The organism is Aequorivita vitellina (genome assembly GCF_022008365.1).
In the GTDB taxonomy this organism is placed as follows: domain Bacteria; phylum Bacteroidota; class Bacteroidia; order Flavobacteriales; family Flavobacteriaceae; genus Aequorivita; species Aequorivita vitellina.
Window position 1 is genome coordinate 1 of record NZ_JAIRBA010000026.1, and the last position, 57,671, is coordinate 57,671.

Sequence of the window (57,671 nt, forward strand, 5' to 3'; positions counted from 1 at the left end):
AACAATTAACTCAATAACCCAATCCGGGAAAGGTCTTAAAAAGTAGCGCATAAAATAAAAGGCCGCCTAATTAGTTTTTAGACGACCTCTTTTTGATATTTTAAACTTTCTATTTTTTAGGAGGCGATATCATTATATGCGATCTATGCGTACCGGCATCCATAAGCCAAGGCATCCCGGGGGCTTGTGGTTTTGTAGGTAAGCCCGTGCTTTCACCTGTCATAAAGGGTTTGTATAGTACATAGCGCATTCTACTTTTAAGCAATTCGCCCGTTTCTTCGCTATAATCGCTTTCTTCCCCAGCCACTACATAAACCATAGCTGGTTCGGTGGGCATAGGCAGCGTCCCTGCTTCAATTTCTTGTTTTCTGATTTCACGTTTTTCTTGAGTGGTTTTTCCTTCAGCAACCAAAGCTCTTCCACGAGCCATAAAAGGTTCCAATTCGGCGCCATAGCAAGCAACGCTTATTCCTTCCTTATTAGGGTCGTCTGCCAAGCAAATCATATTATTATTGCCTTGCCTTAGCGTAATCAATTCGCCATTTTCACTGTAACCCAATACAGTAGCATTATCGCGGTACATTTCGGGCGCAGCCAAAACAGCTGTCTGAATTTGAATATGTTTTGGTAAAATTTTGTTTTGCGAAGTAGCCGAAACCGTAATTGCAAAAGCAAAAAGAAATAGTAATTTTTTCATATCTAAAATTTTAGAAATTAAAGGTTAAGATACAAATTTTAAGTATAACTATTACCTTTTTAATCTTTGATCCTTTCCCATAAAGAAATACATAATAGACCCAAACATTGGTAAAAATAAAACTACCAATACCCAAATTAACTTATTGGAACCCGTGAACTCGTTCTGGATAATATCTATTAACGCGACTATGGGCAGTATAGAAACTATTAAAATCATTACGATTAAAATAATTTGCCATACTCCTATGGATGCTAGTGCTATCATATTCTATTTAATTACCGATTAATTAATATTATAAAGCTAAAGTAAGATTAAAAAACCAACTCCTTAATTTTCTGTTTCAATTTTTGTTTTACGTCTTTGGGGTAAGTGCGGTCGCCGTGAAAAACATTTATCATTTCTTCAGTGATACGTTGGCCGTATTTTTTAGCCAATAAATTTCTGAGTGTTTTTTGTTCGTAAAACCATTTTGAAAGCCATACACCCGTTTTTAGTTCGGGTATTAGTGTAGCTTCTAATTTTTTCATATATAATTCGGCAGCTTTTTCGTGGTGTTTCTCTGTTTCAATAATTGCTTCGGCGGCGAGCTTGCCGCTGTAAATTGCATTCGATATCCCTTCGGCGGTAATAGGATCTGCAAAGCCTGCCGCATCGCCTATTAAAAACACATTGTTTTTTACAAAGCCATCGGTGCGTGGGGTAACCGGAATTTGAAATCCGTGTTGCAACTCGCTAATTATAGTTGTAATCCCCAAAGTCTCCAAATAGGCCTGATAGTATTTCTTTAAATTCACCTTTGTCCGTCGTGCCGAAGCAACCCCGATGGAAAGGTGATTCTTCTTTGGGAAACTCCAAGCGTAGCCATACGGGATAGCATCAATATCAAAACGCACATTTTTAGACAGGCGTTTAAAATCTTCGGAGGCAACTTCAACTTCGTATTCTAAAGCGGGAATTAGGTTGCGGGTTTCCTCTATCCAGCCCGCCATTTTTGCCGTCGGACTTAAAGCGCCATCGGCAGCGATAACAAAATTTGCGGTTATAGTGCCTTGCGAGGTAACCAAGCTGATCAATTTGTCTTTAAAACTCAAGGATTGCAGTTTGTGGCTTTCAAGCAAAACGGCGCCTTCCGCTTTCGCTTTATCGGTCATTAGCTTATCGAAAGCATCGCGCATTATCATTGTGATAGAAGGCTCATCCCGCTGCGTAATAAAATGTAGCTTCGCACTTAGGTAGATATCTATTGAAAAAAACTCTCTTTCAACAATTTCCGCAATATCAAACGGCAAATTATTTCTACCTCTAAAAACAAGTCCGCCACCACAGGTTTTATAGCGCGGCAAGGTTTCCTTTTCAATAATTACAGTTGAAATTCCCTTCTTTGAAAGGTGGTATGCCGTGGAGGCACCCGAGGGTCCACTGCCAATTATCGCAACGTCAAAATGCTTCATTTACATAGTTTTGGTGTGGTAAATATAATGTTTGATGCTAATTTATCAGTTCAATTTTTTAACATATTTTAATGATAGTCCAAAAACTGAGTATTGCTATTTTGTTTACTTAAACTTAATTTCATCTTCATTAAACCCTTCAAAAGTCATTTCATAAAGACAATGCACGATAATTTCCTGTTCTGAAAAATTCATCAAACTATTTTTATCAATATTCATTCCCAGCCACTGACGCCAAGGCAGAAATTCAATGCCTTGTGGATACTTTTCTTCCGGTGTAGTTGGGTTGTTATATATACCAACAACATCTATAAAGTAATCGCCATCAATCATATCCTTTTCCTTTGTTATGGCAATTGCCATATCGATGGGTTCGGCTTTCATATTCCTTAATTTTTCGAAGACTGTTTTATAACCCTGCAGCCCTTTTCCTGCCTCCGGGTAGATTTCTAAGAATTTGGAATAAATGCTAGACCATGAATAATTCTGTATAAGTTCTTTTAATGTCATTGCTGTTATTTTTAGAGCTATCGGTAAAGCTGTCTAAAATGATTTTACATTTGCACGGTTTCGGATTCGCTCACAATAATACGAATTCGAAGACTTTGCTTTAAACCTACAATTAATGGTTGAAGGATTTCAACCAAGTAAACCGATAGATTTTTTACATTTTTAGACAGCCAGTTACTGCAGTAGCCTGTTTATGGTTAAGCTAAGTTTTTCAAATAACCCACTACCATTTTCCAATCTCCAAAGTCTTTTCCTTCAGGGCCAAAGTGGATATGTTTTCCAGTGAATTCTCCAGCGCCATTGGCAGTTCTATCATCAATAAGGAAATCGCCCTTTGCCAGATGTTTGTTATGAGACAAGATCAATCTTTTATGAGCTTCCTTAGGCAGGTATTTTTTTACCCACAGTAATTTATCACTCCACGCCGAAGGGTTCTCCCAGGGCGCCGTAGATAGAATATAGGTGTCAAAATTCTTACACAGCCATCTATAACCTTCAATAGCGCCTTCATAGGGTTCCATCAAGGAGAAAATCCCGGGCACCTCATCTAACTTTCCTGCGTATTTTACTTGATCGGCTTTAGAAATTTTATCGATTCCCGATTGAAAATCTACCAGTACGCTGTCCATATCTACAAATACAATTTGCTTGGCATTTCGCTTTTTCAGTTCTAATAGTTCCGTATAATTTTTTGTGTGGCGAACCACTTCTTCACAAAAGTGCACGGTGGAAATATCTGTTGGTTTTCTCGGCTTTTGATGCGGAACTACCCCTAAGGCCGCTCTCTTTTCGTTAACTTGATTTATATATTCTTGCGACATAAAGTTTTCATCATCTGAAATTTCCCGAGCCATAAAGTCAAAATCTTCAGAAAATAACGCTCTTCTAAGATTCTTTACTTGTGTAGCAAAGGAAGTGCTTTCACATTGCACCTTTCTTAGTTTTTTAATTTCATAATCTGTTAGGTAGTTTTGGTATTGTTTTAAAATTTTTCCAATAGTTAAATTCATAAATAATTGCGTGTTTAAGTTAATCTGATGTTTTAAAGTTGAAATTTACAAAGGTGTATTTATCGCCTTTTTTATACGTTAGTTGCGAACCTTCTTGTACAAGGGCCGTGCATAAAGCAACCTCCTTTTTTATTTGTTCCTCGTTTAGGTCTGCGATATCTTCGTTTAAGAAAATAACGCTCTCGGCATAGATACCGTCCCAGTACCATTTTTGGTACAATACCGGGTAAGCCTCAATTCTGGCTTCCATACTTGCAATAATTTGTGTGTCCTGCTCCACGGGCACATCTTTAAATTTGTCTGTCATAATTTTAGTTTTGGTTTTAAGGTTAATTAGTTTTTAAGTTTTAAAAATGGTCTATCTGCACAACTTGCCATAAGCTGCGGATTTGGCCTTTCTCTTTTGAGAACTGCCAGGGTCGTTTACAAACGTTTTTGGTTTTAAAAACGCTTGTTTTTGATGTTATCGGTAAAAAAAGGAATAAGACATATTTTTCCTAAAAGTAGGCTCATTGTTGTTAGCACCTTCGCCTGCTTGGGCAGGTTGCTATCACGCTATTGTGATTCGTAATGATGTTTAAATATAGTTATATTTTGGGGATTTTGCAAGCTATTTTTATAGTTTGTTTTAGAGGCGTATGTGGGTTATGCGCCACTAAAGCATAAATAGTTTGGGTATCAAGTGATTGAGTTTAGTTAATATTTCTCTGGGATTTGTAAACCTGTAGTGGGAGGTGTTTTGATATTTAAGCACAGAACGTCTAAATGCTTCATAAACTTACTGTTAATGCTGTAAGTATAGAGTTTGAGGTTTGTTTATTAGATTCTTAATTTTAGAACTAACGCTAAACTGATTGAGGTTTTTTTAATATTACTGAGGAACATACCCTTAAAATAAGTTTTCCCTAAAATTAAGCAATGTTGTCTGGATTTCTTGTGAAATTTGGATTTAGTATTGGGAACGTTTAGTATAAAAGAAGTAGGGCTGAAAATAAGCGATTACTTTTCGGTTTATCCACAAGCCAAATCTTTTGCATTTTGTTTTAAATTATTGTTCTAAAGGCCAAATCAAAAGATTTGGAGACCTCGCAAATATGCCTGAAACATTGGGTTTAGCACTTACTTGCCCTATTTTTTTTATACAGTGTTGCCCTTAGTGTTCCCGGTAACTTGCTCAATAATCTTGTATCAATACTTCTGTCGGGATGTTTAAATCAGCGTTCAGTTTTCTAATCATTTCCAAAGTCAGTTTGCGTTTTTTGTTCATTATTTCGCTCACTCGACTTTTGAAACCAATCATTTTGACCAAGTCTTTCTGTTTTAGTCCCATTTGTTCCATTCGGAAATTGATTGCAGAAATCGGGTCGGGCATATCTATTGGAAAATGCTCATTTTCGTAATTGTCAATCACCATTGCCAATATCTCCAATTCATCTCCTTCTTCGGTTCCTCTTTTAGCGTCGAAAATAACTTCCAAACGCTCAAGGGCTTTTTGGTAATCCGCTTCGTTTCTAATTGGTCTTATTTTCATCTTAAATTTCGTTTGCGTTAATTTTGTCATATTCCCCGTGAGTTCCGATAAAGCGTATCCACGCCAGTTGATATTCAAAATTAAACTTAACAATGAGTCGATAATCGTTTCCTTTAATGTTAAATACAATTCGGTTGTCTTTCAGGATACTTGCGCTGGGATATTCTTTTTTCAGGTCGTTTATCGATGTCCAGTTCGATTTTTCAGTTTCTCGATACCAGGTTTTCAATTGTAGTTCACAATCGCCGTGCTTTTCCCAAAAATCTCGCAATGTTCCTCTCGAAAATATTTTCACGTAAAATGATTTGTAGCAAAGATAGCACAAAAGTTACCAAAATGATAACTTCCTTCGTTACTTTTTTGCATTAAGGGCAACTTGTGCATATACCTCATAACCACTACGTATATCCCACACATACTAAAGGTGTTTTTGTTTTTATAAATATCAAAGCATTCCAAACCCAAGCAAGCCATAGCCTGCGCACGGGTTTTAGTAACTGGGGAGAATTTGGCATTAACGCCTATCTTCAAATATATTAAAAAATCCTTTTGTTACACCTACATTTTATTTTTCTCTGCCATTGGCATACAAGATTTCTTAGCTTTTACTTCGCTGTTTTAAGAGTGGGTCACAAAGCAAGGTAAACCTACGTTTGAAAAGCCATCCCAATCAAGACCATTCCACATAGTGCTGACTGACAATCATCGGTTCAGTAAACACTGCATTCTTGTTAGGTTCCCGAAAAAATGGGACAGGCTGTTCTGGCCACACGAATGCTTAGTTATTGCCCGTTAAGGCACATAGTTTACAAAGTTAAAATCACATGCTTTACGTTTTTATTTTTAAAATATTTTTTATTTGATTTATCCTACTGAGGTGGTTGTTTGGTTATTTTGGTGGGTGCTGTATGAGGTTGTTTCGGTGGTGTCTTTTTGCGATAACTAATATGATAGGTTAACTATGGCTTATCTATGCTTTATCTATGGCTTATCTATGGAGTAAACACGGGTGAACCTAGTCTTTGCCTTGGCGTTGCTATGGGAGAAAGTACATGCTGAGCCCTTGTACAGTAAGGGTTTTAAGAAAAAACAGACTGTTTTTAAGATTTTTTAGTTGAGAAAGGGTATTTTTTAGACTATTGCGATGCATTCCATTGCCTTTCCCGATACAAAAGATGTAAATATATTGTCTATTTTTTTACCATATTGTATTCCAAGCCAAACCGTTATGGCCACATTGGATGGAATTGAATTTTTGATGGGCATATTAAGTTCTAAGTTAATGTCTTGATGCTCCTTTCTACATAATAATGGAGGGGTTTGTACAGTATCTCCCAAAGCATTGGCTGCGGGATACGTTGTTTGGTATTTTTTAATTTTTCGATTCCATGTATGTGCAGACACTGAACTTATTACTGCAGTAAGCACAAAATGTGTTGCTGATTTAGGGCAATTACGTAAATCTATGGGGCTGCTGTTTTTAATATTTACTGTAATGTTTGAACGAGCGTTATTGGATAAAATAGATTTGTTAGCCCAATAAATTTGATTAAAGATTTGCTTTTTATGTAGTTGAAAGCCAATAAGTGCATCAGGCAGATTAAAAACGTTTGCCTCTCTTTGTCCTTTGGCCCCCCTGCCCTTTTGAATTATTTTGCGACAGCAGCCAGTAAGACGGCTTGTAAAATAACTGTCTTTAAATATTTTCACATTTTCCTGTAAGCCTGTATAAATAGATTTTGCAAGCATATTTGCGGCAGCAAATTCGGTGACATTAGCTTTTACGGTAGTGAAACGAGGGTCGAATAAAATTTTATCTCTTGAAGGGGGTGATGATTTGCGTTTTACATATTCTCCGTTTAGCCTATAGTAGGTAATACCTTTGATTGTACCTATAATGTTTAATATTTTAAACAACTGGAAAGACATTGCATTGATAATGAATTGGTTGCACTGCTAAGATATGAAAAAAAAAAAAAAAAACTGGCTTTGGGAAATTTGAGGGATTTTCTCGGTAAAAACTAGCCATAGCTTAATTATCGTGTTGGGTGTTGGCTTATCTACGGTTTAATTGCGTTTCAACTATTTTTTCCAAATCTCTTTGCTTAAAGTCAAACCAGTTTTGTCTATAAACTGAGTAGTCGATTCTGTTTTTGAAATTCTGAAATGGTTTTTTCCGCACCAAAATATTTTCCAATTCCAATTGAAATTGTTTGTCCGGAATTTGGGCAATAAAGCGTTCCATAATCTTAAAAGACTCAAAACTTTCTAAAACCTCAAATTTTATATAATCCGATTTGTTTTTCGTTACTTTTTTCAATTCCGCTGCGAAAGATTTACGAAATTCATCTTCGTCCCACAGTCTCCCAAAATTCGGTATTGTTATTAATTCGTTTGTTTTCGGATTATAATAGCAATCGTATCCGCAATCTAATTTCTGTGCGATTTGGTTAATTATATTTTGTTTTGAATTATCCATAAAAACAACCGTGTGTGTCTCTTTTAATCATATCGATAATGTCGTTTAAATGTGTGGCTGTTGGAAATGGTTCATACAGTTCCCATTTTCCGCTTGCACGCTTCCAATATAAATTCCATTCTTCTCTCGATTTATAAAATCTGATTTTCGCGTATTCGATATGTTGAATTTCTTTTAGATTATTCCAAATAGGACGAATTTCAAAAAGTACAAATACTTTTCCGTCAAAAGAATATCCGAAATCAAGTTGTGCCCGAATTTCTTCATTTTCCGGACGTATTGAATTTACGTAATTTCTTATTGTCGCTTCGTTTATATCAATTGTAGTTTTCATTTAAGTTCAGTAATTTTTTCAGCTGGCGTAGATGGTGTGTTAATTACAACTAGCTTCAAATATATTAAAAAGTTTGGTGGTTTTGTTTTTTAATTGGTTGATGGGTATTGAATTGCAGAACGTTTGGACGAGAATGAATACACAGGGCGGTTTATAAATGGGATGGCTGTGCGGTTGGGTTTATTGCGCAATCATCTCATTCTGAAATTGTCATTGCTTCTTTAAATCTTTCCAAGTTTAATTTATTTGCGTCAATGATGTACGTATCGGCTTTTTTAAATATTGCAGTAATGCCACCAACCATGCCGCCAATAAAACCACCGCCAATTAATCCCATCATCGATTTATCGGAAGCGGAAAAATAAATAATCCCTTTGTCATCATCTCCAGATAATAATCCTACCAAAGCAAGGGAACCGCCGCCGATTATTGCACCTTTTGCAATATTATTGCCACCCGAACGCCTCGTTTTTATTTTTCCTATTTTATGCAATGGAATTTCTATTGTTTCTTCTTTTAAATATAATTCAATTGAAGTTTTAGATATAGTCTTTATTCTCCCTTTGTTTATTTTTTTACCGTCTAAATTATATATGCGAACAAAAGTATTGCTATATACCTCCTCTTGAGCAATTACACTGTACGAAAAAAACAATACTGTTATAAATATTATATATTTCATGGGTTTATAGGTATGTGGGCTATGGATTGGCTGCGTAAAAATACGCCGGATTCTTTCTGCCGTATGCCGTATGGTTAGCAGTGTTGATAATAGTGCTTATCAGACTATTTGTGCTCTTCCCAATACTCTTTTGGGGTTACTATTTTCGTGCCGTTATAAATTCCCATTGTAAAGTCGCTGGTGTTACCTGTAATTATGAAATCCGCTTTTGAAATTTGTGCCAATTCCAAAAGTCGATTATCTGGTTCATCCGAGATAATTTTCAATTTGGTAGTAGGCTCGTAGATTTCTGACATTTCACTAATTCTTGCGATTAAAAAATCTGCATTGGTTTTAAAATCAATAAATCTTGCGAATTTGGGACGTTCAAGTACTTCAACATATTCTTGTAAAATTGGACTGGAAAGACAAATTAGTGCATTTCCTTCAATGCAATAGTCAACGATTAAATACGGATAATTTTTTTGAATTAAGGACGATACAATTACGTTCGTATCAAGAATTATTTTTTGCATTCCGGTGCGCTTTTATTTCGTCGTCAATCTCTTCCATAGTCATTTTGGATAGACCGTATTTATTGGCTAATTGAATGCTTTTATCCAATGTTTGTTTTGTTATTTTTTTACTGATGATTTCAACCAGTTCAGAAAATGACAACGTATCTTTATTTAAGCCTAATTGGTTAAATTCAAATTCAGATATTTGGACATTTATAGATTTCATAATACCTTGTTTAAGTTCAAATTTACGAATAATTCGCAATCTTTCTTGCATTACTGGCTACCTGCGGAAAACAACAAACCAATTACGTTTAGCCCACTATTTAATAGCGTATGGCTAGGAAGTTTACCTTCAAATATATTAAAAAACCCTAGAACTCCTACGAGCTATATATCACAAAGAGGCTATCTAAAAAGTAAAAATCAATCAGTTTGTTAGATCGAGCGGAGTCGAGACCTTATTGTAAATCAGAAACATAGCGTTCTCGACTGCGCCCGAACTGACATCCAAAACTACTTTTAAGACAATCTCTTGTATCATAATCTGAACAAAATTTAAAGCCGCTTTAACTGGAAATTCGTGAGGTTTAAATAGAATTGGGTTTGTGAAATAAGCGGGTTGAACCACTGCCAATCCCGCAAATGAGTTTCAATTTCGTTTTCATTAAAGACTATGTCCCCCACCGCCTTCTTCCTTTAGCAACACAAAACCGCCTTTGGTTAAAAACTTGCTATCGGGTTTAAATTCAGTAGTGTTTTCAATGGCTGAAAAACCATTATAGGTAGTGCCTATTTTTACTGTTGCAGGATGAATTTCAAATTCTTCGGCAGCGTCTCTTATCCTATTTCCAACCCAAAATGTTTGCCTTCCATTTCTACTACTGCGTTTTCGGGAAGCGCCAAATGGTTTGAGGTACCGGTTACAATTTTGGCTTCGACGAACATGGCGGCAGTAAAGTTGTGTTCGTCCTTTTCTGCAATCTATCCGTGGATTAAGACGGTACGCGACTTGGTATCTTCTACCAAATGCCATTCTCATATTTACGTGCGAAACGATGGTGCTCTAAAATTTTTTAGGAAGGAGGTGGCTATTATTCCATGGACTCGGCTCCGAACGGTCGGGCTGAGGGTTTGACCAAGACGATGAAGAAAACAAAATGATGACATTTTCTATGTTCTTACGATGAAAGTAAAAAGCAACCTCTTAAAACCAACCCTATGAAAATAAAAATAATACTGTTCAGTCTCCTCCTCGTCATTTCTTTGTCAACGAAGGCCCAAGACGGCACCTATGATCCATCGTTTAATCAGGGATCTGGTTTTGCGGGCTTTGTATATACCCTAAAAGTTTTGCCCAATCAGAAAATACTGGTGGGTGGAGATTTTGATCTATACAATAACATTTCGACCCCAAACCTCGTTCGGTTGAACCCTGATGGCACTCTGGACAACACCTTTTCTACCGGAACCGGATTTAATAACGATGTCTATGCCGTTGCTGTGCAACCCGATGGAAAAATAATAGTTGCAGGAGGATTTACGGAGTATAATGGTCAGGCCAGCTTAAGGGTACTTCGGCTTTTACCCGATGGCAATATGGATTCCAGCTTTAATACTACCAATGGCGCCGATGATAGGGTATATGGAATTCTGCTGCAGGCCGATGGAAAGATAATTTTATACGGTTATTTTGATGAATATAATTCGCAATCCTATAAAGGAATCGTACGCCTGAATTCTGATGGAACAATAGATACAACCTTTAATACGGGCACCGGTGCCGATAATGAAGTTTTAACGGGTGTTTTACAAGCTGATGGCAAGATTGTAATTGGGGGGTATTTTACCCATTTTGATGGAACACAGCAAAACCGAATTGCCCGTTTAAATCCCGACGGCTCCTTGGATGCCTCTTTTAATACGGGAACAGGCGCCGATGACGAGATCCGTGCCCTTGGCCTGCAAACCGACGGAAAGTTATTGGTAGGCGGTTTTTTAAATACGTTTAACGGTACTCCCGTGCCACGCATTGCAAGACTTCAGCCCAATGGCAACCTAGATGCAAGCTTCAACCCAGGAACCGGCACCCAAGGTATAATATATAATTTCCTGATGCTTGACGGCGATTACTGTTTTGCCACAGGGCAATTTCCCTCTTATAACGGGTTTCCTCGTAGTGGGATTGTACGTTTAGCACCCGATGGAAGTATGGATAGCTCCTTTAACCCTGGGGACGGCTTATATGGCTCAATGCAAATTGGGGTCACCAATGCGCTTCAAGCCGATGGGAAACTTTTAACTGGCGGACTCTTTACCGCTTATGATTCCAATCCCGTAGGAAGTATTGTACGTATCACCAATAGTATTCTAAACACGCCTCAAGAAGCCCCCTTGCAAGCAAGAAGAATTGCTATACATCCAAACCCAGTATCGAGCCTTTTGCATATTGAAAATCCGAGCCACAACCCACTGCAGTTGATTGCAATTTTTGATATGACGGGGAGAAGGGTATATAATACTTCCCTAAACCCTATTGCAGCAAACAGTGTCGATCTTACTGCTTTGAAGCCTGGGAGCTATCTTTGCATCATTACGGATGGGCATAGCTTTTGGACAAAGAAGTTCCTAAAAAATTGATAAAAAAACCTCCGTCAAAATAATTTGTAGATTTTAGAGCCCAACATCTGTAACCTATGGGTGCGTCCTTCCACTCCGCCTGACTAGGTGCCGGAATTTTTAGGCCCAAGACGCTCCGCCTTGGGTGATAGTAATGCACTTTGACTCCTTCCGGCCGCCGAAAAGATCCATCTTCCCATTCTAGAATATCCCGGCGGCCACCCTTCCGGGTTTTGCAGGCAGGCTCCCCCTTTAAGGAGCATTTGCTTATATATTGAGTTTTTGCTTAAGGGAAGGAGTTTTTTGTGATTTGGGATTTGGAATTTATGTCCTGCCAATCCCGCATATGAGTTTCAATTTCGTTTTCATTAATGACTATGTCCCCCACCGCCTTCTTCCTTTAGCAACACAAAACCGCCTTTGGTTAGAAAGCGACTGTCTTTTTTAAATTCGGAAGTGTTTTTAATATTTGTATAGCCATTGTAGGTTGCGCCTATTTCAACTTCTGCGGGGTGAAGGGTGAATTCTTCCGCTGTTTCACTTTCAATTTCCAACACGTACTGTTTCCCTTCCATTTCTACCACCGCGTTTTCGGGAAGCGCCGAATGGTTTGAGGTACCGGTTACAATTTTGGCTTCCACGAACATGCCGGCAGTAAAGTTGTGTTCGTCCTTTTCTGCAATATGTCCGTGGATTAAGGCAATGCGAGTGTTTGGGTCTATGGAAGTCCCTACCAAATGCACCTCGCCCTTAAAGGTTGTCTTTGAAGCTTCGGGGACGGTAAACAGTATTTCCTGTTCTTTTTCCAATTGCAGTAAATCCTTTTCAAAAACCTTTAATTCCAAGTGAATGTGTTCCGTGTTCATAATTTCCATAATCTTATCGGCTGGAGAAACATAGCTGCCCGTATTCACAAAAACTTGGGTTACGTTGCCAGCAATAGGGCTGTAAATATTTACCGCTGAAACAATATTTCCAGCTGCTACAGACGCGGGATTTATATTCAGCATTTCAAGATTCTTTTTTAAACTGTTGCTGCGCGCCAAAGCGGTTTTGTATTCACTTTCGGCTTTAAGGAAACTTTTTTGCGAAGTGATTTTTTCTTCAAGCATAATTTTCTGCCGCTCGTATTCCGAATTTAAATATGAAAGCTGTGCCACCGTTTCCAGATAGTTTTGCTGCATGGTAATAAACTCCGGGTTTTCAAGGGTTACCAAGCGCTGTCCTTTTGAGACTTGATCGCCAATTAACAAGGGCGTGTTTTTAATATAGCCGCCCGCAAAAGCACTTACCACTGCGCGACTTTGTGGCGGCACGTCTATGATGCCGCTGGTTTGCACCGTTGTGGCAAAGGGTTTTTCGGTGAGTTGACCTACCTCCATTTTGGCGCTATTAAACTGCGCTTTTGAAAGATGGATATTTTCCTCGTGATGTTCTTCAGAAGCAATTTCAGCTGAATTTCCTTCCTTTTCTGAATTGTTACAGGCTGCCAAAACCAAGGCCAGAAGCAACATAATTGATTTTATAGATTTCATAACTAATTTTTTTAAAGCGTTAAATAATTGATAGCGATAACCGCTTGATTGTAATTGTTGAGATTTTCGAGATGATGCAATTCAATCTCGTAAGCGTTTTCAAGGCTTTGGATGTATTGAAAAAAGTCTATTTCGCCATTTTTAAAACTGATGTTTGCTGTTTTTAAAATTTCTTCGGAAAGTGATTTCCCTTCGGTTTCATAATATTGAAGGGCTTCCTCGTATTTTGAAACTTCGTTTAGCAACTGCACTTTTCTGGAATTCAAATGAATTTTATAGTCTTCGGCTTGCTGTTCACTTACATCGGCTGCAATTCGCGAAGCTTTTATTTTTGAAGCATTCCCACTAAAAAGCAACGGAATTTTAAGTCCGATTTGGTACGAATATAAATTATCACTCAAGCCCGAAGCACTCGCCAGCGAATAGGAAAGGCTTATATCTGGCAGTAAATGCTGTTTTTCAAGGTTTTGTTTGGCTTTAAAAAAATCGTTTCTGCTTTCGTAATAAGCTATTGCGGGATGTGCTTCCAAATTCGAAAGTGAAAGATCCAGTTTCTCTAATGCGGCGTTGGCAATAGTTAAACTATCCTTTGTTTGCACCACCATCTTTAAGCGTTCCATTGCAATTTGCACGTCTTCCTTGACTTGCTTATAGTCGGTCTCTAATTGCCGTTGTTTTGCACGGGCGGTAATTTTCTCCAAATAATTGGTCTCCCCGAGCTCAAAACGACGTTCGGCAGCGTGTGCAAAATTTTGATAGAGGCTGTCTAAACTTTCGTAAACACGTTCCCTATTTTTCTCAAATTGAAATTGATAATAGGCGGCGGCAACCATACCTTCGGTTTTGCGTTTTTCAAGCAGGTACTGGCTGCTCTGCATATTGTATTGCCTTTTATTTACATTTTTTTCGGCAAAATAGACCGTGGGAAACTGAAAGTCCTGCGCAACCCCAAACACTTTGAGTTGTTCTCCATTTGGCGCGAAATCGTTTTCGTCGAATTCATAAAAAACCTTGGTCTTTTCAAAAGTAAAAGCGCTGCCTATTAAAGCATCTGCCTGCTCTTTTTGAAGTGATGCGGCTTTCAGTCCGGCGTTGTTTTCCAAAGCCATTTCTTGCAAGTCATTCAAGGTTTTGGGCGTTTCCTGCGCCATTCCTGAAAAGCTTAAAAAGAAAAGTGTAAGCGCAATTGGCAAAGCTTTCCTTTTCGATTTAAGTTGTCTTTTCTTTTTATTTGAATCGAAAATTGAATACAGCACCGGTAAAACAATCAGGGTTAAAATTGTGGCTGTAATCAGTCCGCCAATAACCACGGTAGCCAACGGTCGTTGAACCTCAGCTCCTGCATTGGTAGAAATTGCCATCGGTAAAAACCCTAAAGCTGCAGCCGAAGCAGTTAACAAAACCGCTCGTAAACGGTCTTTTGTACCCTGTACAATTAGTTCGTTTTTATCTGTCATACCTTCTTTTTTAAGTTCTTTAAAGTGTTCTATTAAAACAATTCCGTTGAGGACGGCAATCCCGAAAAGCGCAATAAAACCAACCCCTGCCGAAATGCTAAAAGGCATATCGCGAAGCCAAAGCAAAAGCACTCCACCTACTGCTGCTAAAGGAATTGCAGAATAAATCAACAAAGCTTCCTTTACCGAATTAAATGCGAAATAAAGCAGTACGAAAATTAAAAGGAGCGCTACGGGAACAGCTATTAAAAGTCGTTCTTTTGCGCTCTGCAGATTTTCAAATTGCCCGCCGTAATCAATTGTATAGCCCACGGGAAGTTCTATGTTGTCGTCAATCAATTCTTGCACATCGTCCACCACACTTTGCAAATCGCGACTTCGCACGTTTATTCCCACCACAATACGGCGTTTGGTGTCGTCCCGCGAAATTTGTGCGGCACCTTTGGAATACTTTATGTCCGCCAGTTCGCGCAACGGCACTTTTTCGCCAGAAGGGGTATCGACAAACAGGTTTTGCAAATTTGAAAGATCGCGACGGTTGTTTGCATCCAAACGAACTACCAGATCGAAGCGTTTTTCGCCTTCAAAAATGCTTCCCAAAGATTTCCCGGCGAAGCCCATTGCAATCATTTCGTTTAAATCTTCAATGTTTAAGCCGTAGCGTGCAATTTTAGCTCTATCGAAATTCACGCTCATTTCGGGCAAACCGGCTACTTTTTCAACAATAATATCGTCAACGCCAGCCGTATTTTCCACCAGGTTTTTTATCTCGTTGGCCTTTTTGCTCAACACATCGAGGTCTTCCCCAAAAATCTTAATGGCTATATCTGCACGTACGCCGGTAATCAATTCGTTGAAACGCATTTCGATGGGCTGGGTGAACTCCACTTCCATTCCGGGAATTATCGCCAGGGCTTCCTTAAACTTTTCTGCCAGTTCATTTTTACTGCTGGCAGAAACCCATTCCTTTTTTGGTTTTAGGGTAATTATTACATCGCTATCTTCCATAGACATAGGATCGGTGGGCACTTCGGCGGCACCAATACGACTTACCACTTGATCTACTTCAGGAAAATTATCGATTAAAATATTTTCAATTTGTGTTGTTATAGCAATCGTATTGCTAAGGGAAGTTCCCGTTTTTAACACTGGTTGAATTACAAAATCGCCCTCGTCGAGCGTAGGGATAAACTCCCCTCCCATTGTTGAAAACAAGTAAATTGTAACAGCCAGGATGAGTACTGCCGCTGATAAAACTATTTTTTTCGCCCCCAAAGCCCACCGAATTATTGGGTCGTAAAAGCGGTTGAAAAAAGTCATAATTCTTACAGACACATTTCTCTTTGAAGGTTCTGTAGGTTTTAAAAATACCGAGGCAGCCACAGGTACATAAGTAAAACAAAGCAGCATGGCCCCAATTAACGCAAAGCTGAAAGTCTGCGCCATGGGAATAAACATTTTACCTTCCACCCCACTGAGGGAAAGAATTGGAATAAATACAATTAAAATTATCATTTGCCCAAAAATGGCGGAATTCATCATTTTTGAAGCACTCTTTACCGTCACCGCATCTTTTGCCAATTGCTTTTCCGCAACGGGAAGCGCTTTTAATTTTGAAGCCTTGGAACTTATTTTAAAGGCTACAAATTCCACAATAATAACGGCGCCGTCTATAATAATCCCGAAGTCAATTGCGCCCATACTCATTAAATTGGCATCGACCCCAAAAATATACATCATTGAAAGCGTAAAGAGCAACGATAACGGAATAACAGAGGCTACAACCAGCCCCGAGCGGAAATTACCCAGTAAAAGCACCACCACAAAAATTACGATTAACACCCCGAGAATCAGGTTTTCGGCGATGGTAAAAGTGGTTTTTCCTATTAAAACGCTACGATCTAAAAACGGATTGATATACACGCCTTCCGGCAAGGATTCTGAAATTTCGGCAACCCGATCTTGCACGGCCTTAATAACCTCATTGGAGTTGGCATCTTTTAGCATCATTACTTGTCCGAGTATCTTTTCGCCTTCGCCATTTCCTGTAATGGCACCAAAACGCGGTGCACTGCCAAATTGCACTTTCGCGATATCTTTTATATAAATAGGGAAACCGTTTTCGTTTTTTACAACGATATTCTCAATGTCTTCCAAAGAAGAAATAAGCCCTTCGCCACGAATAAAATAGGCTTGGTTTTCCTTTTCAATATAACCGCCACCCGAAACGCTATTGTTTTTTTCCAAAGCGGTGAATATTTCGGCAGCCGAAATATTCATTGCATTTAGTTTATGGGTGTTAATGGCAACTTCGTACTGTTTTAAATGGCCTCCCCAAGTGTTAACCTCAACTACGCCGGGAATTCCGGAGAGTTGTCTTTTAACGATCCAATCTTGAATGGTACGTAAATCGGTATCGGTATATTTATCTTCGTAGCCCGGTTTTACGTCTAGAATGTATTGATAGATTTCGCCCAGTCCAGTGGTTATTGGCCCCATTTGCGGTGTGCCAAAACCTTCGGGAATGTTTTCGGAGGCAGACTTGATTTTTTCGGCTATAAGCTGCCGGGGCAAATAGGTACCCATACTTTCTTCAAAAACAATGGTAACTACCGAGAGGCCGAATTTTGAAGTGGAGCGGATTTCAATCACGCCCGGGAGATTCGCCATTTCCAACTCTACCGGATAGGTTATAAATTGTTCCATATCCTGGGTGGAAAGGTTGCGGGAAGTGGTGATAACCTGCACTTGATTGTTTGTAACATCGGGAACCGCCCCAATAGACAATTGGGTGAGCGAGTAGGTTCCAAAGCCTATTAACACAAGGGTTAACAAACCTACGATGAGTTTATTATTAATACTGAATTGAATGATTTTTGAGAGCATAACTAAAATGATCTTTGTTGTTCAACGGAAAAATCTGTTGAAATATGAAACAATGGAATTGTTTGAAACCGTTCCAAGTTATGGAACCGATTAAAAGACCGCGAAAAGAATTGGAAATACGTAATTTCCAAATTGGGTCTATTTCGTTATGCGAATTTTGGGGGCTGGAAAATAGAGACTCTTTCTAAAGAAGAATAGAGGTTTTGATAGTAAAAAGTATGGGAATGACGAATAAGAATTTCGCCTTTTAAGATAGAAATGTCGTACGGAACTAGCACTACATCGGTTAAAACGTGATGACAAGAAATATGTTGAAATGGTAATTCTCCGTGCTCTGGTTTTTCTTCGTTGTGTTTTTTTTCGTGTTCTGCTTTTAAGGAACCGTAGTGTTTTTCAAAAAAGGTGAAGAAATCATCACCGTAGTTTTCATAATGATATTCGGCGTGCTCCACCAATTTATTCAACAATAAAATATCGTTCACGCCAAGGCCCAGACTTTGAAAAAAGACGAGGAAGGAAAGCGATATGGCTATTATTGTTTTCAAATTGGCCTCTAAAATAATCAATCCTATTTAATTAATTAATGATGAATGTCAGTTTCATCATTATTTTTTGGGAGTCGCTGTTATTTCGATTAGCACTTGGTATATACAAAAGTATAAAAAGAAGTTTTAAAGAACAGTAACCATTGTTACTTATGACCAAAAAACCCCACGAAACGCTATTTCAAAGTTTAAGATAAATGACTAAATTAGCTGAAAGATGAAAAAATTATGATAGTTCACGACTTTAGCAAACACAATTCCTTAATCAACCAATACATTCGTGAGATGCGCGACGTTTCCATCCAAAAGGATTTCCTGCGTTTTAGAAAGAATGTAGAGCGGGTGGGCGAACTGTTGGCTTATGAAATGAGCAAAAGCCTCCCGTACGAAACCATCACCGTAAAAACCCCGCTGGGCACAAAGGAAGTGTCTGTGCCAAAGGCAGATATTGTACTTTGTTCGGTGTTGCGTGCTGGCTTGCCGTTACATCAAGGAATTTTAAATGTTTTTGACGGGGTGGAAAACGCATTTATATCGGCTTTTCGCCACCATCCCAATGGCGAAGATGATTTTGAGGTAATTGTTGAATATCTGGCCGCACCTTCCATTGAAGGGAAAACCCTAATACTTGCAGATCCAATGCTGGCTACGGGTAGGACTTTTGAAAACGTACTGCGAGCCCTTAAAACCCACGGCACTCCCAAAAAGATCCATCTTATATCTATCATTGGCGCCAAAGCGGGCATCTTTCTGGCGGACACGGTCTTTCCTTCTGAAACCGAATTGTGGATTGCAGCTGTGGACGACGCACTTAACGAACGCGGCTACATTGTACCGGGATTGGGAGATGCTGGCGATCTTTGCTATGGAAAAAAAATATGATTATTTAAAATCTTCAACGTCGTCGCTTAAGTCAAATACGTTTTTTATTTTTAATTCCTTTTCAAGAATACTTGCTCCTGCAGCACTGCGGTAACCACCGGCACAGTGAACAACGATAGGCTTGTTGGTTGGAATTTCATCAACGTTTTCGCGCAATTGATGCAGTGGAATTGTAATTGCATCATTAAAGAATTTGCCTTCGGAAACTTCGCTGTCGTTTCTAATATCAACAATTGTGTATTTTTCTGTATTATCTCTAAATTCTTCAACGTTAAAGTGTGAAGATTCTTCCTGTTTATTACTGCCAATTGTAAGCACCGCTAAAACATTGGATTCATAACCAATTTTTGCCGTGCGATGCAGGATTTCTTCAGCATTTTCAACTGAATCTACTACCAAGTGAAATTTCTCATCGGGTTGAACAATTGATCCCAACCAAGTTTCGAATTTGGCGGTTTCAGAAACTGCCATAATATTTATACTTCCCGGCAAATGATTCTTTTTAAAGGCCGCTTCATCTCTAATATCAACAATTAAGGCATCGTTTTCAGTTCGATTCTCCCCTATTCTAAATTCAATTTTTCCAAGAGAAGCCCGTAGGTTTTCCGCACCGTTTTTATTGATATCAACATTATAACCGAAGTAATGCGGAATAAAAGGCTGGGAGTCTAAAAGGTGATTTACAAACTGCGCTTCGGTTTGGTTTTTAAAAGCCCAATTGCCAACGCGTTCATTGCCAAGCGTGCTGGATGAAGCATCTGCGCTCATTCCTTTGCCGCAAAGCGAACCTGCACCGTGCGCGGGATAGACGTAAGCATTATCGGGTAAATCGGTGAATTTATTTTGAATTGTGTGATACATCATTGAAGCCAATTCTTCACGCTTAGCTTTCATATGTCCAGCTTTTTCGCGCAAATCTGGACGGCCTACATCGCCCACAAAAAGGGTGTCGCCTGTAAAGAGGGCGGTTTTGTTTTCTTCGGTTGCAACAATGGTTACACTATCTGGCGAATGGCCGGGTGTATTTATAGCTTTAAAAATGGTATTGCCAATAGAAACGGCATCGCCATCGTCAAAAGCTTTATGCGGATAGTCTGCGCCTGTTTTCGCGCTGCAATAAAGGGTTGCGCCCGTTTCGTTGTGAATTTGTAGATGCGAACTTACAAAATCGGCGTGGGGATGCGTTTCAAAAACAGCAACAATTTTAGCGTCGTTCTCTTCGGCATATTTATAGTATTGTATTGGATTTCTTTCCGGATCAACCAAAGCCATTTTTCCGTCGCTTATAATTGCGTACGAATAATGGGAAAGTGGCTTATATTCAAATTGTTTGATTTTCATAGCTGTGAATTTTTAAAATGTTCGTTCAAGTTTTTGTATAAAATTAATAAACTATTCTGATTCCTCCTAAAGCTCGAGAAAGCTTTTAAACAGCAGCACAGAAAAGAAGATGACGAAATATAATTACCAAATCTTTGGAAGAAACCTACCCGACCGTTTTTTGTATTCCGAATAGTTTGTAAATACCTCCATCAAACGATTTTCCTCGTAAACAGATTTAAAGTAAAACAGAAGGGCGAGAATTACGGCCACCAACAGTTTATAACCGGAATCTGCAATTATTGCGAAACCGATGAAGGCCATAATAATTCCAGTATAAATAGGGTGTCGTACAAATTTATAAACTCCTTTTACAATTAGCTTTGAACCCGGCAACGGACTTGGAAACGGCGATAAGTGAATATTGAGTTGCAAAACGGCAATAGTAGTTACCAACGCACCCAAACCCAACATACCTACGCCGATCCAAAATACAATTTCGGGGAAATAGATTCGCATTGCGCCAACTTCAAAAACAAAGGCGACAAAGAGTGCGAATTGTAGCAATACAAATAAAATGTCTTTAAATGGAATTCTCAATTTTGAACTTTTTTAATATTAACGCATATATATCCCCTTTTCAAATAAATTTGTTTTGTCGCCATTCAAACCGTTATTCGTGAAAACTACCTAAACACAATTCAATTTCCACTTTTTTTCATCTTTATAAAAAGCTCGTTTCCGGCTCGCGGTGGAATGGAATTATAGGCGGTTTCCATCGTTTCTATATTAAACTTTCCCTTAAAAAGTGAAAGATAATCCTCCTTATTTCCACCGTATGGCGGCCTGTCATTATGTAAAGGAATATTAAAAAGCAGCCCCACAAGTTTTCCGTCAGGTTTAAGCAAGGAAGCCATTTTGGCAACATATTTTTCGCGCAATGACGGGTTTAGCGCACAAAAAAATGTCTGTTCTAAAATTAAATCGAATTGATCATTTAACTCAAAAAAATCTGAATGCAATAAATTTTCCTTCGGAAAAGACGGAACGCGTTTAGCTAAATTTTCAAGTGGAATGGAAGAAATATCAATTACATAAACATTGGTAAATCCATTGTTTACAAGGTATTCCGCCTCGTACGAATTGCCACCACCCGGAATTAATATCTTTAAATTTTTATCGGTTAGCTGATCTATGTACGCTTTCAAAGGTGTTGAAACATAGCCAATATCCCAACCGGTTTCACCACTGAGGTATTTGGTTTTCCAAAATTTTTCTTGATCTTCCATGGGGTGTTTTACAATCAATTTAGCTAAAACTACTCATCGTTTTTCCCCTTCAACTTGGGGCGGTCGCCGTGCATTTTGTTATAATGGGCTTGAAACCATTCCGGCTCTTCCACTTCGTTTTCAAACATATATTCTGCAATCTGGCGAATGGTATTTTCAGGGTAGAACTGATACGGCATCAATCCGAATTTCTTTACTGCGCCAGGCATTTTAGTTTTTTCTTCGGAAGGATTTTTAGACCATGCAACCATTGCATTTACAAAATCTTCCTTTGAAGTGTCTTCAGAAATATAATGCATTTTAATAGCAACCATAGGCGGTGCCATCATTTGTTCTTCGGAAGTTTTTGGGTTGTGGCAAGAGTAGCAGTTGTTTTCCATCAATTTTTTTCCAGGATGTTTTTGTTGAATTTCCTTTTCAACAAATGTGAAATTTTCAGCATTTGCCAAATAGCCGTCGTGTTTATTATGGCAGGAGCTTAGCAGAATAATCAAAAATAATGTGACGAATAATTTCATAAACAGGAATTTAGTTCAGAATACTTCAAAAATAAATTTAAGCAACTTTTTCGCCAGTAACAAAAGTTACACTTTTAAATGTTTCAAAATTACAGCCGAGAAAAACGGTTTTCTAAAGTGAAATAATCTTGATGCTATTTCTGTAAAGCTCAATTTTACCAAGCGATTCCAGCTTTTTCAGCAATCGTGAAACCACGACGCGCGAAGTGTTAAGCTCATAGGCAATTTCCTGATGGGTGGAGTTTATTACTGAATCGTTTGTAACCTTTTGTTTGTTTTGAAGGTACTTCACCAAACGCTCGTCCATATTTAAAAAAGCAATACTGTCTATGGTTGCTAACAGTTCGGTTAAGCGTTCGTGGTAACTTTGGAATACAAAATTGCGCCAACTTTTATACTTACCCGTCCACTCCTCCATTTTTTGGATGGGTATCATTATTAATGTTGTATCGAGTTCTGCAATAGCGCGTATTTCGCTCTTCTTTTGCCCCAAACAACAGGTTAAAGTCATTGCACAAGTATCGCCGCGTTCTAAAAAATAGAGCAAAAGTTCGTCGCCGTTGTCATCTTCTCTTAAAATTTTGATCGCGCCCGAAACAAGTAGCGGCATAGACCTTACATATTCGCCAATTTCAATTAGTTTTTCGCCCTCTTTTACCTCTTTTAAGGTGCCCACTTCGTTGATTTCCTGAATAAGCGCATCTTCAAAAACATGAGTGAAATTTTCTTTTAAATCGTCGAACATGTAAGTTTATTTTGGTAGAATTTAACTGCTAAAATACAGCTTTAAAATCACTTTTTATAAATTAAACGACCCGCTTTATAGCAGTGTAATTCTGTAAACTAAAATTTATTTAAAATGTAAAATACAAATTTGAAAAAATTATTGAACGTACTTTTTAAACAGAATTCACATCATTTATATAGCGGTTTATTATCTTTAAAATACAGAAATTTAAACAAAAATAATATACTACAATGGCTAACATTGGATTGGTTCTTTCGGGTGGTGGAGCACGCGGGGCAGCACATATTGGTGCATTAAAAGCATTTGAGGAATACGGGCTTTCGCCTACGCACGTGGCAGGAACGAGCGTTGGTGCTATTGTAGGCGCGCTTTACGCGGCAGGTGTGCATTGGTCTGAAATATTAAAGTTTTTTAAAACGGTTTCTATTTTCCATACCAAACGATTTGCTTTTAACAAACCCGGATTTTTAGATTCTGAAAAGTTTTATGACGACCTCCGCGTTTTTTTTCCAAGAGATAATTTTGATGTTTTGGAAAAAACCTTATTTATAACTGCAACAAACGTAATAACGGGCGAGTTAAAGACTTTTGGCAAGGGACAGCTTATAAAACCGGTGATTGCTTCGGCCTCATTTCCTGGCGTTTTCACTCCTACCGAAATTAATGGTTCGTATTACATTGATGGTGGAATTCTGAATAATTTCCCTGTAGAACCATTAAAAAAGCACTGCGATAAAATTATAGGCATCTATATTAACGCCTTAAAAAAGATTAGCGTTAAGGATTTAAGACACTCCTACACCGTTGCCGATAGGGCACTTAAAATACGAGCTGCTTCTGAATCGATTGTGAAATTTCCGGAGTGCGATTTGGTAATTGCGCCAAAAGATTTAGGCGCCTACGCAATTTTTGGATTGAGCAAAATGGACGCCATTTTTGAATTAGGCTATGCTGCTACTATAAATGCGCTTGCGGAAACCGAAAAATTTTAAAGAATTTATTACAGTTTTATTTCAAGTTGAATTGGGCAGTGATCAGAGCCGTAATACGCTGATAATATTTCGGATAATTTTATGTTTTCAACTAAATTTTCACTGACCAAAAAATAATCTAACCTCCAGCCCGTATTGCGCTCCCTAGCTTTAAAACGATAACTCCAGTAGGTATAGGCTACGGTTTCAGGATGAAAATACCGAAACGTATCTACAAAGCCTGCGTTTAACATCGCATCCATTCCGTCAATTTCAACTTGGGTATAACCGGCGGTTTTGTTGTAATTAGATTTATCGTTTTTCAGGTCTATTGCACGATGCGCCACATTTAAATCGCCGCATAAAATTACAGTTTTGGTTTGCTCAAGATTTTTTAAGTAGTTCCTAAAATCTGCGTCCCAACCCTTTCTATATTCCAGCCGCTCCAGTTTTTGACCGGAATTAGGGACATAAACATTTACTAAAAAGAAATCTTCAAAAGCTGCACAAATTACTCTGCCTTCGTTGTCGTGCTCCGCAACACCCATATCGTAAGTGACGGATATTGGTTCTTTTTTGGTTAAAATGGCAACTCCAGAATACCCTTTTCGCTCTGCCGAATTATAATATTGATGATACTGATCTAACTGCGACAATGCTTTAGCCACTTCAGAATCTTGTGCTTTCGTTTCTTGGAGACAGAGCACATCTGGATTTATTTTTGAAATATCTTCAAAAAAATCTTTTTTAGTTATTGCCCGAATTCCGTTTACATTCCAAGAGATTAACTTCATAATTGAAAGTTTTGGTAAATATCTATAAGGTGAAGTGAATTTCCAATTAATACAGACTAGAAAAATAAATAATAAAGTACCTCCAGTACTTCGGTAGTTTATTTAAAGCTGAAAGAAAGAAGACTTTCAAATGGGGGTTAATAATGAAAAAAATATACTTTGAAGAAGGAGAAGTTTCTTTAAAATATTGAGTAATCTTGTAAAAAATCATTTTAAAAAAAACTATTTCCTAAAATGGAATTTACTGAAATATTAGGTTATGTAGGAGCGCTTTTTGTAGGGGTAGTGCTTGGTTTAATTGGTGGCGGAGGTTCAATATTGACGGTACCTGTAATGGTTTATCTATTTGCGCTAAACCCTGTTGTAGCAACAGGATACTCGCTTTTTGTGGTAGGAACAACAGCGCTATTTGGCGCTTTTAGGAATATGAAAAAGAAGATGGTTGATTTTAAAACTGCTTTTATATTTGCTACCCCAGCCTTTATTGCAGTCTTTTTAACCCGAAGATATCTGCTACCTGCAATACCCGAAAATCTATTTACCATTGGCAATTTTGAGTTTACAAAAAGCATAGTAATAATGTTGTTTTTCGCCATTGTTATGCTTGCTGCTTCCCTAACAATGATTCGGAATAAAAGACCAGAACCAAATGTTGATGCGAAAATTAACTACAACTATCCATTGATTATGATTCAAGGAATTTTCCTCGGGTTTATAACAGGGGCGGTAGGTGCTGGTGGCGGTTTTTTAATTATCCCAGCCTTAGTTCTATTGGCAAAATTACCGATGAAAAAAGCCGTTGCGACCTCATTACTCATTATCGCGGTAAACTCATTAATAGGATTTACAGGCGATATTGCAACCTTGGAAATTGACTGGCAATTCCTGCTAATTTTTACCGCAATCTCAATCGTCGGAATCTTTATCGGTATAAAGTTAGGCACACTAATAAACGGTAAAAAGCTTAAAAAAGGCTTTGGTTGGTTTGTACTGCTTATGGGTATTTATATAATTTATAAAGAAATAAGTAGTTAACAGCCTACCTCATTTACAACGGAATATTCCCGTGTTTTCTTTTGGGTCGAACAACTTCTTTAGTCTCTAACATTGCGAAAGTTTTCAGCAATTTTCTTCGTGTTTCGCGTGGCTGAATTACTTCATCTATAAATCCGCGTTGCGCAGCTTTAAACGGATTTGCAAATTTTTCGGCGTACTCAGCCTCCTTTTCCGATAGTTTCAAGGCTGGGTTTTCGGCAGCTGCAATTTCCTTTCTAAAGATAATTTCACTTGCTCCTTTCGCTCCCATTACAGCAATTTCGGCAGTTGGCCAAGCGTAATTCATATCGGCTCCTATGTGTTTGCTATTCATTACATCGTAAGCACCACCGTAGGCTTTTCGGGTAATTACAGTAACTCGCGGCACAGTTGCTTCACTTAAAGCGTAAAGTAATTTGGCGCCATTTAAAATAATTCCGTTCCATTCTTGATCGGTTCCCGGAAGAAAGCCCGGAACATCAACCAAAACCAAAAGCGGAATATTAAAGCAGTCGCAGAAACGGGTAAAGCGCGCTCCCTTTTTAGAACTATCAACATCCAAAACGCCCGCCAAACTCATGGGTTGGTTTGCAACAATACCTATGCTTCGTCCACCTAATCTGGCGAAACCTACTATAATATTATCTGCGTAATCTTTATGCACTTCAAAGAAAGAATCGGCATCGATAATTCCTTTAATAATCTCGTGCATATCGTAAGGTTTATTCGACGAATCTGGAACGATAGATTCCAATTCATCGCGATATTCTTCGGCCGCTTTAAACGGTAGTTTTTCAGGCTCAGTTTTATTGTTTTGCGGCAGATAGCTCAGCAAGGTTTTAATCTGTTCCAAGCACACAATGTCATTGGCCGCAGTAAAATGTGTTACTCCGCTTTTTGTGGCGTGAGTACGGGCGCCACCTAATTCTTCTGAAGTTACATTTTCATTGGTAACGGTTTTCACCACATTTGGTCCGGTAACAAACATATAGCTACTGTCTTGCACCATCATTGTAAAATCGGTCATTGCCGGCGAATAAACCGCGCCACCAGCGCAAGGTCCCATTATAGCTGAAATCTGCGGAATTACGCCCGAAGCCTGTACGTTTCTGTAAAAAATATCGGCGTATCCGCCCAAGGAACGAACACCTTCCTGAATTCGCGCGCCACCGGAATCGTTTAAGCCAATTACAGGTGCACCAACGCTCACTGCGTGGTCCATAATTTTACAAATTTTCTCGGCATGGGTTTCGGAAAGTGCGCCTCCAAAAACCGTGAAATCTTGCGCAAAAACATAAACTAATCGACTGTTGATTGTGCCGTAGCCCGTTACAACACCATCGCCGTAATACACTTCCTTTTGCATATCGAAATCGGTAGTTCTGTGGGTAACAAGTATGCCCATTTCTTCAAAAGAGCCTTCATCGAGAAGATATTCCACTCGCTCGCGAGCGGTGAGTTTTTTCTTTTCGTGTTGTTTGGCAATACGTTTTTCTCCGCCGCCCATTTTGGCTTCGGCAATTATTTCTTGTAGTTTTTTATTATTGTGGGTCATAGTAATTCCATTAAAACCCCAAAGGCTCAAAGTGCATTGGGGTTTAGTTTGCTATTTCGGTAGTCGAAGTTTTTCTGAATCTTTTAAATATTGTTGCAATGCGAAAAGCGCTGCTATTTTTGCCTCTTCTTCATTTACAGCTTTTAACTTTTCTTCGGAATAGTATTTCTTCACAAAATTAGTGTCGAAATTTCCACTGCGGAAAGCATTGTGTTCAAAGACAAATTTTCCGAAAGATAATGTTGTACTCACACCTTCAACATCGTATTCTGAAATGGCTTTTAGCATTGTTTGCATCGCTTCATTTCTGGTTTTTCCGTAGGTGATAAGTTTGGACAGCATGGGGTCGTATTGAATGGGTACTTGCATACCCTCGGCAAAGCCGTCATCAACGCGAATGTTTTTTCCGCTCGGCGGACGATAAACTTCAAGTTTCCCGACGCTTGGCATAAAATTATTTAGCGGGTCTTCGGCGTAAACACGAACTTCAAAAGCGTGACCCGTAATTTTTAAATCTTCTTGTGCAAAGGAAAGTTTTTCGTTATTAGCAATATTTATTTGCTGCTCAACCAAATCTAAACCGGTTATTAATTCGGTTACGGGGTGTTCCACTTGGAGGCGGGTGTTCATTTCTAAAAAGTAGAAATTGTACTTATCGTCTAATAGAAATTCAACTGTCCCGGCACCTATATAATTACAAGCTTTGGCAACTTTTATAGCTGCTTCGCCCATTGTTTGACGTAATTCTGGAGATAAAACGGCAGATGGCGCTTCTTCAACAACTTTTTGGTGACGACGCTGAATACTGCAATCGCGTTCAAAAAGATGAACTGTGTTTCCAAAATTATCGGCTAACACTTGAATTTCAATATGGTGTGGGGAGGTTACAAATTTTTCAATAAAAACAGAACCATCGCCGAATGCGTTTTCGGCTTCGCTGATAGCGCGTTTCATTTGGTCTTCAAATTCTTTCGCATTTTCTACAATTCGCATTCCTTTTCCACCGCCGCCAGCAGAAGCTTTTATAAGAATTGGGAAACCAATTTCTTCGGCAATTTCCATTGCTGCATTTACATCTGTAATAGCTTCATCTGTTCCTGGAACCATCGGGATATTGTATGCTTTCACCGCATCTTTGGCTGCGAGTTTGCTCCCCATAATACGGATTGCGTGCGATTTGGGGCCTATAAAAATTATTCCACTTTTTTCAACGTTTTCGGCAAATTCAGCATTTTCACTTAAAAATCCGTAGCCGGGATGTATGGCGTCAACGTTTAATTCTTTGGCTACTTGTATAATTTTATCGCCCAACAAATACGATTCGTTGGAAGGTGGCGGGCCAATACAAATGGCTTGGTCTGCAAATTTTACGTGCGGTGCATTTCTATCTGCTTCTGAAAAAACTGCAACCGTTTTAATCCCCATGTTTTGGGCGGTTTTCATTATTCGCAAAGCTATTTCGCCACGGTTGGCAACTAGTATTTTTTTAATCATTTTTCTCTAATTCTATTAACAACATTCCTTTTTCAACGGTTTCGCCTTTAGTAATATTAACCGCTTTAATTACGCCATCGCGCGGCGCGGTTAAGGTATTCTCCATTTTCATTGCTTCTAAAACACAAACATAATCGCCCTTTGAAACAGTGTCGCCAACCGAAACATTTACTTCTAAAATCAGGCCCGGCATAGGTGCGTTAATTTCGTCTTCAACCGAGGCGTTACCCAGCGAAAGACCCATTTTCGAAATTAAGGCATCAAGTTGGTTTTCAATTGTAACTTGGTACCGATTGCCATTAATTGATAAGGTGTAGTTTCTTTTATTGAAATCGGTTTCAAGTGTTTCCACGGCAACCGATTTATTATTGTAGATAATATTAGATTCTTTATTAGCAGAAATTACATCCAACTTTTTCAAGTCGTCTGAACTCAACGAAAACTCAAAGTTTTCATTTACAGTTGCTTTAAATTTTTCGTTCATAAATAGAAATTTTGCTAAAGGTAATATTTGTAGAAAGATTATGCCAATAGGATGTTTTATAAATACAAAAGATGTTTAAAAAGTATATTTCACCGTATTTACAACGGCAGAATTTATTTTTAAACACCTTCGGTTTTATAGTAATTGCTATTTACCTTATTTTTTAGGTTTCGATTCGTTTTTCGGTTTTGGTTTGGTTTTTATATTATTCTTTGCTTTTGCATTAGATTTTTTATCGGCGACATTTCTAGTTTTTATTTTTTTTTGAATGGTATGCAAGGCAGTTTTTAACTCATTTATTCGCGTTTCTAAATCTTTATTGGGTTTATAGCTTTCACCTTCAACACCAGCGGCTGCATTTAATGACCGAGTTAAAAAATCGAGATGTTCCAACTCTGCTACTTTATTAGCCACGGAGCCTGCCTTTCTCCATATTTTATTGAAGCTTTGCGTAACCTCAGCCCATTTTGTTTCAATTTTATCGTCTTCAATTAAAAATAGCAGACATAAATTTATATTTAATAAAGCTATTAAATCCCAGTAATTTAGGTCGTTGTCTTGCGATTTTTCTACTAATTTTTCCTTTAGGTTTAAAAGCGTTTGTTTGGCTTCGGAAAAACTTCGCAATTGGTATTTATTCTTATCAACTGTAAATTCTCCGCCCTCTTTTATAGCTTCACTAAAAACTAACAAACAACCTATTTCAATGGAATTTACCAAGGAGTATATTTTATTAGTGTTAAAGTTATTTTTATACGCTCTTTCATAATGTGAAATTGCTGATTTATAGGCACTGGTTCGTTTTTTAGCATTTGGTGCGAGCATGGCCAACCGCTTAAATGCACTCCCTAAAAGATTGTGACGTTCGGCAGTTTCTCCCGCAAAAAGCAATACCTCTAGATCGCTAATAACCCGTTCGGTTTTGTTGTAGTTTTCTTCTAAAGAACCTGCTGCTACAGCTTCGGTTTCAAAAATTTCTCTGATGTAAAGTTTTGAACGTGTGTTACAATACTTCTCCATACACGAGAAGGAAAAATCTGCGTGTTCCATTTTTAAAAGTTCTTCAAACTTCCCGGTGGCTTCTACATACATTGCTAATTCTTGATAAATTTTGGCCACTCTTTCAACTATTTGCGGGGTTCGAGATACATCTCTATCTACAGCTGTCATTATTGTTTTTAAATCTGCTAAATGGTCGTTGTTTGCGCTTGTAGCCATTTGTAATTGGTTGAGTAAATTTTCTAAATCTATCTCTGCTTCCTGCGGAACTATATAGCTTGGCGACCAGGAACCCTTTCCGCCTGAAATACCTTTTAGTTTAAAAAATGGGTCTCCGTAGCACTGGTATGCGCCCCACGTATTGTTTTCGGGATGTTTCTCATAAATATAATTTCGCGCATTTTTTACGGCATCGCCAAAATTGTCACCGCCAAACATACTGTTGTAAAACACTTGTGCAAAATCTAATGCCGCGGCGTCATTAACGGCCCATCCCGCAGCAATAACAGCTTTAACCCCTATGCTAATTAACTGCGTGCCAATATTTGCAGCCAACTTATACCTATCGCGATAAAACCGTTCGTCTGTGGCATTGCTATAACCCAAATGACAGCAGTTTACAAAAACGAGTTCAGGGACTACTGGCATTTGCTCTATTTCAAATACGGTAAGAAATATCTCCTTCCCGATAACCATTCCAGATTTTTTTGGCGATTTTGGATTAAATACTCCGTGGCCCGCCAAGTGTATTATTGAATAATCGTTGCAGAAGAAATTTTTAACTATACTTTCTGCTCCCGTTCCTATAAGATGTGTAGTTGGATAACCCACGTTTTCTAAGGTTTCCTTCACCATCATTCCTTCTTCTTTTGCACCCGGCAACTGCGATATATAGCCGTCTAAAACTGGATCGGCAATTATTAATGCGCCTTTTTCGGCAACACGTTTTATATTTATTCGGTAATCTTTTGTGGATAGTTGGCGAATCATACCGGCATTTATACAAAGGGGTTTGGCATTTGTAGTATTGTCCTGCAGTAATTCCCACGGGTAGGATGCCGTTTTGGAATCGAGTATCCAAGAAATATTACCTTTACGTTTTAATTTTTCTTTTAAGTTATTCGGAATTAATAGTTCGAAAAGTGTTTTTGCGGTACAGGAAGACCATTGATTGCTGCTTGAAACTTCAGAAATAAACAAATCAATTAAAGGGGTGCTGCTGTAAAGTTCATTTTCTTCTTCGCGAGAATCATTGGTAGAAGATCCAAAAACCATGCTGGCAGGTTCTCCCGTTTGTTCGTTGGCTTCTTTGTGTTTAATTGTAATACGATTCCACCAACCTTCGGCATTGTCTAGGGGGGTTCTCTTTTTTATTCCTAGTAAGTTTTTAATGCGTTTGCTACCGAGAATAATATTGTAAGTTGTATTTTCTTTATTTGCTATTTTATTAAGCACGTACATACAATTAAGCGCTTTACTGGCATAGAGCTCTACTATTTCTATATACTGCACGGTTCTATAACCTTCGTCACCCAGCATTTTAACCTTTTCGTTTGCACGATTTACGCCATCTATAATGGCTTTTAGAGATCCTTCAACTGTAAGGCCACCGTAGCCAGTTGCGATAATTAAGGAAGAAATACCAATGCCTTTTTTAGGTATGGCAGTTCCACGAAGGCTTAATAAATAATTGAGTACGCCTTGCTCTATCGATTTTGAAAGTTGAAATGAGGTAAGTTGATCGGGCTCGCCAAGACCAACGATTATTGCGCCTTCAAAATCACTATTCTTAGGTTTTCCAAAGATTGCATTGGTTCCAATTTCGCCGGGGTAAAGTCCCAGTCTATGTTTTGAAGTTAAATTTCCTTCTAAATAATTGTCTATAGAACGTTCGGCATATAGCACTCCATCATTTAAAAAATGTCCCGCGATTATTGGATACGACGCATATCGTAAATCGCCGTTGCTTACCTTAACTGTTACAGGAATTTGGCTGCCAACTGTTTCGGTTTCTTTTTCAAGCCCTAAAATCGTTCTTTCTAATCCGCCTTCAGAAAGATCAAAATCTACATCCGGTTCGGCTCTAAATATTTTTTCTTCGCCTCGAAGCAGCGGTTTTGTATTGCGGAGCAAATTGGTTTGTCCGGTAGCAAGTATTTCTTCTATTGCGTTAAAGAGGTCGGGGTCGTTTGCTAGAGCACCATGTGTAACGCGAGCGTAATAAACGGCATTGGCATCGGCAAGTTGTTTGGGAATACCAGATGCCCAAGTTACACTTTGGTCGCCTTCGCTGGTGTAGAGAAAATACAGTTGTTTTTTGGGTGGAATTTTATCTAAATAATAACCACACGGCGTCATTTTATCCTTTCCGGCTATATACACCATATTGGTATAATCTATTTCATCTTTCTTACTTAATATAGTATCTCGGTAATTTTTAAAATAATTGAGATCTGCTTGCGAGGGAAGTGGCCAACTCGATTTTCCGAAATATTTGCGCATATCTTTCCACGTTTGCATATTTGCAAAATCGTTTTTCGGATCGGTTGTAAGTGGCAATAAAGCTAAGATTCCGGGAAATTTAGAAAACATTTTAAGCAATCTTTTTTTAGAATGAAATAAATCTAATTTGCTTAATTTTTTAATAATAGGATCTTCCCCAAATAAAACCGAGGGAATTCTAAAAGAACCGCCCAAGGGAGAGCCCAAGTATAACATTCTAAAACCTTTAGTCGCTTTTAGCTCCTGCCAAGTTTCATCGTGATTAATAATAAAATCGCGCACCAAAACACCTCCCATAGAATGACCAATAATTTTTATGGGTTGCTCAATTTTCATCAAGCTTTTAATTTTGGTATTAAATTCGCTTGCACATTCGGGAAGTGGTTTTCTCCAATCAAACGGATACACAACCACATCGTATTTACCAGATAACCATTTGTACAATTTGTAATACGAAGTTTTTACAACAGAATCTGCTATAATTTTATTCACATTAGAATATCCAAGGTTTAACAAGCCTCCGCTAAGTATGCGGCCGTAATGAAGCCAAATTTCCTTATCTTTTTGTGTTAAATTGGAACCCATGATACCCGGTAGTAGCACAACTATAGGCTTGGTGCCTGAAGGCGGCGTGGGAGATGGATACAACTCGCCAGATTCAATGAGCGCTCTATCGCTGCCGGGGATTTGATACTGGGGAATGCTTTTAAAACCGGGGATTAACTGTCCGTCGGCGGTTTTTAAAGCGAGTGCAATTGCCTCTCGGGTTTTTTCATTTTCGAAATATTTTACGTGGTTTACATCGGCACCTTGATCAAAGAAATACTGAATATTATTGGCACGTTTCACTCCTAAATACATAGAGTCTGTATTTACAACTAAATCGTTACGTTGCCAGTAAAAAAGTTTTCCGAGAATTACAAAAAGTCCTTGCCCCGAAAAACTCACCCGCCCATTTCCCGAAATAACAGCCAATGGTTTTCCGTTAATCGCATTTTCGGAAGAAGGGTCGTTTAAAATTTTAATAAATGGCGATTCGGGTCGTTGGGCTTCTAAACCGGGAAGCACATTTACATCGTCTTTGCTTTCAACCGCAGCGGAGAGTAATTCTTTTAAAATATCACCAAATACGCCGCCTACAATATTTACTAAATTTAAAAATACGTTTAAAATATGGTCTAATCTCTTTGAAGCAAGTTTGGTACCGGCAGCCGGACAACCTACTCGAATAAATTTGGCAACTGTAATTTTTTTGTCTTTAAAAATTTTATTTAGAGCTTCAATGTTCTTTATATCGTCCTCTCTATCTTCCTCCTGTTCAAGCAGTGAGATATGAGTATTGTTGAATCCTATTGCAGACGCCTCGTTATTACTGCTATATTTATTTAAAATATCGCCTACAATTCCACCTCGCGAATGTGTAAGCAGGTGTACAACCGAATTATCGGGAAGCATTTTGGCAAGCTTCACCGCATTTAACAAGGGACTTTCAGTAAGGGTTCTATGCTGAAAGGCGAGTACGTTTTCACCGTATAACTCATGTAAAGTATCCCAAGTGGGCGTTCCCTTTAAATCTTGAAACGCGCCAAAAGTATCTGAATTTGTTCCGTGAATAAATAGAAAGAAGGGACGATTGGAAGGTTTCCCATCAAAGACGCCAAATTTAAATTCTTTATTTATTGTAAATAAGGCAGCTCCTTTTTCTAGGTACTTTTTTGGAAGAATGGTAGTGTCTATTTCGTTTTGCAGATGTTGGTTTTCCAGTTTTTCAGCAAGTGCTACCACTCCCTTACCAACTGTTTTTTTAGCAAATACTTTTAACAGCTTTAAAGCAATTTTACCTATTATACCTCTTTCGGTTGCAGGAGCTTCAACTGAATTTGGAAGTACAAAAACATCAGTTTGAATATCGCGGCTACCGGGCGGTTTTAATGCTGGGTCGAGCTCGGGAAAAACTTCGTGCATGGTTGCTGCATCGCACATCCAGGATGTGCCATCGTCAAGCACTAACTGCAACAGTTTATCGTTTGCTTCTAAATGTATTTCGTGCTCATTGGAAACATCTCTATTACTAGTTTGTAAATTGTATACAATGGCGCCTTCTTCGTCGGTTTCCTTATTTCCATAAACTACAAGTTTTTTAAGTGGTTCCATATTATCGGTTGTTTGGTTGTTTTCAAATTTTGCGCGTTTCTCGCTTGTAAAAAACCTGCATTTTTGCTTATTACACTCAAATGCAGTAAAATACAGCTTCTGCAAGCGATTATTAAACTAAGCAAGCGCTCGCTATTAAGCTGTTTACTAGCACATTAAAGCCTAAAGTGAGTATTAAGTGAGGAGATTAAAAAGTTACGATAATTTTTCAATCTGAGAAAAAAATTTCGCTATTTCACTTTTTAATGAATAGAAAATCTATCTAATTTTAAAAATCGAGAAGAGGCTTAGATATTTTTAGTAAAATTTCACTATCTTTTTGAAAACAAATTATTTATGAAAAAGTATATTTTATTCGCAACGGCATTCATCGTTTTTGCCTCCTGTGCACAACAAAAGAAAAAAAATGATGTGGCTTTACAAACCGAGCCACAATCGTATAAAATTGAAGCTGTAGTTAAAGACCTTACAATACCTTGGGGAATGACGTGGCTCCCAGATGGAAGTATGCTTATTACCGAGAAAGACGGACGTTTAATTCACTTTAAAAATGGCGAAAAAACCGAAATAGCAAATGTGCCTGAAGTTTACAACAGTGGGCAGGGCGGCTTGCTCGATATTACATTACATCCTAATTATAATGAAAACGGGTGGATTTATATTACCTACGCTTCAAAAGAGGGGCCGGAAAAAGGTGGTCACACGGCTTTGATGCGTTGCAAATTAACAGCCAATTCGCTTACAAATATTGAAACATTGTATAAAGCCGGTCCCAACACAACTGCTGGTCAACATTTTGGGTCGCGCATAGAGTTTGACGATGAGGGTTATGTTTACTTTTCAATAGGCGAACGTGGCGCACGCGAAGTAAACCCGCAAGATATAACTCGCGATGGGGGAAAAATATACCGATTAAATGATGACGGAAGCATCCCTGAGGACAATCCATTTTACAACGAACCTAATGCAAAAAAGGCGATTTTCACCTACGGAAATCGCAATCCACAAGGAATGGCAAAACATCCCGAAACAGGAAAAATCTGGATGCACGAACACGGTCCAAAAGGTGGGGATGAAATAAACATCGTTAAAAAGGGCGCCAATTACGGATGGATGGAAGTTACCTATGGTGTAAATTACAGCGGCACTAAAATTACAGATGAAAAAACAAGACCGGGAATAGAGCCACCTATTTACTACTGGGTACCCTCAATTGCACCCTGCGGAATGGACTTTGTTACTAGCGATAAATACCCGCAATGGAAAGGAAAGCTATTGGTTGGTTCTTTAAAGTTTGCCTATGTTGAATTACTTACGTTAGACGGCAAAAAAGTAACAAATCGTGAAAAAATTGCCCAAGACATCGGGCGCGTGCGCAATGTAAAAATGGGACCTGACGGATTAATATATATTGCCGTTGAAGGACAAGGAATTTTCAGATTAATTCCCGAATAACGGTGGTGTTTTGAGCGCAGTAAAACTTATGTAGTTTTAGACTGCGCTCAAACAGACCGAGGTGCTGTTATTTAGTTCCTTTTTTTCGCTTCCTATAAAAATCAAAAGCGAACCAACCAATAACTACAATTACAAAATACATTAAATATGAAACGGGTTTTCCGCTACCCCCAACGGTAGTGAACAATCGATCCCAACGCACTTTTTTATTTAAACTATCCCAACTCATCCATACAAATACGGGTTTTCCAACCACGTGATTAAACGGAACAAACCCCCAGGTTCGGGCGTCTTCACTATTGTTTCGGTTGTCACCCATCATCCAATAGTAGTCCATTTTAAAAGTGTATTGGGTAAGCGGTTTTCCGTTTAATAATATTTCGGTTCCAGATTGGGTAATTGTATTGTCAACCCCTTGTTCACTACCTTCGTAAACTTCAATAATACGTTTGTACAATGGCAATGTTTCTGGGGTAATGGCAACTGTGGCGCCTTTCTTCGGAATATATAAAGGACCAAAAAAATCATTATTCCATGGATAGTTGCGATTATTGGGGAAAATACGTTGGTCCCATTCACCTTTTTCACCCCTAATTCGCCTAACATCAACTACACTCGGATTGTTTTTAAGCATATTTAAGGATTCTTCCGAAATAGCCGAAAACCCATACGTACCATTTTGATACCCATAACGATCTGTAATATTATAACGATTGTGTAGCATTTCTGGATTGAGCTGCCCGTTTGTACTCACTTGATATGCAAATTGAATCTTGGCTCTATCTGGCAAATCATTTTTCTTTCCGTTTATAAAAACATAACCATCGCGAACTTCTAAAGAATCGCCTGGAAGCCCAACACAACGCTTAACATAGTTCGATTTTTTATCTATCGGTTTTTTATAATACTTCCCAGATTTGTCAAAAAACATTCTTACCGTATCAACAGGCCAATTAAATACAACAATATCGTTGCGTTTTATATCTTGGAAACCCGGAAGTCTGAAGTACGGAATCTGGGGCTCCGAGAGATATGATTTAGTACGAACTACCGGAATAGTATCGTGCACCATCGGGAAGGCAATTGGCGTCATTGGCGTACGCGCTCCGTAGTGAAACTTACTTACAAAAAGAAAATCGCCTACTAACAAAGTTTTTTCTAAGGAAGAAGTTGGGATGGTAAACGGTTGCATTACATAGGTATGCACAATAGTTGCAGCAACTACAGCAAACAAAATTGAACTCACCCATTCGCCGGTCGATGTGCGGGGTTTTAAGCTTCTATCTTTTATATGAACAAGGTCTTGCGTATAGTTTATATAATATAGGTACAATCCCAAGGTTAATAAAACCAAAGTCGTGTCTGTAGTAGAATTACGGCCGAAGCTTCGAAGGGTTTCTACCCAGACTACTGGAAACATAATTAAATTTACAATAGGAATAAACAGTAGAATCGTCCACCACCACGGACGGTTAATAATTTTCATTAAAACTACCGCGTTGTACACGGGTACTGCTGCTTCCCAAGCTTTTCTACCAGCTGCTTGATACAACTTCCACGTTCCGGCAAAATGGATTACCTGAACTATCAAAAAAAATATAAACCATTCTGTCCAACTCATTTCCTTAATTTTCTATTACTAATATTTATTCTTTATGTATGCTAAGTTTATATTCCCAAGACGTCTTTCATTGTAAAAACACCATTTTTATCCTTTAAAAATTCTGCAGCCAAGATAGCACCTTTCGCAAAACCTTCGCGACTGTGCGCCACGTGTTCTAAAGAAATAGTATCTATGGAAGAAATGTAAGAAACGGTATGCGTTCCCTTTACATCTTCTTCGCGTTTAGCGGTAATTTTCAGGTTGTTTTCTTCTGAAGAATTCAACTTCCAATCCTGCTTTTCGCTATGTTTTAAAATGCTTTCAGCTATTGAAATTGCCGTGCCGCTTGGGGCATCTTTCTTTTCAGTATGATGAATTTCTTCAACTGAAACATCGTACTCTTTCCAAGGCGCCATCAACTTTGCTGCGTATTCATTAATACTAAAAAATAGATTAACCCCCACGCTGAAGTTTGACGCTGTAATGAAGCTTCCGTTACGGTTTTCACATAACTTTACCATTTCATCATATTTATTTAGCCAACCGGTAGTCCCGGAAACTACAGGAATTTCAGCTTTTAAAGCTTTTGAAATATTATCCACCGCAGCTTCTGGCGCAGAAAATTCAATGGCAACATCGGCAGCTTCAAAGTTTCCTTCGGAAGTGTCTGCCGTACTTTTAAATACTATTGTATGACCTCTGTCTAAAGCCAATTTTTCAATCACTTTACCCATTTTACCGTATCCGAGAAGTGCAATTTTCATGTGTTTCTTCTTCTTTATTCTGTACTCTTTATTCTTTCCTCTTTCCTCTTTCCTCTAACTACTTAAACCGATATGTCAACGACATTCCATATTGCGGCTTGGCGTTAAATTCGTTGAAATTAAAGTTAGGTTGCAGCGATAAATCTTCACTTACTTCGTATTGCTTTAAATGCGCATCTACGTTAGCATCCACAACATTTAACAAATAAAAGGCAACAGTAACGATTACACTAAGTCCTTTATTTTTTTGTGCAGATTTTTGAGCGTTTATTAATCTATCGTCTGAAATTCCTTGAAATTCGTCATCGGTATATCCAGCCAGCCTTCTTTTATACGCATCTCTAAACCGGTTATAATCGTCATCTTGTTGTTTGTAAAAGTAAATTCCAGCGGCCATTCCAGCATAAATAATTGGTATTTTCCAATATTTTTTATTGTAAGCTTGTCCCAGTCCGGGTAGCACCGCAGAGTAAAATGCAGCCTTAGCCGGAGCTAGTGGCTGGTATTCGTTTTTTGGCAGAATAGAGTCATTTACCACGATTACCTTTTCTTCTTTTTTAACTGTTAAAGTATCAGAAGTCTGCGCAAACAGGGAAGTGGCGAAGAGAAATAGAAGAATATTTAGGAAGTTATTTCTCACTTTTGATTAGCTTCAAAATACGTTCGAAGTCATCTTGATTTTTAAAAGGAACTACAAGCTGCCCTTTACCAGATTTTGAAACTTTTACTTCAACTGAAGTTTCAAAGAGATCTGTCAATTCTTTCTTTGCTCTTTTAGCGAAAGGCGGTGCGATTTTCTTTTGTGGCGCCGACTTTTGATCGGGGTTTTTAAAATTTCGGACTAAAGCTTCCGTATCGCGAACAGAAAGATTCTGACTTAAAATCTTTTCGTAAATATCTAATTGATCGCTTAAATTGTCAATATTAATTAATGCACGCCCGTGACCCATACTAATAAAACCATCGCGCATGCCGGTTTGAATAATTGGGTCTAATTTCAGTAAACGCAAATAGTTGGCAATTGTAGAGCGGTTCTTCCCTACTCTATCACTCAGTTCTTCTTGCGTAACGCTTATTTCTTCAATTAATCTTTGATAGGAAAGGGCGATTTCAATAGGGTCTAAATCTTGTCTTTGGATGTTTTCAACCAAAGCCATTTCCAGAGATTCTTGATCATTTGCAATGCGAATGTAAGCCGGAATAGTTTCTAATCCAACCAATTTTGAAGCGCGAAAACGGCGTTCACCACTTACAAGTTGGTATTTATCGAAATCTAATTTGCGAACTGTAATGGGCTGAATTACGCCCAATTCTTTAATAGAAGAAGCCAACTCGCGCAGTGAATCTTCATTAAAACTAGTTCGCGGCTGGAAGGGGTTAACTTCAATACTACCCAATTCAAGCTCCACGATACTGCCCACAACTTTGTCGGCATTTTTGTCTGCAACAGATTTTATATCATTAGAAGGATCTTTCAACAGTGCTGAAAGTCCGCGGCCTAATGCTTGTTTTTTGGTCGCTTTCGCCATTTATTCTTTTTCGTTTTTCTTAATTAATTCGTGCGCCAAACTTAAATAATTATCGGCTCCTTTGCTTGAAGCATCGTAACTAATAATGCTTTCGCCATAACTGGGCGCTTCACTTAAACGTACATTACGCTGAATGATTGTTTCAAAAACCATTTCGTCAAAATGCTTTTTCACCTCATCTACCACTTGGTTTGAAAGCCGTAAACGTTGGTCGTACATTGTGAGTAATAAACCTTCAATATCGAGGTTTACATTGTGTATTTTTTGAACACTTTTAATAGTGTTTAAAAGTTTCCCAAGTCCTTCCAAAGCAAAATATTCACATTGAATAGGAATTATAACAGAATCTGCTGCTGTTAATGCATTTAAAGTCAACAAGCCCAATGATGGCGCGCAATCTATAAGTATATAATCGTAATCTGCTTTTAAGCTTTCAACAGCATTTTTGAGCATATATTCACGATTTTCTACATCTACCAATTCAATTTCAATCGCCACTAAATCTATATGCGACGGAATTAAATCTAAGTTTGGCGAGTTGGTAGACACAATAGCATCCTTTGTCGTCGCACTGTGCTCGAGCAATTGGTACGTTCCAATTTCTACATTTTCAACATCAATACCCAAACCTGACGTTGCGTTAGCTTGCGGATCTGCATCAATAAGTAAAACCTTCTTCTCTAAAACGCCCAATGAGGCCGCTAAATTCACTGAGGTTGTGGTCTTTCCCACACCTCCTTTTTGGTTTGCAATTGCAATTATTTTACCCATTAATTACCTAAGATTTTAGCAGTTAAAAGTACAATTAATTATGTGGATAGAAAATCATTTTTGTTAACAGGAAGTGAACATTGGCATTAAGCCGTAAGCTTTGGACTGTAAGCTTATACTTATTTTGACTAAATTTTACAGCCTGTAGCTTAAAGCAATTTTACTTAGTTTTCTTTTCACGAATCATCGCCTCTAGCATATCCCACATTTGTTGAGGCACTGCTTCAAGTTGGTTCATTTGTCCCGCACCCTGAAGCCATTCGCCTCCGTCAATGACAACAACTTCGCCGTTGATATAGGCTGAAAAATCTGAAACCAAATACGCCGCAAGATTTGCAAGTTCTTGGTGTTCACCCACACGTTTTACAGGTACTTTTTTAGATGGGTCAAACTTTTCTTTTAAATCGCCAGGCAATAGTCTATCCCACGCGCCTTTTGTTGGGAACGGACCCGGAGCAATTGCGTTAAAACGAATGCCGTATTTTGCCCATTCAACCGCCAAAGAGCGCGTCATTGCTAAAACGCCGGCTTTTGCTGTTGCGCTTGGAACCACATAAGCCGAACCGGTGAACGCATAGGTTGTAACTATATTTAAAACCGTTTTATTGGTTTCTTTTTGCTCTATCCAATGTTTTCCAAATGCAAGTGTACAGTTTTTTGTTCCTTTTAAAACAATGTCTATAATAGTATCAAAAGCATTTGCTGAAAGTCTTTCGGTTGGCGAAATAAAATTACCAGCAGCATTATTTAATAAAACATCGACACTGCCAAATTCCTTTACCGAAGCTTCCACCATTGCTTCAACCTCATCGTAATTTCGAACATCGCATTGTAGTGGCAACACTTTGCCACCGGTAGTTGCTTCAAGTTCTTTTTTTACAGTTTGAAGCTTTTCAAGATTTCGAGACGTAATAACAACATTGGCGCCCAACTCTAAAAAATAAGTTGTCATTGCCTTTCCTAGACCGCTTCCGCCGCCTGTTACGACTATTGTTTTTCCTTTAAGTGCATCGTCGCGAAGCATTTTTGCAGTGTAATCCATAGAATAATTTGTTTGACCGTAAAGATAAGCAGTAAAATTATGACTGAATAATTAGTTGTGAAGAAATAGCTACACTTCAAAAATCAATCGTCCATTTTAAGCGTGTGTTTCTCTTGTTAATGAAATAACAAATTACAGATTTTGAAAGGTTAAAGGATGTGAAATTGCATTTATGTCGTTTAAAAGTGCCTTATCTTGAAACTATGGAAAAAATATTAGTTGCAGGTGCAAACGGCACCACCGGAAAAAAAATAATTTCAATTTTAAAAAATTCAGATAAATTCGAACCTATTGCAATGGTGCGGAAAGCGGAACAAGTGTCGCACTTTAAAAATGAAGGCGTGCAAACCATACTTGCCGATCTTGAAAAGGATGTGAGCGAAACCACAAAAGGAATTGACCGCGTAATTTTTGCCGCTGGTTCGGGTGGTAAAAACGTGAAAGAAGTTGACCAAGAAGGCGCAAAAAAATTAATTGATGCCGCAAAGGAATCTAATGTGAAAAAGTTTGTAATGCTAAGCTCGATGGGCGCCGACAACCCTGAAGAAGCTTCAGACTTAAAGGATTATCTCGAAGCAAAACACAATGCCGATGAACATTTAAAGCAGTCGGGTTTAGAATATGCTATTGTTCGTCCGGGTGCTTTAACCAATAACGAGGGAAATGGTAAAATTGAAATTGACAACAAACTAAATAAAAGTGGCGAAATACCCCGCCGTGATGTTGCCGAAACCTTGGTTGGTTCGTTGGAAGATTCGGTAGCAAAAAATAAATCTTTTGAAATTTTAAAAGGTGAAACTTTCATTAAAGCTGCACTTGAGAAAATTTAAAAAGTTTTTAAAATGGCGGGTATAAAAATGAAGCTGTTTACAATTTGCTTGGAATGTCCACCCGGCTGCCGTTGAGCACTCAAAACTCCCATTTACCAAAAGGTCACGACTGCGCTCGACCTAACCAATCGATTGTAGTTTTGCAATTATTCAGATTGCCAAAGTAGCTTTTGAGCAGTGCCGTGATCGCCCAATTGGTACAAGCTAACCGATGTTGCCTTAAAATGAATTGGTTTAAATACATACACTGTAAGATTATCCAAAAGACTAACTTCTGCAACGCCGAGACTTATGTGCGGATCGAAATTTTCGTAACTATATTTTTCAATGAAAGCAGGCACATAGGTTACTGTAGACTCACTGATTGCACTTCCATCGGGGTTTGGAACAAAAGAATTTTCAGAGCCATTTTTCACTATAAAAGGTTTTAACAGTGCGATAGATTTTTTGTGAATATCCATTAATGGCGTTGAATTTTCAATGCGAATCATCGAGAAACTTGCTTCTTTTTCTTCGTAATAGAAAAGGCTTTCAGCTTTTAAATCGTGATTTTTTATATCTTCAAATAAACCTGCCAACGCTTTATTCACTTTCGGTAAATCGCTTTCGTTTATAAAACACTGCAACAATGTTATATGTGGCACGTGATTTTTATCGAGTTTAATGGTTTCAGGATTGTTCTTATTTATAAAAGAATTAAGCTGAAGCGATTGCGCATACATTTCTTCCGAAGGGATTAACAACACATCTACTGCAATTACGTTTTCCTTCTTTGGAGTGCACGAAAACAGTCCGAAGCCAATAGCAGCGGCGATTACAAATTTCTTCATTATAAAAAAGCGTTTATTCAACAATCATTTTTATGGTTTGGACTGACGCACCATGTTGCAGTTTCAAAAAGTAAATTCCAGTTGAAAGATTGTGATTCCAAGTGAGTTTGCCGTTTGCATTCGTCCAAGTTTGATGCATCAATTTTTGACCCGTGATGCTGAAAACCGTAGTAGTTAGTTTTTTTACTGAAACATTATTCGGAATTACAATTTGAATATTATTTTGAACAGGGTTTTGCGCAAGTATAAATTGATTCAAAAATTGATTTTCGCCAACCGACATTACCCCATTTCTTATTTCATCTAAAGCAAATTGAGCACTCGCTGCAGTTACGGTTACGTGGTCCTCATTTTCGGTTGGAATGTAAAAATTTACAAAAGGAGAATCGCTTAAATTTGGAATTGCAAACCAGTCTGGATTATCAATCGCCAAGGCACTCATGGTGGGAATAAAACTATACAAATCTTGTTGCAGGGCGTTGATAAAATCTATTAAAACTTGGTTACCGCCACCATCGCCAAGTGCATCGCTAATACTACCGGTGCCACCCGGTGCGCTATCTACGCCATCACTATTGTTAGTTGACTGCGCCGTAGTTTGAAAGGTATCTATTGGAGCTCCAAAAAAGTTTACGGTTACATCGGTAACTGTGTTGGTTTGGCTGGCCGCAGGTGTAAATTTGAGCGCTACATCTACATCTGTAAAAGCGTCAATTTGCAGGTTTGTATCCACAATGGTAATTCCCGGACTGCCGGTGGTTGTTCCATTGCCAGCGCCATTAATCATTGTAACGTTACGCACAGAATTTGGAAAACCAAGCGCATCGAGCTCTGCTTGAAATTCGTTTCTAAAACCCGGGGCGCCCATAGGCAATAATTTGGTTGGATCTTGCTCATAAGTTGAACCCGCTAAAAGATGGCCGAGTAAATGATCTGTAAGCATTTCTTTAGCTGCTGGCGAATTGAGCAATTGATCAACAACTTGTTGCGCTGTAGCATCGCCTACTTGTTGCGCAAAATAATTAATTAAATACTGAAGACTTATTGGAATGTTTGCACCGCGATGTGGCGAATCAAACGAAATATAAAGACGTGTTTCGGGGTCTAAAGTATTGTTTTCCATATACGAAAGTGCGTAGCGCGCAATAAGCCCACCCATACTTGGACCGAGAACGACAAGCTCGTTATCGCCAACTTTATCTGCCTTCAACTGCTGTATCATTGCTATTAAAACCATCGCATTTCGTTGAATATAATCGCCGCCGCCGTCTATGGTTTTCCCATCGGTGGTATAAACTGGAGCATTGAGAATTACAATATCAAAACCCTCATCGCGAAGGATATCTGCCATATTTTGTCCGCCAAAACTTAGGCTCGCGTAAAGGCCGGGAATACCGCGAGAGTCTCCCGGATCAAACCCGTCGAGAATAATGATTGGATTGTCTAAAACGCCATCAACATTGTCTAAAAAAATTTCATATTCCCCTTGTCCAAAGTAAGCTTGGGTTTCTTCGTAACCTTGATAGGCTATGTTTGCCGTAATTGTTTCAATTGCTCTGCTTTCAGGATATATTGCGTTTTCAGGAATATTCTGAAAACGTATTTGCGCGAAAACCAATTGCGTGCTAAAAATTAATAGGAATATGTAAAGCTTTTTCATTGAGAGTGCGTTTTTGATTCTGCTTTGTAAGTTAGTGAAAATTAAAAAAATGGGAGTAACAAGTCCGACAGCGTTTAAATTAAAGTCTCAGCAACCAACGCATCAACTTCAATCTAAAAGGCGTGTGCGGATAATAGCGAATTGAGGGATCCAGCCAAGTAGGTTTATCCATCACACTTTTGTAATGTGTAAATGCCTTGAAGCCGGCTTCGCCGTGATAATTGCCCATGCCGCTATGGCCCACGCCGCCAAAGGGCAGATTGGAATTTGTTATATGCATTACGGTATCGTTTATTGCGCCTCCGCCAAATGAAATTTCCTTTAAAACTTTCTTTTTTACCGAATCGCTTTTGGTAAATACATAACACGATAATGGTTTCGGTAAGCTATTTACAATTGAAATCGCTTCTTCAATTGTGTCATACGGAATAACTGGGAGTATTGGACCAAAGATTTCTTCCTGCATAACAGCATCATCTAAAGTTACGTGCTGCATAACCGTAGGTTGAATGTATCGGGTATCGGGATTTGTTTCACCTCCAAAATATATTTTTTTTGAATCAATCATTTCTGTGAGTCGTTCAAAGTTTCGGTTGTTTATAATTTGAAGATAATTATCGTTTTCATAAGCAAAATGCTGACTAATAATTTCTTGTTTGGTTTGCTCTAAAAATTTCTTTTCAATGCTTTTATGAACCAGTACATAGTCTGGCGCAATGCAGGTTTGACCAGCGTTAAGGAATTTTCCCCAAACTAACCGTTTAACAGAGATTTTAAGATTACAATTTTCAGTAACAATTGCTGGGCTCTTTCCACCTAATTCTAAGGTTACAGGCGTTAAATTTTCAGCGGCGGCTTTGTAAACTATCTTGCCCACTTTGGAACTTCCGGTAAAGAATATTTTGTTGAATTTCTGCTTTAATAATTCCTGGGTTTCATCTACTCCTCCCTCGATTACTGTGAAAAAAGACGGATCAAAATGCTCTTTTACAATTTTTGCCATTAAGGCTGCAGTGTGCGAAGGCAATTCACTGGGTTTTAAAACAACAGTATTTCCGGCGGCAATTGCTGCAATTACAGGAGCTAAGGAAAGCTGATACGGATAATTCCACGCGCCAATAACTAAACAAACGCCTAAAGGCTCTGGAATGATAAAACTGGAAGCAGGAAAATTAAGGATTCCCGTAGAAACGTTTTTTCTTCGAGCCCACTTAAAAACATTTATTCTAGCTTCTTTAATATCTTTATAAAGCAGCGAAATTTCGGTAGAATAATTATCGAATTCAGACTTTTTAAAGTCTTTATAAATAGCTTCGTGCATTGCCGCTTCATTTTGCTTTAAGGCTTGTTGAAGCGTTTTTAGTTGTTTTCTTCTAAATTGAATGTTTTTGGTAGCGTGGGTATTAAAAAATGTACGTTGCTTATTGACAATTTCTTTCATAAAAATCAATTTTCCTTAAAAATACTTTTAAAGATATTGATTGTTGTTAAAAAATAAAGAAAAGTTGCTATTTTTCGCGATTTAGTATTTTGTATTCTTCATAGCAAACGCTAATTGCATCGAGAATTTGCAAATCGTTCGCAGTGCGAATAAAATTTTTAGAATAGTTACATTTATTTAAAATTTCATCTATATCGGGCCGTTCTAATTGCAAAACAGCCATTAATGTTTCGCGGTCGAATTTGCTTTGCAGCAGGTTTCTAATTTCGTCATCTTCCTTCATTTTGCGAAGTTTTTTCATCTGTCGTGGTCGTTTCCCAAAAACGTTATACAGAAAATCGGCAGGATTAAAAATAGAACTTAAAACTTTACTTACCGCGCCTGGTTGATTGCTTCCGCCTTCGTATCCAGAGCTAAGTCCCGAAATTCGGTATCGGTAATTATCGTATATAGGAATGAGTTTTGCGTCAATTTCTACATAGCCAGTAAGTTGCACAGGTTTTACAACTACTTCTTCCAGCGCAATACCCAGCTCGGTCATTTTTACTTTTATATCGCCAAATTTTAACCAGTCGTTTGTAACGCGCACCCGCAACGATTTAAAACCCAGGTACGAAAAATAGAGCGTATCATTTACAGCAGCTTTAATTGCGAACTCTCCTTTTTCGTTAGTGGTAGTTCCTTTTACTTGGTTTAAGTTTACTATGTTTACATTTTCCAAAATGGCGTCATCGGCATCGTTCATTACCGTTCCTTTTATAGTGTGGTTTTCTTGTGCAGTTGAAATTGCTACAAAAAACACAAGCGTTATGAGGAGAAAATATTTTTTCATATAAAGTTTAATATACAGAAAATTTCACTGGGAATAAGTGATTCTTTCTTTTTCAATTTTAGCTTTCAATTTTTCTTTAACTCCCCCAAACCATTCATCTTTTAAAATACTTAAAACAATGCTATCGCGTCTGCCATTTGGAGCGGCACAATTGTTTCTTAAAATACCTTCAACCGTGCAACCAATACTTTTCATGGCTGCAATACTGCGGGTATTTTTAGCATCTGCACGAAATTCTACACGGTCTAAATTCAATTCTTCAAATGCAAATTGGAGCATGAGCATTTTACATTCTTTGTTAATTCCCGTGCCCTGAAAATTTTTGCCATACCAAGTATAACCCAACTGAACTGTGTTGTGAGTTTTCTGAAAATCGTAAAAACGCGTGCTGCCAGCAATTTGTTGTGTGCGTTTATCAAAAACTATAAAAGGGTAGGCTGTTTTTGCTTTTCTTCCGTTTAAAGCTGTTGACAAATAAGTTTTTAAATTTTTTAAACCATTTGCAGATTGCTGCGAAAAAGTCCAAATTTCTGGCTCATTATCAGCAAAATACAGTATTGCTTCAAGGTCGCTGTCGTGTAGCGGACGCAATTGCACACGCTCGTTTTCTAATATATATTCCTGCAGAAAGTTGAAGGTTTTCATAAAGCTGAATAAAAACGGGCCTCAAATTAGGGCCCGTAAATATACTTATATAGACTCAAAAGTTGAACGAAAGTTTAATCTTTTGGAGCTAAAAAATTTAATATGGAAAAGGTTTCAATTTTAAGCCTTGGCAATAAAATTATGCTTTTCTTCTGCGTCTGCCACCTGTACCTTTTGAGTCTGGGCGATCAGGACTCCGGCGACTTTTACCTTTAAAAGCTGGTTTACCTCCGCCGCTAAAACTTGAGCTGCGTTTTTTGAATCCTTTTTTTCTGTCGCCACGATCACCTCCTCGGTCACTGCCGCTTCGGTCGCCTCTTCTTTTCCCACGGTCTCTACCGCCGCCACTGCTTCTTCCGCCGCGACCTGTATCTTTTGAAATTTCAACATTTATTTGGCGTCCGTCCAGTTTAAAGTCTTTAAAAATACCCATCACCAATTCTTGGTGTTTCGTATCCGTATTAAAGAAAGAGAAACTGTCTTTTACATCAACTTTATACACATCGTCTTTCCCCAACTGAAGTAAATCGCGAAGGAAATCTTTTAAACTCATCCAATCGAAATCGTCTTTGTTGCCTATATTTACAAAATAACGTGTGCTGTCTTTTGAACCCTCATCAGAAAAACTACGGTCTCCAGAAATATTTAAATCTTTACTGTTCTTGTAATAATTTAAGAAACGTGTAAATTCAACCGAAAACATTTTTTTGATAAGGTCTTCTTTTGAAAAATCTGCCAATACCTCATTTATATTTGGAAGGTATGGGTTAATCTCTGGATTTATTTTGGTGTCTTTTATGTTATTTGCCAAGTGAAACATTTGGACTTCGCAAATTTCCATCCCAGAAGGGATTTCTTTTGACACAAACTTCTTTTGAATCATTTTTTCAATTGTGTGAATTTTTCGCACTTCACTTTTTGAAACAATAACCATAGAAACCCCAGTTTTTCCGGCGCGTCCCGTACGACCGCTACGGTGGGTATATACCTCCGTTTCGTCTGGGAGTTGGTAGTGGATTACGTGGGTAATATCGTCTACGTCAATGCCGCGCGCAGCAACGTCTGTAGCAACTAACATTTGAATTTGACGATTACGGAAAGACTTCATTACCGTATCGCGTTGACTCTGACTTAAATCTCCGTGCAGTGCAGCGGCATTGTATCCATCGTCAATAAGTTGTTCGGCAACTTTTTGGGTATCGCGTTTTGTTCTACAGAAAATTACTGAAAAAATATCGGGATTTGCATCTGCCAAACGCTTTAAGGCATTGTACCGGTCGCGTGCATTAACAAGATAATACTCGTGCGAAACTTGATCTGAACCTACGTTTTTGGTTCCAACGGTTATTTCTACCGGTGTGTGCATAAACTTTTTTGCAATGGTAGAAACTTCTTTTGGCATGGTTGCGCTAAAAAGCCACGTGCTTTTATCTTTAGGCGAATGCGAAAGAATCTCGGTAATGTCTTCGTAAAAACCCATGTTGAGCATCTCGTCTGCCTCATCGAGTACGCAGTATTCAATTTTTGAAATATCAATCATTCCACGGCCAATCATATCTTTCATTCGGCCTGGCGTTGCAACAATAATCTGCGCCCCTTTTTTAATTTGACGTGCTTGATCGGTGATACTCGCACCACCGTAAATTGCAGTAACGTTTAGTCCTGGCATATACTTGCCATAAGCTGTCATTTCATTTGTAATTTGAAGACAAAGTTCGCGCGTTGGCGAAAGGATAAGGCCTTGCGTAGTTCGGCTATTAACGTCAATTTTTTGCAACATTGGAAAACCAAATGCTGCGGTTTTTCCTGTTCCTGTTTGGGCTAACGAAACCATGTCGGTCTCGCGATCTAAAAGAATTGGGATTGCTTTTTCTTGTACTTCCGACGGAGTTTCAAAACCCATGTCGGCGATGGCTTTTAGAAGATGCTCTTCTAAGCCAAGTGCTTTAAATGCTGTCATTTTTTTGTGAAATATATTTTTATATGTGTGCTAACGGGAAGCGACTGGACATATAAAAAACGGACAGCTTCACTATAACACTCCTCACCCTGAGGAATTTTCCTTGAAACAAGAAGTTAATAAACCTCGTATTTTTCAAGGGCGCAAAAGTAAGTTAAAGTTTTTATTAAAAAGCAACTGTTAACGTTTTTTTTGAAAATAAAAAAGCCCCAAAGGTTTTTAAAGCCTTTGAGGGCTAATACGGTACACTGCAACAATCTATTGTTACTTATTTTGAAAGGTATTCTATCAATTGGCGCATCGCTTTGCCGCGATGGCCTATTTCGCTTTTTTGTTGAAGTGTCATTTCGGCAAATGTTTTCTGGAAGCCTTTAGGTTGAAAAACTGGGTCGTAACCAAAGCCAGACTCGCCGCGGAGCTCTGCGGTTATTTCGCCTTCGCAAATACCCAGAAACATAATGTCTTCGTGTTCCAAATTAAGTGCAATTGCTGTTTTAAAGCGAGCACTTCGGTCTTCTTTTTCTTCAAGGTTTTTTAGCAGTTTTTGAATATTTGCATTGGAGTCATTCGAAGCCCCTGCATATCGGGCACTGTAAACACCTGGTTCGTTATTCAAGGATTTAACTTCCAAACCTGTATCGTCGGCAAAGCAGTTTAAATTGTAATTTCTGCGAACGTAATTTGCTTTTAAAATTGCGTTACCTTCAATGGTTTCGGCTGTTTCGGCAATATCTTCATTGCAGCCAATAGCGTCTAAACTAAGTAATTCAATGTAGTGCGGTAGCATTGCTTTTACTTCGGCAAATTTATTTTTGTTGTGGGTGGCGAAGACGAGTTTCATTTATTTAGATGTTAGATTTTAGACATGAGATAAAAGATGAATATCTTGAATTTTGAACATTGAAATTTGGAGCATTTTATTTGTGATTTGGTTTTTGTTATTTGGAATTTTTATATCGCTCAATTATCTCATCCGAGGCCTTAATCGTTCTTTTAATCCACTCCATTTCAATTTCAGGTTTTTCTTCTTCGGAAAGCTGCCATTTTACGTCGCTCTGTTTCAATTTTGAAACTACACTTTGTAATATTATTGCTGCGGAAACCGAAATATTTAAACTCTCCGTAAAACCATACATCGGTATTTTTAAAAATCCATCGGCTGCATTCATCACCGTATCACTCAATCCGTCGCTCTCTTTTCCGAAGAAAAATGCACTCTTTTTTGAAACGTCAAATTCGTGCAACATCGTAGAATTATCGTGTGGCGTAGTAGCGATAATTTGATAACCAGAGTTTTTCAAAGTTTTTATGCAATCGTTTATGGAATGGTATCGTTTAAAATTGACCCACTTTTGCGCGCCCATTGCAATTTCTTTATCAATCCGCTTGCTCACTTTTTCCTCAACAACGTGCAAATCTTGAATACCAAAAACATCACAAGTACGCATTACTGCGCTGGTGTTGTGAAGTTGGTAAACGTCTTCGGTAACTACCGTAAAATGGCGCGTCCGCTCGGAAAGCACCTTTTTAAAGCGGTCTTTTCTGCGCTCGGTTAGATAGGTTTCTAAGTGTTTTAATAATTCTAAATCCAAGGGTAAAGGGTTGTTGGGTTATTGGTAATGAACAGTTTTTTTAAAATTGTTTTCGCTTTCAATTTCGATTTCAATTTCATTAATGATTCGGCTAAGATAAAAGTTATTAGTTTAATGGTTTGTTTCAAAAATGGGCAATTTTGAATAACTTAGTCACTAAATATTTTAAAAATGAAAATAGCAGTGTTAACAGGTGCCGGCGTAAGCGCTGAAAGCGGTATAAAAACTTTTAGGGATAGCAACGGACTTTGGGAGGGGCACGACGTTATGGAAGTTGCCTCGCCCGAAGGTTTTAAGCGCAATCCGGCGGCGGTGCTAGCATTTTACAACCAACGCCGAAGACAACTTTTAACCGTAAAACCCAACGCTGCGCATTTTGCTTTGGCAAAACTTGAGAAAAAACACGACGTAACAATCATCACCCAAAACGTAGACGATTTGCACGAAAGAGCGGGCAGTACAAATGTTATTCATCTTCACGGCGAATTGCTAAAAGCGAGAAGCACTTATGATGAAAACTTAGTTTTAGATTGGAAGGACGATTTAAATCTCGGTCATTTATGTGAACACAACCATCAACTGCGTCCACATATTGTTTGGTTTGGCGAAATGGTTCCATTAATTGAAACCGCTGCCCAAGTAGTTGAAAAAGCAGATGCAATAATTATTGTTGGCACCTCCATGGTTGTTTATCCCGCAGCTGGGTTGGTGCAATATTCAAAACCACAAGCAAAAATATATTTTGTCGATCCAAATCCATCCATTTCTGAAAATAAAAGAATAAAGGTTTTTGCTGAAAAAGCTTCTACCGGCGTTCCAAAGGTTATTGAACTTTTACAATAGAAATTTTATGTTGCCCGAAGATTTAAAAGAAAGATTAATGGAGGTTGACAGCAGCCGCGCTAAGCGAATGGAGATTGGTTTATGGATAACCAAGAAACCACATTATGTGCGTGAAACGCTGCAGTGGTGTTTTACCGAAGACAGTGAGTTATTGGTTCAATCTGCTTGGGTACTAGAGGTTATTTGTAAGCATAAAGCAAAAAACTTCTTTAAATATATGCATCTATTTTTTGAGGCACTTCCCAATATACAAAATGATTCTGCATTGCGATCAAGTGCAAAAATTTGCGAAATGCTTTGTCATTACCATTTTATGCATGACTTTGGTATTGTTTTAGAAGTTCTAGATGAAAACGAAAGACAAATAATTACCGAATGTTGTTTTGATTGGCTAATCACAGACCAGAAAGTGGCCTGCCAAGCCCCGGCAATGCAATGCCTTTACTATTTGGGATGGGATCACGACAAAAAATGGATATATCCCGATTTGAAAAATATTCTACTAAAAAATGCGCCCAATAAAAGTGCTGGGTATCAAGCCCGAGCTCGAAAAATTTTAAAACGCATTTAATCTTTTTCTTTTTACAAAAGTTAAAATTAAGTTTATCGCTTTTTATAAAACGCGATATTTTTTAGCTTTACATAACTTTAAAAACTACCAAAATGAATTACAGAGTTTTACTTATTTCAATTTTCTCTTTAATTGTTGCAGCTTCCTGCAAAGAACCCAATAATAAAACCACCGAACCCATCACTCCTGCTGAAACGCGAGCCACAATGGAATACAATGAAAACCGGTTAGATACAGTTGCCGAACATACCCAAATTAACGAAGACTTTAGTTTTAGCGGCGGCGGAACCGATCCGTTTTGGACAGTAGAATTTAAAGGTGGGCAAATTCATTTTACAGCACCGGGCGAAACACTTAGGTCCTTTGTCGCACCGATTCCAGAACCGGAAATTTCAGGGAATACTACTAAATACATCGCTACATCGCATCGCGTTTTGATGGAAGTTTTATTAACAAAAGAAGAATGTATAACGCCTACAAATAGCAAAAAGAATACGCACAAAGTAAAAGTTTCTATTAAACCCAAAGCCGCGGAAGATTTTAATTATTACTACGGTTGCGGCTCCTAGATTTAAAGTGATATTGATTCAAATCAATTTGCTTTAAATTACAACTTGTAAATAAAAAAACCTCATAACTTTTAAAGAGCTATGAGGTTTTTTCGTAAAACGCACATACTATGCAGTATCTCGCGGTTGATGGTTTTCCTTCCGTTCCTTTACTTGGTGGTTAATATCTTTGCCTTGTGTAGCGCTTTTATTTATTGCCTGCTCCTTCTTGCTTTGTTTTTCCTGTTCAAGATTTTTTTCTGATTTATTCATAACATTTGTTTTTTTTATTTAAGTGAAAAGTTACACAACACAATGCTGTAAATCAAAACTTTAAAACAGAATTAACACTTAACGCTGCACATTTTTTAGCAGATAATCTTCAACTTGTATGTTTTCATCATTGGTGTGTAAAACTGCAATATCGCCTGTAGATTCAAAAATTACAGCTCGTATTTGGTTAAGTTCTAAAACATTAGCTTCTCGCAATTTTGCCCGTAGATCAGACTCTGTAACCCTCGCCTTTCGTAAATTATGGTGAAGTATTTCTCTACCATCCATTAAAAGCAGCGGTTGGTTGTCTATTACGGTTTGTACTATTTTAAAGCGACGCAACATCGCTACCGAAATTTGTAATAGATACACAGCCGCTAATCCCACAATGCCTTGTAATAGACTCACCGATTTTGATAAAACCGTAGTTGCTATTACCGAACCAATAGCCACAGTCATAGCAAAATCAAAACTGCTCATTTTTGAAAAACTTCGTTTACCAGCCAATCGCGTAAATAGTATCACGGCAAAATATATTCCTATAGCTGAAAGTACAATTGCTAATAAAGAGGTGTTGGATGCTTCAAACCATTTTTCCATGTTTTAGGTGTTTTAGATTAATTTGTATTATCTATTAAATTTATAATATTCTAAATAAGGGTGCGGTGTGTTGTTGATAGCATCTACAATGGCTTCCATTCCCATTACACTAAAAGTTATTCCGTTGCCGCCAAAACCCAAAATATAATGTTCGTTTTTATTAGGATCAGGTTTCCCAAAATATGGCAAACCGTCCTTCGTTTCGCCAAAAGTACCCGCCCACGAATAATCTGCAACGAATGGAATTTCGGGAAAACACTTCGAAAAACTTTTAGTCAATGCTTTTTCCTTTTTGGGAAGCAAAGCGTCACGACGGGTGGCATTTTTAAAATCGCTATCGCCACCGCCCATTACAATTCGCCCGTCGTTTGTACTTCTAAAATACAAATAAGGCGAATCTGTATTCCAGTAAATATGTTTTTTGAAAGCATTCGGAATGTTTTCATACGCTTCCGAAGCTAAAGCAAACGTACTTTTTAAATCTACTATTTTCTCTTTAATCGTCTCGACACTTTCGTAGCCGGTGCAATGCACAACGTCGTCAACCTCAATTAAAATACCCGCATTGGTTTTGGCTGTAATTTTATGCTCTTCAAATTTTAAACTTTTAACAGTGGTTCTATCGTAAATTTGAACGCCTCGTTTGGCACAATACGTTAATAAATCATTTGCAAGTTTATATACATCCATCACGGCCCCAGCTTCAGATTCAATTGCGGCGTACGCCTTTAAACCAAGTTTTTCCAATTCATTTTTTGAAAGCCATTTCACCTTAAAACCGTGTTCTTTACGCGCTTCAAATTCGTCTTTTAAAAAACTGACATCTTTTTTAGACGAAGTAAAATACACACTATATTTCTGTTGAAAACCGCAATCGCTTTTTACTTCATCTATAATTTCCCTTAAGTGAAAAATAGCTTTTTTACAATTTTGATAACTTGAAACCGCACACGTAAGACCAACTTGCTCAATTAGTTTATGAAGCGGAACATCAATTTCATATTGCAACATTGAAGTACTGGCAGCAGTGCTCCCGTTGCACACATCGCGACGATCTACAACAACAATTTTCTTGCCTTCTCTTAAGAGTTGATAAGCGATAAGCGCTCCCGTAATGCCAGCGCCAATTATTAAAACGTCAGATGAAATAGACTCTTTTAGAGACGGGTAACTCTGTGATAGCGAATTTTTAATTAACCAAAACGGCTCGTTAGAACGAACATCCATAGTTGAAACTTTTCTTAAAATTAGAAAATCTTAGCATTCGTAAATTCACTTTAATATTTATTTAATGTTTTACAGTTGAAGTTCTTAAAATTATTCAAGAAATACGTTAAACACATCTCAATTGTGAATTTTATAAGAATATGTTGCCAACTTAAAATTTAGTTTTATTGAAAATTGAAAAAATAAAGTATATGAAAACAACAAACGAAAAAGCTAAAGAACACAACCACGACAAACTTGTAGATAACCTTCAAGAATTGTTAGAGAAAAATTACGATGCTCAAAAAGGTTTTACCAAAGCGATGGAGGACGCAAAGAGCACCAACCTAAAAACGTTTTTAAAGCACCAAGCTGCACAACGCAACCGTTTTGCTACGGAACTTGATCATCAAATTAGAAGTTTAAATGAAACACCAAAAGAGAGCGGCAGCTTTACAGGCGATTTGCACAGAACTTGGATAGATATTAAAAGTGCCGTAGCCGGAAATACCGATGAGGCAGTTTTAGAAGAATGTATTCGCGGCGAAAAAGCCAGTTGGGATGAATATAATGAAAAATTAAAAGAGGAAAACTTCCCTCCAAATATTTCAAGCGTACTACAAAAACAAGCGACTGAAATTCACAACACACTTAACCGCGTAAAAACTTTAGAAGATCTTGCCGATGCCGATTAAATCAGCACTATGAAGAAGAAAAAAGGCAAGATAAAAAGCCCTGAAACTTAATTGTTTCGGGGCTTTCCGATTTAGTGTGTTTTACAAAAAATTACGACTCTACTGGAATTCCTGCATTTTTAATTGCGGCAAAACCGCCAGCCACATCTACTACATTATGAATTCCGCGGCTCTTTAAAATAGAAGCAGCAATTACGGAGCGGTAGCCGCCAGCACAGTGTATGTAGCATTTTTCGTCTTCTGGAAAATCGTTTAAATAGTCGTTTAAAAATCCAAGTGGTGTAAGTTTAGCCATCGGCAAATGCGCTCCTGCATATTCGCCATCATTTCGAACATCAAATACAGGAACGTTGCTTTCTAGCTTTTCTTTGAATGTTTCGGCTTCAACAGACTCCAACGTATCTATTTCCTTTCCGGCTTCTTTCCAAGCTTCAATGCCACCATTTAAAAAGCCCAAAGTGCTATCAAAACCAACTCTGGACAATCTGGTTATGGCTTCTTCTTCTCTTCCTGGTGAAACTACCAGCAATATTTTTTGTTCCACATTGGCCAATAACGCGCCAACCCAAGGTGCAAATCCCCCGTCTAAACCTATAAATATAGATCGCGGAATATGTGCGTTTATATAATCTTTTTGATGACGAACATCTAAAATTACAGCATCAGTTTCATTTGCCAACCGTTCAAATACCTCAGGATTTAACGGTGTAGTGCCTTGTGCTACAACTTCATTAAAATTGGTGTAACCTTCACGGTTCAATTTTACGTTCATTGGGAAGTATAGCGGCGGCGGTGCCAATCCATCGGTTACTTCTTTTATAAACTCGTTTCGAGTCATATTTTCCCGAAGAGCGTAATTCATTCTTTTTTGATTCCCTAAAGTGTCAACAGTTTCCTTCATCATATTTTTTCCACAGGCAGAACCAGCGCCGTGTGCGGGGTACACAATTACATCGTCTGCCAGCGGCATAATTTTATCACGAAGGCTGTCAAACAAAAT

General features: G+C 38.2%; 56 protein-coding genes and 1 riboswitch (1 of these 57 running past the window's edge). Of the genes, 10 read left to right on the forward strand and 46 right to left on the reverse strand.

What is annotated here, in order from left to right; genetic code table 11:
* Positions 1 to 109: 109 nt before the first annotated feature.
* The 15 genes from K8089_RS12245 to K8089_RS12315 all read right to left on the reverse strand — a co-directional run bounded on the left by K8089_RS12245 (position 110) and on the right by K8089_RS12315 (position 10,230).
* Positions 110 to 697, reverse strand: a complete 588-nt coding sequence (locus K8089_RS12245) for a hypothetical protein (protein WP_237603580.1) — start codon at positions 695 to 697, stop codon at positions 110 to 112.
* A 51-nt stretch (positions 698 to 748) separates the two neighbouring features.
* Positions 749 to 964, reverse strand: a complete 216-nt coding sequence (locus K8089_RS12250; RefSeq protein WP_338149256.1) for a PLD nuclease N-terminal domain-containing protein — start codon at positions 962 to 964, stop codon at positions 749 to 751.
* A gap of 47 nt (positions 965 to 1,011) precedes the next feature.
* Positions 1,012 to 2,151 carry a geranylgeranyl reductase family protein gene (locus K8089_RS12255; protein WP_237603581.1) on the reverse strand — a complete coding sequence of 380 codons (1,140 nt, stop codon included), beginning with the start codon at positions 2,149 to 2,151 and terminating at the stop codon, positions 1,012 to 1,014.
* Positions 2,152 to 2,256: 105 nt separating this feature from the next.
* Entirely contained in the window at positions 2,257 to 2,661 is a 405-nt protein-coding gene (locus K8089_RS12260; RefSeq protein WP_237603582.1) for a DUF6557 family protein, read from the reverse strand.
* Between the two features lie 197 nt (positions 2,662 to 2,858).
* Complete coding sequence (locus tag K8089_RS12265; protein ID WP_237603583.1) at positions 2,859 to 3,671, reverse strand: 5' nucleotidase, NT5C type; 813 nt, start codon at positions 3,669 to 3,671, stop codon at positions 2,859 to 2,861.
* A 19-nt stretch (positions 3,672 to 3,690) separates the two neighbouring features.
* On the reverse strand, positions 3,691 to 3,978 hold the full coding sequence (locus K8089_RS12270) for a hypothetical protein (protein ID WP_237603584.1): 288 nt from the start codon (positions 3,976 to 3,978) through the stop codon (positions 3,691 to 3,693).
* Between the two features lie 173 nt (positions 3,979 to 4,151).
* Positions 4,152 to 4,250, reverse strand: a riboswitch (SAM-I-IV-variant riboswitch).
* Positions 4,251 to 4,845: 595 nt separating this feature from the next.
* Positions 4,846 to 5,202: a helix-turn-helix domain-containing protein gene (locus K8089_RS12275; protein WP_237603585.1), complete on the reverse strand. Its 357-nt coding sequence runs from the start codon at positions 5,200 to 5,202 to the stop codon at positions 4,846 to 4,848.
* A gap of 1 nt (position 5,203) precedes the next feature.
* A complete protein-coding gene (locus K8089_RS12280) occupies positions 5,204 to 5,497 on the reverse strand; it encodes a type II toxin-antitoxin system HigB family toxin (RefSeq protein ID WP_237603586.1) in 294 nt (97 codons plus the stop codon).
* 836 nt (positions 5,498 to 6,333) lie between these two features.
* Entirely contained in the window at positions 6,334 to 7,119 is a 786-nt protein-coding gene (locus tag K8089_RS12285) for a hypothetical protein (RefSeq protein WP_237603587.1), read from the reverse strand.
* A gap of 139 nt (positions 7,120 to 7,258) precedes the next feature.
* A complete protein-coding gene (locus tag K8089_RS12290; protein WP_237603588.1) occupies positions 7,259 to 7,681 on the reverse strand; it encodes a UPF0158 family protein in 423 nt (140 codons plus the stop codon).
* Positions 7,674 to 8,015, reverse strand: a complete 342-nt coding sequence (locus K8089_RS12295; protein ID WP_237603589.1) for a DUF3024 domain-containing protein — start codon at positions 8,013 to 8,015, stop codon at positions 7,674 to 7,676. Before K8089_RS12295 ends, K8089_RS12290 begins: the two co-directional genes overlap by 8 nt.
* A 196-nt stretch (positions 8,016 to 8,211) precedes the next feature.
* Positions 8,212 to 8,697, reverse strand: coding sequence for a hypothetical protein (locus tag K8089_RS12300; protein ID WP_237603590.1), 486 nt, complete (start codon positions 8,695 to 8,697; stop codon positions 8,212 to 8,214).
* A 104-nt stretch (positions 8,698 to 8,801) separates the two neighbouring features.
* A complete protein-coding gene (locus K8089_RS12305; RefSeq protein WP_237603591.1) occupies positions 8,802 to 9,212 on the reverse strand; it encodes a putative toxin-antitoxin system toxin component, PIN family in 411 nt (136 codons plus the stop codon).
* Positions 9,193 to 9,420: a hypothetical protein gene (locus tag K8089_RS12310; RefSeq protein WP_237603592.1), complete on the reverse strand. Its 228-nt coding sequence runs from the start codon at positions 9,418 to 9,420 to the stop codon at positions 9,193 to 9,195. Before K8089_RS12310 ends, K8089_RS12305 begins: the two co-directional genes overlap by 20 nt.
* Before the next feature lie 441 nt (positions 9,421 to 9,861).
* Positions 9,862 to 10,230, reverse strand: a complete 369-nt coding sequence (locus tag K8089_RS12315; RefSeq protein WP_237603593.1) for a hypothetical protein — start codon at positions 10,228 to 10,230, stop codon at positions 9,862 to 9,864.
* Positions 10,231 to 10,415: 185 nt separating this feature from the next.
* Here K8089_RS12315 and K8089_RS12320 point away from each other — a divergent pair, with 185 nt between their 5' ends.
* Complete coding sequence (locus K8089_RS12320) at positions 10,416 to 11,834, forward strand: T9SS type A sorting domain-containing protein (RefSeq protein ID WP_237603594.1); 1,419 nt, start codon at positions 10,416 to 10,418, stop codon at positions 11,832 to 11,834.
* A 347-nt stretch (positions 11,835 to 12,181) separates the two neighbouring features.
* Here K8089_RS12320 and K8089_RS12325 read toward each other — a convergent pair whose 3' ends face one another.
* The 3 genes from K8089_RS12325 to K8089_RS12335 form a co-directional block, all read right to left on the reverse strand.
* Positions 12,182 to 13,348: an efflux RND transporter periplasmic adaptor subunit gene (locus K8089_RS12325; RefSeq protein WP_237603595.1), complete on the reverse strand. Its 1,167-nt coding sequence runs from the start codon at positions 13,346 to 13,348 to the stop codon at positions 12,182 to 12,184.
* An 11-nt stretch (positions 13,349 to 13,359) separates the two neighbouring features.
* Positions 13,360 to 17,691 carry a CusA/CzcA family heavy metal efflux RND transporter gene (locus K8089_RS12330; protein WP_237603596.1) on the reverse strand — a complete coding sequence of 1,444 codons (4,332 nt, stop codon included), beginning with the start codon at positions 17,689 to 17,691 and terminating at the stop codon, positions 13,360 to 13,362.
* A gap of 146 nt (positions 17,692 to 17,837) precedes the next feature.
* Complete coding sequence (locus tag K8089_RS12335; protein WP_237603597.1) at positions 17,838 to 18,236, reverse strand: hypothetical protein; 399 nt, start codon at positions 18,234 to 18,236, stop codon at positions 17,838 to 17,840.
* A gap of 228 nt (positions 18,237 to 18,464) precedes the next feature.
* On the opposite strand from K8089_RS12335, the gene upp reads away from it, so the two are divergent.
* Positions 18,465 to 19,118, forward strand: a complete 654-nt coding sequence (gene upp / locus K8089_RS12340) for a uracil phosphoribosyltransferase (RefSeq protein ID WP_237603598.1) — start codon at positions 18,465 to 18,467, stop codon at positions 19,116 to 19,118.
* Here upp and K8089_RS12345 read toward each other — a convergent pair whose 3' ends face one another.
* The 5 genes from K8089_RS12345 to K8089_RS12365 all read right to left on the reverse strand — a co-directional run bounded on the left by K8089_RS12345 (position 19,119) and on the right by K8089_RS12365 (position 22,990).
* The gene (locus K8089_RS12345) at positions 19,119 to 20,459 is read right to left on the reverse strand and encodes an MBL fold metallo-hydrolase (protein ID WP_237603599.1); all 1,341 of its coding nucleotides are present in this window, start codon (positions 20,457 to 20,459) and stop codon (positions 19,119 to 19,121) included. It lies immediately after the preceding gene.
* Positions 20,460 to 20,582: 123 nt separating this feature from the next.
* Positions 20,583 to 21,038 carry a methyltransferase family protein gene (locus tag K8089_RS12350; protein WP_237603600.1) on the reverse strand — a complete coding sequence of 152 codons (456 nt, stop codon included), beginning with the start codon at positions 21,036 to 21,038 and terminating at the stop codon, positions 20,583 to 20,585.
* Positions 21,039 to 21,139: 101 nt separating this feature from the next.
* Positions 21,140 to 21,727, reverse strand: coding sequence for a methyltransferase (locus tag K8089_RS12355; protein ID WP_237603601.1), 588 nt, complete (start codon positions 21,725 to 21,727; stop codon positions 21,140 to 21,142).
* 29 nt (positions 21,728 to 21,756) lie between these two features.
* Positions 21,757 to 22,245, reverse strand: coding sequence for a c-type cytochrome (locus tag K8089_RS12360; RefSeq protein WP_237603602.1), 489 nt, complete (start codon positions 22,243 to 22,245; stop codon positions 21,757 to 21,759).
* A gap of 112 nt (positions 22,246 to 22,357) precedes the next feature.
* Positions 22,358 to 22,990, reverse strand: a complete 633-nt coding sequence (locus K8089_RS12365; protein WP_237603603.1) for a Crp/Fnr family transcriptional regulator — start codon at positions 22,988 to 22,990, stop codon at positions 22,358 to 22,360.
* 233 nt (positions 22,991 to 23,223) lie between these two features.
* On the opposite strand from K8089_RS12365, the gene K8089_RS12370 reads away from it, so the two are divergent.
* Positions 23,224 to 23,985, forward strand: a complete 762-nt coding sequence (locus K8089_RS12370) for a patatin-like phospholipase family protein (protein WP_277612596.1) — start codon at positions 23,224 to 23,226, stop codon at positions 23,983 to 23,985.
* An 8-nt stretch (positions 23,986 to 23,993) separates the two neighbouring features.
* On the opposite strand, the gene K8089_RS12375 is transcribed toward K8089_RS12370, so the two are convergent.
* Complete coding sequence (locus K8089_RS12375; RefSeq protein ID WP_237603604.1) at positions 23,994 to 24,758, reverse strand: exodeoxyribonuclease III; 765 nt, start codon at positions 24,756 to 24,758, stop codon at positions 23,994 to 23,996.
* A 234-nt stretch (positions 24,759 to 24,992) separates the two neighbouring features.
* Between K8089_RS12375 and K8089_RS12380 the strand changes: the two genes are divergently transcribed.
* Positions 24,993 to 25,793, forward strand: a complete 801-nt coding sequence (locus K8089_RS12380) for a sulfite exporter TauE/SafE family protein (RefSeq protein ID WP_237603605.1) — start codon at positions 24,993 to 24,995, stop codon at positions 25,791 to 25,793.
* A gap of 13 nt (positions 25,794 to 25,806) precedes the next feature.
* Here K8089_RS12380 and K8089_RS12385 read toward each other — a convergent pair whose 3' ends face one another.
* From K8089_RS12385 to K8089_RS12400, 4 genes are all read right to left on the reverse strand, one after another.
* On the reverse strand, positions 25,807 to 27,348 hold the full coding sequence (locus K8089_RS12385) for an acyl-CoA carboxylase subunit beta (RefSeq protein ID WP_237603606.1): 1,542 nt from the start codon (positions 27,346 to 27,348) through the stop codon (positions 25,807 to 25,809).
* A 51-nt stretch (positions 27,349 to 27,399) separates the two neighbouring features.
* Complete coding sequence (accC, locus tag K8089_RS12390) at positions 27,400 to 28,839, reverse strand: acetyl-CoA carboxylase biotin carboxylase subunit (protein ID WP_237603636.1); 1,440 nt, start codon at positions 28,837 to 28,839, stop codon at positions 27,400 to 27,402.
* Entirely contained in the window at positions 28,835 to 29,326 is a 492-nt protein-coding gene (locus tag K8089_RS12395) for an acetyl-CoA carboxylase biotin carboxyl carrier protein subunit (protein WP_237603607.1), read from the reverse strand. Before K8089_RS12395 ends, accC begins: the two co-directional genes overlap by 5 nt.
* Before the next feature lie 156 nt (positions 29,327 to 29,482).
* Positions 29,483 to 34,981, reverse strand: coding sequence for a CHAT domain-containing protein (locus tag K8089_RS12400; RefSeq protein ID WP_237603608.1), 5,499 nt, complete (start codon positions 34,979 to 34,981; stop codon positions 29,483 to 29,485).
* A 336-nt stretch (positions 34,982 to 35,317) separates the two neighbouring features.
* Between K8089_RS12400 and K8089_RS12405 the strand changes: the two genes are divergently transcribed.
* On the forward strand, positions 35,318 to 36,436 hold the full coding sequence (locus K8089_RS12405; RefSeq protein WP_237603609.1) for a PQQ-dependent sugar dehydrogenase: 1,119 nt from the start codon (positions 35,318 to 35,320) through the stop codon (positions 36,434 to 36,436).
* Positions 36,437 to 36,503: 67 nt separating this feature from the next.
* Here K8089_RS12405 and lepB read toward each other — a convergent pair whose 3' ends face one another.
* From lepB to K8089_RS12435, 6 genes are all read right to left on the reverse strand, one after another.
* Positions 36,504 to 38,057 carry a signal peptidase I gene (lepB, locus tag K8089_RS12410; RefSeq protein WP_237603610.1) on the reverse strand — a complete coding sequence of 518 codons (1,554 nt, stop codon included), beginning with the start codon at positions 38,055 to 38,057 and terminating at the stop codon, positions 36,504 to 36,506.
* Positions 38,058 to 38,104: 47 nt separating this feature from the next.
* Entirely contained in the window at positions 38,105 to 38,803 is a 699-nt protein-coding gene (dapB, locus tag K8089_RS12415) for a 4-hydroxy-tetrahydrodipicolinate reductase (protein ID WP_237603611.1), read from the reverse strand.
* 58 nt (positions 38,804 to 38,861) lie between these two features.
* Positions 38,862 to 39,443 (reverse strand): DUF5683 domain-containing protein, encoded by a 582-nt coding sequence (locus K8089_RS12420; protein WP_237603612.1) that lies wholly within the window; start codon positions 39,441 to 39,443, stop codon positions 38,862 to 38,864.
* Positions 39,433 to 40,332 (reverse strand): ParB/RepB/Spo0J family partition protein, encoded by a 900-nt coding sequence (locus K8089_RS12425; RefSeq protein ID WP_237603613.1) that lies wholly within the window; start codon positions 40,330 to 40,332, stop codon positions 39,433 to 39,435. The genes K8089_RS12420 and K8089_RS12425 overlap by 11 nt, the downstream gene beginning before the upstream one ends.
* Positions 40,333 to 41,103, reverse strand: a complete 771-nt coding sequence (locus K8089_RS12430; protein ID WP_237603614.1) for a ParA family protein — start codon at positions 41,101 to 41,103, stop codon at positions 40,333 to 40,335.
* Between the two features lie 160 nt (positions 41,104 to 41,263).
* Entirely contained in the window at positions 41,264 to 42,145 is an 882-nt protein-coding gene (locus tag K8089_RS12435) for an SDR family oxidoreductase (RefSeq protein ID WP_237603615.1), read from the reverse strand.
* Between the two features lie 203 nt (positions 42,146 to 42,348).
* On the opposite strand from K8089_RS12435, the gene K8089_RS12440 reads away from it, so the two are divergent.
* Positions 42,349 to 42,975, forward strand: a complete 627-nt coding sequence (locus tag K8089_RS12440) for an SDR family oxidoreductase (protein WP_237603616.1) — start codon at positions 42,349 to 42,351, stop codon at positions 42,973 to 42,975.
* A gap of 146 nt (positions 42,976 to 43,121) precedes the next feature.
* Here K8089_RS12440 and K8089_RS12445 read toward each other — a convergent pair whose 3' ends face one another.
* From K8089_RS12445 to K8089_RS12480, 8 genes are all read right to left on the reverse strand, one after another.
* Positions 43,122 to 43,805 (reverse strand): 2'-5' RNA ligase family protein, encoded by a 684-nt coding sequence (locus K8089_RS12445; protein WP_237603617.1) that lies wholly within the window; start codon positions 43,803 to 43,805, stop codon positions 43,122 to 43,124.
* A 13-nt stretch (positions 43,806 to 43,818) separates the two neighbouring features.
* A complete protein-coding gene (locus K8089_RS12450) occupies positions 43,819 to 45,465 on the reverse strand; it encodes a T9SS type A sorting domain-containing protein (RefSeq protein ID WP_237603618.1) in 1,647 nt (548 codons plus the stop codon).
* Between the two features lie 79 nt (positions 45,466 to 45,544).
* Positions 45,545 to 46,906, reverse strand: coding sequence for an aldehyde dehydrogenase (locus tag K8089_RS12455; protein ID WP_237603619.1), 1,362 nt, complete (start codon positions 46,904 to 46,906; stop codon positions 45,545 to 45,547).
* Between the two features lie 67 nt (positions 46,907 to 46,973).
* Positions 46,974 to 47,738 (reverse strand): carboxypeptidase-like regulatory domain-containing protein, encoded by a 765-nt coding sequence (locus K8089_RS12460; RefSeq protein WP_237603620.1) that lies wholly within the window; start codon positions 47,736 to 47,738, stop codon positions 46,974 to 46,976.
* Positions 47,739 to 47,762: 24 nt separating this feature from the next.
* On the reverse strand, positions 47,763 to 48,383 hold the full coding sequence (locus K8089_RS12465) for a GNAT family N-acetyltransferase (protein WP_237603621.1): 621 nt from the start codon (positions 48,381 to 48,383) through the stop codon (positions 47,763 to 47,765).
* Positions 48,384 to 48,522: 139 nt separating this feature from the next.
* Positions 48,523 to 50,343, reverse strand: coding sequence for a DEAD/DEAH box helicase (locus tag K8089_RS12470; RefSeq protein ID WP_237603622.1), 1,821 nt, complete (start codon positions 50,341 to 50,343; stop codon positions 48,523 to 48,525).
* A gap of 268 nt (positions 50,344 to 50,611) precedes the next feature.
* Positions 50,612 to 51,184: a non-canonical purine NTP diphosphatase gene (locus tag K8089_RS12475; protein WP_237603623.1), complete on the reverse strand. Its 573-nt coding sequence runs from the start codon at positions 51,182 to 51,184 to the stop codon at positions 50,612 to 50,614.
* Between the two features lie 97 nt (positions 51,185 to 51,281).
* Positions 51,282 to 51,935: a TrmH family RNA methyltransferase gene (locus K8089_RS12480; protein WP_237603624.1), complete on the reverse strand. Its 654-nt coding sequence runs from the start codon at positions 51,933 to 51,935 to the stop codon at positions 51,282 to 51,284.
* A gap of 171 nt (positions 51,936 to 52,106) precedes the next feature.
* On the opposite strand from K8089_RS12480, the gene K8089_RS12485 reads away from it, so the two are divergent.
* The 3 genes from K8089_RS12485 (at position 52,107) to K8089_RS12495 (ending at position 53,918) form a co-directional block, all read left to right on the forward strand.
* Positions 52,107 to 52,778: an SIR2 family NAD-dependent protein deacylase gene (locus K8089_RS12485; RefSeq protein WP_237603625.1), complete on the forward strand. Its 672-nt coding sequence runs from the start codon at positions 52,107 to 52,109 to the stop codon at positions 52,776 to 52,778.
* Between the two features lie 7 nt (positions 52,779 to 52,785).
* Positions 52,786 to 53,349, forward strand: coding sequence for an adenylosuccinate lyase (locus K8089_RS12490; protein WP_237603626.1), 564 nt, complete (start codon positions 52,786 to 52,788; stop codon positions 53,347 to 53,349).
* Between the two features lie 92 nt (positions 53,350 to 53,441).
* A complete protein-coding gene (locus tag K8089_RS12495) occupies positions 53,442 to 53,918 on the forward strand; it encodes a hypothetical protein (RefSeq protein WP_237603627.1) in 477 nt (158 codons plus the stop codon).
* A 108-nt stretch (positions 53,919 to 54,026) separates the two neighbouring features.
* Here the strand turns inward: K8089_RS12495 and K8089_RS12500 are convergent, their stop codons facing one another.
* The 3 genes from K8089_RS12500 to K8089_RS12510 form a co-directional block, all read right to left on the reverse strand.
* Positions 54,027 to 54,170, reverse strand: a complete 144-nt coding sequence (locus tag K8089_RS12500) for a hypothetical protein (protein WP_237603628.1) — start codon at positions 54,168 to 54,170, stop codon at positions 54,027 to 54,029.
* 78 nt (positions 54,171 to 54,248) lie between these two features.
* Positions 54,249 to 54,770 carry a DUF421 domain-containing protein gene (locus K8089_RS12505; protein WP_237603629.1) on the reverse strand — a complete coding sequence of 174 codons (522 nt, stop codon included), beginning with the start codon at positions 54,768 to 54,770 and terminating at the stop codon, positions 54,249 to 54,251.
* A 27-nt stretch (positions 54,771 to 54,797) separates the two neighbouring features.
* The gene (locus K8089_RS12510) at positions 54,798 to 55,997 is read right to left on the reverse strand and encodes an NAD(P)/FAD-dependent oxidoreductase (protein ID WP_237603630.1); all 1,200 of its coding nucleotides are present in this window, start codon (positions 55,995 to 55,997) and stop codon (positions 54,798 to 54,800) included.
* 191 nt (positions 55,998 to 56,188) lie between these two features.
* Here K8089_RS12510 and K8089_RS12515 point away from each other — a divergent pair, with 191 nt between their 5' ends.
* The gene (locus tag K8089_RS12515; RefSeq protein ID WP_237603631.1) at positions 56,189 to 56,671 is read left to right on the forward strand and encodes a ferritin-like domain-containing protein; all 483 of its coding nucleotides are present in this window, start codon (positions 56,189 to 56,191) and stop codon (positions 56,669 to 56,671) included.
* Positions 56,672 to 56,762: 91 nt separating this feature from the next.
* On the opposite strand, the gene K8089_RS12520 is transcribed toward K8089_RS12515, so the two are convergent.
* Positions 56,763 to 57,671, reverse strand: the 3' portion of a protein-coding gene (locus K8089_RS12520; protein WP_237603632.1) for an MBL fold metallo-hydrolase. 477 nt of this gene lie beyond the right edge of the window; 909 of the gene's 1,386 nt are visible here — the last part of the coding sequence; its start codon lies off the right edge, out of view; the stop codon is at positions 56,763 to 56,765.

Excerpts from the sequence above, each read along its gene's own strand:
- K8089_RS12265 (WP_237603583.1), bottom strand. The coding sequence starts at position 3,671 with ATGAATTTAACTATTGGAAAAATTTTAAAACAATACCAAAACTACCTA.
- K8089_RS12505 (WP_237603629.1), bottom strand. The coding sequence starts at position 54,770 with ATGGAAAAATGGTTTGAAGCATCCAACACCTCTTTATTAGCAATTGTA.
- K8089_RS12355 (WP_237603601.1), bottom strand. The coding sequence starts at position 21,727 with ATGGAAGATCAAGAAAAATTTTGGAAAACCAAATACCTCAGTGGTGAA.
- K8089_RS12515 (WP_237603631.1), top strand. The coding sequence starts at position 56,189 with ATGAAAACAACAAACGAAAAAGCTAAAGAACACAACCACGACAAACTT.
- K8089_RS12250 (WP_338149256.1), bottom strand. The coding sequence starts at position 964 with ATGATAGCACTAGCATCCATAGGAGTATGGCAAATTATTTTAATCGTA.
- K8089_RS12395 (WP_237603607.1), bottom strand. The coding sequence starts at position 29,326 with ATGAACGAAAAATTTAAAGCAACTGTAAATGAAAACTTTGAGTTTTCG.
- K8089_RS12465 (WP_237603621.1), bottom strand. The coding sequence starts at position 48,383 with ATGAAAACCTTCAACTTTCTGCAGGAATATATATTAGAAAACGAGCGT.
- K8089_RS12275 (WP_237603585.1), bottom strand. The coding sequence starts at position 5,202 with ATGAAAATAAGACCAATTAGAAACGAAGCGGATTACCAAAAAGCCCTT.
- K8089_RS12305 (WP_237603591.1), bottom strand. The coding sequence starts at position 9,212 with ATGCAAAAAATAATTCTTGATACGAACGTAATTGTATCGTCCTTAATT.
- K8089_RS12460 (WP_237603620.1), bottom strand. The coding sequence starts at position 47,738 with ATGAAAAAATATTTTCTCCTCATAACGCTTGTGTTTTTTGTAGCAATT.
- K8089_RS12380 (WP_237603605.1), top strand. The coding sequence starts at position 24,993 with ATGGAATTTACTGAAATATTAGGTTATGTAGGAGCGCTTTTTGTAGGG.
- K8089_RS12315 (WP_237603593.1), bottom strand. The coding sequence starts at position 10,230 with ATGGCATTTGGTAGAAGATACCAAGTCGCGTACCGTCTTAATCCACGG.
- K8089_RS12435 (WP_237603615.1), bottom strand. The coding sequence starts at position 42,145 with ATGGATTACACTGCAAAAATGCTTCGCGACGATGCACTTAAAGGAAAA.
- K8089_RS12450 (WP_237603618.1), bottom strand. The coding sequence starts at position 45,465 with ATGAAAAAGCTTTACATATTCCTATTAATTTTTAGCACGCAATTGGTT.
- upp (WP_237603598.1), top strand. The coding sequence starts at position 18,465 with ATGATAGTTCACGACTTTAGCAAACACAATTCCTTAATCAACCAATAC.
- K8089_RS12295 (WP_237603589.1), bottom strand. The coding sequence starts at position 8,015 with ATGAAAACTACAATTGATATAAACGAAGCGACAATAAGAAATTACGTA.
- K8089_RS12365 (WP_237603603.1), bottom strand. The coding sequence starts at position 22,990 with ATGTTCGACGATTTAAAAGAAAATTTCACTCATGTTTTTGAAGATGCG.
- K8089_RS12495 (WP_237603627.1), top strand. The coding sequence starts at position 53,442 with ATGAATTACAGAGTTTTACTTATTTCAATTTTCTCTTTAATTGTTGCA.
- K8089_RS12360 (WP_237603602.1), bottom strand. The coding sequence starts at position 22,245 with ATGAAATTATTCGTCACATTATTTTTGATTATTCTGCTAAGCTCCTGC.
- K8089_RS12475 (WP_237603623.1), bottom strand. The coding sequence starts at position 51,184 with ATGAAACTCGTCTTCGCCACCCACAACAAAAATAAATTTGCCGAAGTA.
- K8089_RS12385 (WP_237603606.1), bottom strand. The coding sequence starts at position 27,348 with ATGACCCACAATAATAAAAAACTACAAGAAATAATTGCCGAAGCCAAA.
- dapB (WP_237603611.1), bottom strand. The coding sequence starts at position 38,803 with ATGAAAATTGCACTTCTCGGATACGGTAAAATGGGTAAAGTGATTGAA.
- K8089_RS12440 (WP_237603616.1), top strand. The coding sequence starts at position 42,349 with ATGGAAAAAATATTAGTTGCAGGTGCAAACGGCACCACCGGAAAAAAA.
- K8089_RS12245 (WP_237603580.1), bottom strand. The coding sequence starts at position 697 with ATGAAAAAATTACTATTTCTTTTTGCTTTTGCAATTACGGTTTCGGCT.
- K8089_RS12485 (WP_237603625.1), top strand. The coding sequence starts at position 52,107 with ATGAAAATAGCAGTGTTAACAGGTGCCGGCGTAAGCGCTGAAAGCGGT.
- K8089_RS12430 (WP_237603614.1), bottom strand. The coding sequence starts at position 41,103 with ATGGGTAAAATAATTGCAATTGCAAACCAAAAAGGAGGTGTGGGAAAG.
- K8089_RS12500 (WP_237603628.1), bottom strand. The coding sequence starts at position 54,170 with ATGAATAAATCAGAAAAAAATCTTGAACAGGAAAAACAAAGCAAGAAG.
- K8089_RS12300 (WP_237603590.1), bottom strand. The coding sequence starts at position 8,697 with ATGAAATATATAATATTTATAACAGTATTGTTTTTTTCGTACAGTGTA.
- K8089_RS12375 (WP_237603604.1), bottom strand. The coding sequence starts at position 24,758 with ATGAAGTTAATCTCTTGGAATGTAAACGGAATTCGGGCAATAACTAAA.
- K8089_RS12330 (WP_237603596.1), bottom strand. The coding sequence starts at position 17,691 with ATGCTCTCAAAAATCATTCAATTCAGTATTAATAATAAACTCATCGTA.
- K8089_RS12490 (WP_237603626.1), top strand. The coding sequence starts at position 52,786 with ATGTTGCCCGAAGATTTAAAAGAAAGATTAATGGAGGTTGACAGCAGC.
- K8089_RS12320 (WP_237603594.1), top strand. The coding sequence starts at position 10,416 with ATGAAAATAAAAATAATACTGTTCAGTCTCCTCCTCGTCATTTCTTTG.
- K8089_RS12255 (WP_237603581.1), bottom strand. The coding sequence starts at position 2,151 with ATGAAGCATTTTGACGTTGCGATAATTGGCAGTGGACCCTCGGGTGCC.
- K8089_RS12260 (WP_237603582.1), bottom strand. The coding sequence starts at position 2,661 with ATGACATTAAAAGAACTTATACAGAATTATTCATGGTCTAGCATTTAT.
- K8089_RS12400 (WP_237603608.1), bottom strand. The coding sequence starts at position 34,981 with ATGGAACCACTTAAAAAACTTGTAGTTTATGGAAATAAGGAAACCGAC.
- K8089_RS12470 (WP_237603622.1), bottom strand. The coding sequence starts at position 50,343 with ATGACAGCATTTAAAGCACTTGGCTTAGAAGAGCATCTTCTAAAAGCC.
- K8089_RS12290 (WP_237603588.1), bottom strand. The coding sequence starts at position 7,681 with ATGGATAATTCAAAACAAAATATAATTAACCAAATCGCACAGAAATTA.
- K8089_RS12270 (WP_237603584.1), bottom strand. The coding sequence starts at position 3,978 with ATGACAGACAAATTTAAAGATGTGCCCGTGGAGCAGGACACACAAATT.
- K8089_RS12455 (WP_237603619.1), bottom strand. The coding sequence starts at position 46,906 with ATGAAAGAAATTGTCAATAAGCAACGTACATTTTTTAATACCCACGCT.
- K8089_RS12310 (WP_237603592.1), bottom strand. The coding sequence starts at position 9,420 with ATGAAATCTATAAATGTCCAAATATCTGAATTTGAATTTAACCAATTA.
- K8089_RS12510 (WP_237603630.1), bottom strand. The coding sequence starts at position 55,997 with ATGGATGTTCGTTCTAACGAGCCGTTTTGGTTAATTAAAAATTCGCTA.
- lepB (WP_237603610.1), bottom strand. The coding sequence starts at position 38,057 with ATGAGTTGGACAGAATGGTTTATATTTTTTTTGATAGTTCAGGTAATC.
- K8089_RS12405 (WP_237603609.1), top strand. The coding sequence starts at position 35,318 with ATGAAAAAGTATATTTTATTCGCAACGGCATTCATCGTTTTTGCCTCC.
- K8089_RS12370 (WP_277612596.1), top strand. The coding sequence starts at position 23,224 with ATGGCTAACATTGGATTGGTTCTTTCGGGTGGTGGAGCACGCGGGGCA.
- K8089_RS12425 (WP_237603613.1), bottom strand. The coding sequence starts at position 40,332 with ATGGCGAAAGCGACCAAAAAACAAGCATTAGGCCGCGGACTTTCAGCA.
- K8089_RS12325 (WP_237603595.1), bottom strand. The coding sequence starts at position 13,348 with ATGAAATCTATAAAATCAATTATGTTGCTTCTGGCCTTGGTTTTGGCA.
- K8089_RS12445 (WP_237603617.1), bottom strand. The coding sequence starts at position 43,805 with ATGAAGAAATTTGTAATCGCCGCTGCTATTGGCTTCGGACTGTTTTCG.
- K8089_RS12345 (WP_237603599.1), bottom strand. The coding sequence starts at position 20,459 with ATGAAAATCAAACAATTTGAATATAAGCCACTTTCCCATTATTCGTAC.